Consider the following 50,276-nt stretch of genomic DNA (forward strand, 5'->3'; position numbering starts at 1 on the left):
GACGGCGAAGCCGGGCGCGAGCGTGCACAGGCGGCCCGCCTGCTCCTGGATGGCGGCGACCACCTTGGGGTGCTGGTGGCCGATGTTGGTGTTGACCAGCTGGGAGGAGAAGTCGAGGTAGCGGCGGCCGTCGTAGTCCCAGAAGTACGAGCCCTCGGCCCCGGCGACGGCGAGCGGGTCGATCAGGGCCTGGGCGGACCAGGAGTGGAAGACGTGGGCGCGGTCGGCGGCCTTGACGGTGGCGCCGTCCGCGTCGGCGGGGAGATGAGGGGTCATGCAGCCACGCTAGAAGTGCGCAGGTGGGAGGGGTATCGGCGGAGTGTATGGGGGTCGGGGCCGGGCCTCGGCAGTCTGTCGCCGGGCGGGGTGGGGCCGAGGGGGCGGACCGAAAGAGATTGACAGCATGCTGTCGTGATGACAGTCTCTTGTCATAGGCAGCCGGCCGAAAAGGCCGGCGGGTGGACGTGCGGCGGGGATGCGACGGACCCGCCGCGGCCCGCCGACACGCAACGGGAGGCGATCCACATGACCGCGAACCGCTCCGACAAGCCGGTCCACCTGGCCGTGTACGACACGTACGCGGACTGGGAGACGGGCCACACCACGGCACACCTCACGCAGCGCGGGTTCCGCGTCCGGACGGTCGCGGCCGACGCGCGACGGGATGTGACCACCATGGGCGGCGTCCGCATCCGGCCCGACGGAGCGCTGTCGGACCTGTCGCCGCAGGACTCCTCCCTGCTGATCCTGAACGGCGCGGCGCTCTGGGACACCGGGGACGAGCTGGCCCCCTTCGCGGCGAAGGCCGCGGAGTTCCTGGCCGCCGGGGTTCCCGTGGCGGCGATCTGCGGGGCCACGGCCGGCCTGGCGCGCGCCGGGCTGCTGGACGGGCGCGCCCACACCAGCGGCGCCGCCGCATACCTGGCGGAGCAGCCGGGCTACGCGGGGGCCGAGCGGTACGTCGAGGCCGACGCGGTGACGGACGGCGACCTGATCACCGCCGGGCCGACGGAGCCGGTGGCGTTCGCGCGGGAGGTCTTCGCCCGGCTCGAGGTGTACGGGCCGGAGGTGCTCGACGCGTGGTACCGGCTGTTCCACGACTCGGACGCGAGCGCCTTCCCGGTGCTGATGGCGGCCGCGGAGCGCGGGGATGCCTGAGCGCGCGGCGGCGGGGGAGGACGGCGGCGCGGCCGGGGGCGGAGGCGGCGGAGTCCGGGGCCACGGCGGGGGCGGCGGCGGGGACTACGGCGGGGTCGGCGGCGAGCGGCCGTCCACACGTGAGCGGCAGGAGTTGCTCAGCGCGGCGGCGCTCGGCGTCTTCGGCCTGAACGGCCGGTTCCTCGCCCTCTCGGAGGAGCTGGCCCGGCCGGCCGGGCTGACCGCGGCGCGCTGGCAGGTGCTCGGCGCGGTCCTGCGGGAGCCGCTGCCGGTGGCCGGCATCGCCCGCGCCATGGGCATCACCCGGCAGAGCGTCCAGCGCGTCGCGGACCTGCTGGCCGCGCAGGGACTCGCCGAGTACGTGCCCAACCCGGCGCACCGGCGTGCGAAGCTGCTCCGCCCGACCCGCGAGGGGCGCGCGGCGGTCGCCCGTATCGGACCGGCGCACGCGGCGGCGGCGACGGCGCTGGCGGAGCACCTCGGCGACGAGGCGTTCCGGGAGGTCGTGGCCGCCCTGGACCGGCTGGCCGCGGCCATGGACGCCCTCCCCGGGCCGCCCGCTCCCCCGGCCGGCGACTGAACACCCGTTTGTGTCGAAGTCGATAACTGTGCGGGCAGCGCTTGTTGGGCGCGGGCGCCCCGCGCAGACTGCCGCCCATGAAACCGTTGGAGGTAGTGGCACAACTGTGGGAGCGCTTCGCCGCCCGCGACTGGACCGGCGTGGCCCGCCTGCTCGCGAAGGACGCCGTCATCGACTGGCCCGTCAGCGGTGAGCGCATCGTCGGGCGGGCCAACTTCATCGCCGTGAGCAGCGACCTCGCCTACTCCGAGGAGAGACCCGTCGAGGTCCTCCGCATCGTCGCCGACGGCGACCTCGTCGTCACCGAGGTGGAGGTCCCGCAGGAGCACGTCGTCTACCGGGCGGTGTCCCTGTGGACCGTCCGGGACGGCGAGATCGTCGGCGCGCGCGAGTACTGGACCAGCCCCGGCCAGGACCCGGCACCCCGCTGGCGCGCCCACTTCGTCGAGCCCTTGGCCGCCGACTGACAGTGGCGGCGGGAGGGGTCGGAGGGCGGGCCGGTGCCGCCGTGGGCATCGGCGCAGGTCTGCGGCAGACTGGCCGCGTGCTGACGCAACTCGCCGCCGCCACCGGTGTCCTGGCGCTCCTGACGCTCGTGCCGGGCCCCGACATGGCCGTCGTGACCCGGCGCGCCGTGGCCCGCGGCCGCGCGGACGGGCTGCACACGGTGGCCGGGATCACCGCCGGGCTGCTCCTGTGGGGCGTGCTCACCGTCGCCGGACTGGCCGCACTACTGGCCGCGTCGGTCGGGGTGTACCTGGTGGTGAAGCTCGCGGGGGCGGCGTACCTGTGCTTCCTCGGCGTGCAGTCCCTGCGCCGGCCGGGCGCGGACGGGGCCGACCCCGCGCCGGGGCCGGGCACAGCTCCCGCGGACGGGCCGACCGGCGGGGCGTGGCGGACGGGCCTGGTCGCCAACGCCCTCAATCCGAAGATCGCCGTCTTCTACACCGGGTTGCTGCCCGCCCTCGCCCCGTCCGGTCTGCGCCCCGCGGCGGGCATGGCGCTCCTCGTGCTGGTCCACGTGCTGCTGACGGCGGCCTGGTTGGGCACGTACGTGTACGTCCTGTCGAGGGCCCGGCGGTTCTTCACCCGCCCCCGCGTGCGCCGGACCCTGGACCGGGTGACCGGAGTCGTCCTGATCGGGTTCGGCGTCCGCGTCGCGACGACGGCTTGACCGGCCGGGCGGCCGGGCTGCCGGGTGACCGGGCTGCCGGGTTCAGGCGAGTCGGTCGAGTTCCTCGCCGATGGCCGTGCGCAGGCCCTCGTGCCGGGCGCCGAGTTCGTGCCCGGTCCCCCTCCAGTACTCCTCCCCGTACAGCCAGACGGGGAGTCGGACCAGGTCTTCCGGCTCCCAGTCGTAGCGGGGCCAGACGTGCGCGTGCAGGTACGGGTCGGTGTTGCCCAGGATCTCGATGTTGACGCGGCGGAAGGCCGGGTCGAGGCGTCGGCAGGCGAGTTCGACGGCCTCGGCGAGCCGCTCCATGTCGGCGAGGTACGCCGTCCTGCGCGCCCGGGGCAGGTCCGAGAGCCGGGTCACCGAAGGGTCGTCGGTGAGGAGGACGGAGTAGCCGGGCAGGAACTGCCGGTCGCCGATCACTGCGAATCCCTGGTCGAGGCGGCGCATGACGGTGGGGTTCTCCCCGCGGTGCGCGCTGCCTATGCGGTCGTTGCGCCAGTCGGTGTTGATCATGTGTGAAGCGTAGGGGCCGGTCCCGGCAGGGGCCGGGAAACGGGGAGTTGGGGCTGCGGGGGGAGCCGGCCTCGGGCGGGTGGTGGCCGCCGCGGGGATGCATCCCGGGGGCGGATCCGGTCGGCCTGTCGGGCATGGGCGGGTAGCTCGCAGGTCTTCCCTGTCATACCTGAGAGCCATTCAGAAAGGGCGCTCCTCGGCGGGACGCGGGCGATGGCCTCTGATCCATAGCTTCGTCACGGGAGGCGGCACCCGGCCGCAAGGGTCGGACCGCCCCCTCTGGCAGCGCGACATGCGCAGGACGAAGGAGCAGGGACCGCCATGACCAGCCGACGCGAAGGACGCCCCGGAGGCCGCCGCAAGGGACACCGCCCGCGCGGCCGCCTGCGCCGCACCCTGCTGGCCGGCGCCGTCGCCGCGGCCGTGGTGCTGCCCGTCTCCGCGGCCGCCTCCCCGGCCGTCCCCGCGCCCATACCGGCAGCCGTCGGCGAACAGGAGCCTCTGCCGGCGGTGTACGGCGCGCACCGCACCGGACTCGCCGAGGCCGCCCGCATGGCCGCGGACGCCGGCCGCCCCGGCCGGGCGGCCCGGCTGAACGCCATGGAGGCGGGCGGGGCGGCGCAGTTCCTCGCCTTCGACGGCAGGGGGACGGGCCGCGCGGTGGAGGTGCTCGGCGACCTCGCGACGGCCGACCGCATAGCGGTGCTGGTCCCCGGCTCCGACACCACGCTGGACACCTACCAGCGGTTCCGGGAGGGCGCCTCCGCCCTGCACGCGCGGCTCTCCGCAGAGCGCCCGCGAACCGCGGTGGTCGCCTGGCTCGGGTACGACACGCCCGGCACCGTCAGCACGACCGTTCTGACCGCCGACCGGGCTGACGAGGCCGCCGCCGAGCTCGGCCCGTTCCTCTCCCGCCTGGCGCGCCTCGCCGGCCCCGGGGCCCGGATGTCCCTGCTGTGCCACTCCTACGGATCGGTCGTCTGCGCCCGTACGGCCACCGGATCCCCCGTCACCGATGTGGTCCTTTTCGGCAGTCCCGGCACGGGCGCCGACTCGGCTGCCGCCCTGCCCACCGCCGCCCGGGTCTGGGCGGGACGCGGCGGGTCGGACTGGATAGGGAACGTGCCGCACGTACGCCTCGGGCAGGTCGGCTTCGGCACAGACCCGGTCGACCCGGCCTTCGGGGCCCGCCCGTTCAGCGCCGGCCCGGGCGGCCACAGCGACTACCTGAAGCCCGGCACCGAATCCCTGGACAGCCTGGCCGGCATCGTGCTCGGCACCGCCGACGGCGGTGCGGGCCGGGCCGGCACCACCCCGGAGGTGCCCCGTGCGTAGTCTCCGCGCCCGCTGGTCCGCCGTCGCCGACCGCGTCGAGGCGGGCACCCCCGCCGACCGGGACCGGTCCGTGGACGCCCTGCGGGCCCTCGCCATCCTCGGCGTGGTGCTCGGCCACTGGCTGGTGACGGCGATGACCTCCTCGGAGGGCTCGCTCGCCACCACCAGCCCGCTGACCCGCATGCCGTGGCTGGCGCCCGTGTCGTGGGTGTTCCAGACGCTGGCCGTTTTCTTCTTCGTCGGGGGCCTGGTCGCCGCCCGCGGCCACGCCTCCGCCCGGGAGCGGGGCGTCCCGTACGGGGCCTGGGTGGGGCGGCGGCTGGCCCGGCTGTTCCGGCCCGTCGCCGCGGTGCTCGCCCTGTGGACGGTGGCCGCGGCCGGGATGCTGCTCGGCGGGGCGGCGTGGGACACCATCCAGGCGCTGGTGCGGCTCGTGCTGTCGCCGCTGTGGTTCCTCCTCGTGTTCGCCGTACTGACGGCGGCGACGCCGCCGGCGGTCCGGCTGCACCCGGTGTGGCCCGCGGCCGTGGTGGCCGCCGTGGACGTGTGGCGGTTCGGGCTCGGCGGGCCCGAGTGGGTCGGCTGGGTCAACGTGGCCGCGGGATGGCTCGTCCCGTACACGCTCGGCGCGGCCTGGGCGCGCGGGCGGCTCGACCGGCGCGGCCCGGCCCTGGCCCTGCTGGCCGGCGGGGCCGCGGCCACGGCGGTGCTGGTGGTGTGGGGCGGCTACCCGGCGTCCATGGTCGGTGTGCCCGGTGCGGCCGTGTCGAATCTGAACCCGCCGACGTCGGCCGCCGTCGCGTTCGGGCTGGCGCAGTGCGGGCTGGCTCTGCTGCTGCGGCAGCCGCTGGCGCGGGCCATGGCCCGGCCGCGGGTGTGGGCGGCAGTCGCCCTGCTGAACCTGTCCGCGATGACCGTCTTCCTCTGGCACCAGACGGCAATGATGGTTGTCACCGCGCTCGGCCTGACCTCCCCGGTCGACCTGCCCGGCCTGCACACCGCCCCCGACTCGGCACTGTGGATACCCGCCCGGCTGCTGTGGCTGCCGGTGTTCGCGGCCGTGCTGGCCGTCTGCCTGGCCGCGTTCCACGCGTACGAGCGGGGCGGGCGCGGCGGCCCGGGCCGGAACGACAGCGCCACCGCCTCGGCCCGGTCCGTCGGCGGCATCCGCCCGGTCGGGACGGCCCGGAGGCAGGGGGCATCCCGTGTCTAGGGTGGACGGCGTGAACGAGCAGCACAGCGCCCCGGCCGCGGCAGCCGGATCCGGACGCACAGCGGACACCGGCCGCAGGTTCGGATCCTTGCGAACCCTGGCCGGGGAGCTGTTCACGTTCGAACGGAACCCGCTGCCGGGGATGTCACGGCCGCGGTGGCTGGCCCGGCTGCCACACCTGCTGCTCGGCTATGTCGTCGTGCTCTGTACGTTCCTGACGACAGAGCAGATGTCCTCGCAGTACCGCGTGAGCGGCAACTACCCCCTGGTCGCGGCCGTGGTGAGCGGCGCGGCCGTGGTCCTCGCAATGTTCCGGCCGATCGCCGGCTGGTGGATGGCGCTCGCGGGTGCGTCCATGGTGGCGGTGCAGACGCACGGCCACGCCGGCAAGGGGCAGGGCTGGCCGTGGACGCTTGCCGGCGTGGTGCTGTTCGCCTTCGTGGTGCTGCTGGTCGCGCTGCGGGTGCCGCCCCGGGTGACCACGGCGGTGGTCGGCCTGTCCGTCGCCTTCGGCGCCCTGGCCGAGCTGCGGTTCCGGCCGGCGGGCAGCGAGAGCACGATCCCCGCGACCCTGCTGCTGTTCACCTTTGCCGGCGTGCTCGGATACGCCCTGCGCGCCGGCCGCCTGGCCCGGCGCAAACTCGTCGAGCAGGAAACGCTCACCGAGGAGGAGCGGGCCCGCAGGGCCCTGCTGGAGGAGCGCAGCCGCATAGCGCGCGAACTGCACGACGTGGTCGCCCACCACATGTCGGTCATCTCCATCCAGGCGCAGGTCGCCCCGCACCTGGTCAAGGACCCTCCGCCGGAGCTCAGGGAAAACCTGGCCGGCATCCGGGAGAACGCCCTGGAGGCCCTCACCGAGCTGCGGCGGGTGCTGGGCGTGCTGCGCTCGGAGCAGGCCGCCGACCCGGCGAATCCCCACCATCCGCAGCCCACCCTCGCGGAGTTGGAGGGGCTCGTCGGCAACGTGCGCAGCGCCGGACTGGAGGTGACCACCGCGATCGCGGGCATCCGGCGGCCGCTGGCGCCGGGTGTGGAGCTCACCGCGTACCGGATCGTGCAGGAGGCGCTCAGCAACTGCCTCCGCCACGCCCCCGGATCGCAGGTGGAGGTCGGCATCGCGTACGGGCCGCGGGAGCTGCACCTGTGCGTCGCCAACACGGCGCCGACCCGGAAGGCCCCGCCCTCGCACGGTGCGGGGCACGGGCTGCTGGGCATGCGGGAGCGGGCGGGCATGCTGGGGGGCGAGCTCGCCGCGGGTACGCGGCCGGGCGGCGGGTACGAGGTGAGCGCCGTGCTGCCCGTGGACCCTTTGACGAATTGACCAGAAGGACGCCATGACGACGACGGCCCGACCGATCCGGGTGATGATCGCCGACGACCAGATGATGGTGCGGCAGGGCTTCACCGTCCTGCTCAACGCACAGCCCGACCTGGAGGTCGTCGGGCAGGCCGTGGACGGCGCGGACGCCGTGGCGAAGGCCGCCGAACTCGGGCCCGACGTGGTGCTGATGGACATCCGCATGCCGGGGATGGGCGGCATCGAGGCGACATCCGTGATCACCGCGTCGGGCTCCGGGGCGAAGGTGCTCGTCCTGACGACCTTCGACCTCGACGAGTACGTGTACGAGGCGCTGCGGGCCGGCGCGTCCGGGTTCCTGCTGAAGGACGCCTCCGCGGACCAGCTGGCCGAGGCGGTGCGGGTGGTGGCGGCCGGCGAGGCCCTGCTGTCCCCGAACATCACCAAGCGGCTCATCACCGAGTTCTCACGGCTCGGCGCGCCGCGCGCCCCGTCGAAGGCGCGGATCGCGGAGCTGACCGAGCGCGAGACCGAGGTGCTGGCGCTGATCGCGCAGGGGCTGTCCAATGCGGAGATCGCGGCGCGGCTCGTCGTGGCCGAGCAGACGGTGAAGACGCACGTGGGGCGGATCCTGGTGAAGCTCGGCCTGCGGGACCGCACGCAGGCGGCGGTCTTCGCCTACGAGACGGGTCTGGTCCGTCCGACGGGCTACTGAGGGGCCCGCGTAGTACCTGAGGGGGAGGCCCGCAGATCCCCTTGTGCGGCGACGCGGACGAGAGGACCGCGGACCTACGGTGGTGCCATGACCGAGAAGACTTCCGGGGCGAATCCCGGGACCCCCGAGATCCGGCTGGCTTCGGGAATCCTCCGGAGCCTGCGCGAGGAACTCCTCACGGACGCTTTTGCATACCGGCCGCTGCCGCCGATGCGCACGGACGGCCCGGTGGTGCGGCGGCTGCCCGAGGGGATACAGGCGAAGGCGCCGTTCCTGCCGCACGCGGTGGTCGCCGCCACGGCGCTGCTGGTGGCTCTGATCACCCTCGCCGCGAACGAGTACCTGTGGCCGCCGGCAGTGCTGCTGCTGTGCGCGATCGCGGCGGCGCCGGTGCTGATGACGCTGGTGCGGCCCGTCGGGGCGTTCTGGGCGGCCCTCGCGGCGACCGCGGTGCTCGCCGTGGCGGGCGCGGGGGACGGGGCGACATGGCCCTGGGGGGCGGCGAGCTTCGTCGCCTACCTGGTCACCGTGACCGTCGTCGCGATGCGGACCCGGCCCCGGACCGCGGGCTGGATGTGGCTGGTCACCCTGGTGTTCGGGATATCCGCCGCGGTCCTGGCCGGGCAGGACTCGGAGAACGCCGTACCCATCCTGTTCCTGCTGGCGGTCTCGCTGCTGGCGGTGACCGTCCGGCACACCCGCCGGGAGGCGGAGCAGGAGGTGAGCGCCCAGGCGGAGGTCACCGCGGTCGAGCGGGACCGGCGGACGCTGCTGGAGGAGCGGACGACGATCGCGCGAGAACTGCACGACGTGGTCGCCCACCACATGTCGGTGGTGGCGATCCAGGCGGAGGCCGCACCGTACCGGGTGAAGAACCCGCCGCAGGAGCTGGAGGCGGCGTTCGCGACGATCCGGGAGAACGCGGTGGCGGCGCTGACGGAGCTGCGCCGGGTGCTGGGAGTGGTCCGCTCCGAGGACTACGAGGCGCCGGACGCCCCGCAGCCGACGCTGGCCTCGCTGGACGGGCTCGTGGCCAATGTGCGGGAGGCCGGCCTGCGGGTGGAGAAGACGGTGACGGGCCCGGTGCGGGAGCTGCCGCCGGGGGTCGAGCTGTCGGCGTACCGGATCGCGCAGGAGGCCCTCAGCAACACCCTGCGCCACGCACCGGGAGCGGCCGCCGGCGTGGAGGTGTCGTACGTGCTAGGCGGGCTCGGCATACGCGTCGTCAACGGGGCGCCGACCGGGAACGCGCGGCCTTCGCCGGGTGCGGGGCACGGGATTACGGGGATGCGGGAGCGGGTCGCCATGCTGGAGGGGGAGATGACGGCCGGGCAGACGGCGGAAGGCGGATACGAGGTGGCGGTGTTCATACCCGTGCGCGGGCAGGTAGCGGCCCGGGAGACGGCGCGGGAACGGGCATGACGATCAGGGTTCTCATCGTCGACGACCAGATGATGGTGCGGGAGGGCTTCTCGGTCCTGCTGAACGCGATGGACGGCATCGAGGTGGTCGGCGAGGCCGTCGACGGGCGGGAGGCCATCGCGCAGGTGGCGGCGCTCAGGCCCGACGTGGTGCTGATGGACGTCCGGATGCCGGTGATGAACGGGCTGGAGGCGACACGGGAGATCGCCGCGATGGGCACGGACGCGAAGGTGCTGGTCCTGACGACCTTCGACCTCGACGAGTACGTGTACCAGGCGCTGCGGGCCGGGGCGTCCGGGTTCCTGCTGAAGGACGCCTCCGCGCGGCAACTCGCGGAGGGCGTGCGGGTGGTGGCGTCCGGGGAGGCGCTGCTGGCGCCGACGGTCACGAAGCGGCTGATCCTGGAGTTCTCCCGGCTGTCGGCGGCGCCCCGGCCGGTCGGTGCTGCCGGTGTGGGGGAGTTGACGGAGCGGGAGACGGAGGTGCTCGTCCTGATCGCGCAGGGGCTGTCCAATGCGGAGATCGCGGACCGGCTGGTGGTGGCCGAGTCCACCATCAAGACGCACGTCAGCCGGATCCTGGTGAAGCTGGGCCTGCGCGACCGGACGCAGGCGGCGGTCTTCGCCTACGAGACCCGCCTCGTCACCCCGGCGTAGCCGGCCCGACGCGGTCCGGCTGCCTGCGGGGGTCCGTACGCCTGGGTCGTCTCTTTCGGATCTTGCCGGTCAAGCCCGCGTCGTCCGGTGCCGTGCATCGCAAGGCGGAGGGTCGTCCGCGTACTGGGGTACGCGGGCGGCCCGACAGCGCGGCGAGGCGCGGCAGCGGGCGGCGCGGGCTAGGCGGGATCCGAAAGAGACGACCTAGGCTGCGGGCATGGGCTTTGATCCGTGGGATGCCTCCTTCGTCGCCGACCCGTACCCGGCCTACCGGGAGTTGCGGGAGCAGGGCCGGGCCGTCTGGTGCGAGGCCACCGGCCAGTGGCTGGTGCCGCACTACGCCGATGTGAGCGCGCTGCTGCGCGACCGGCGGCTCGGGCGTACGTACCTGCACCGCTTCTCGCACGAGGAGTTCGGGCGGGCGGCGCCTCCGCCGGAGCACGAGCCGTTCCACGTGCTCAACGACAACGGGCTGCTCGACCTGGAGGACCCGGCGCACGGGCGGGTGCGGCGGCTGGTGTCGAAGGCGTTCACACCGCGGACGGTGGAGCGGCTCGCACCGGCGGTGGAGCGGATGGCCGGGGAGCTGGTCGGCCGGCTCCTCGCCGACGGGGGCGGCGATCTGCTGACGGTGGTCGCCGAGCCGCTGCCCGTGGCGGTGATCGCGGAGCTGCTGGGGGTGCCGGAGGAGGACCGGGGGCTGCTGCGGCCGTGGTCCGCGGACATCTGCGGGATGTTCGAGCTGCGGCCCGACGAGGAGACGGCGCGGCGGGCCGTGCAGGCGAGCACCGAGTTCAGCGCCTACCTGCGGGAGCTGATCGCCCGGCGGCGCCGACAGCCCGGCGAGGACCTGGTCTCCGGTCTGATCGCGGCGCACGACGAGGAGGGGCGGCTCAGCGAACAGGAGATGATCTCCACCTGCGTGCTCCTGCTGAACGCCGGACACGAGGCCACGGTGAACACGACCGTCAACGGCTGGTGGGCGCTCTTCCGCAATCCCGGGCAGCTGGCCGCGCTCGACCGGGAAAAGTTGTCCACAGCTGTGGATGAACTGATGCGCTACGACACCCCGCTCCAGATGTTCGAGCGGTGGGTCCTGGACGACATCGAGATCGGCGGCACGGCCATCCCCCGCGGCGCGGAGGTGGCGCTGCTGTTCGGCTCCGCCAACCGCGACCCGGCCCGCTTCGCGGACCCGGACACCCTCGACCTCTCCCGCACCGACAATCCGCACCTCAGCTTCGGCGCGGGCATCCACTACTGCCTGGGCGCCCCGCTGGCCCGCCGCGAGCTGGCGGCCTCCTTCGGCGCGCTCCTGGCGGACGGCGTGCCCCCGCTGAAACTCGTCCGCGAACCGCAGTGGCAGCCCGGGTACGTGATCCGCGGGCTGCGGGAGCTGATCGTCGAGTTCTGACTCCAGCCGCACCGCGGAGCGCCCCGCCCCCGCCGCGGAGCGCCCCGCCCCGCCCCGCGTGCTATGGTCCACCCAAGGCCTCCGGCTCTCCCTGACGGGAGCGAACGGAGGCTTTTTTCATGCCTTCTGACGCCTCATCAACACCCCGTCCGTCTCGTCCGCCCCGCCCGCCCGTGCCGTCCGGCGCCCGTCCCGGGTACCGGGAGCTCCTGCGGAACCGGGAGTTCGCGGGGCTCTTCGCGAGCTTCGCGCTCACCGCCGCCGCGAGCGCCCTGTCCGGGTTCGCCCTCGGCAGCCTCGTCGACCGCCAGACCGGTTCCCCCTTCCTGACGGCGGTCAGCATGTACGGGGCGACCTTCGCGACGGTGCTCGGGGCGCTGACCCTGATGTCCGTCGCCGACGGCAGCCGCCCCCGCCGCACCCTGCTCGCCCTCCAGGGCGCCTCCCTCGCCGGCATCGCCGCCCAGGCGGTGCCGGGGCTGCCGCTCGCCGCACGCTTCGCGCTGCTCCTCGCCCTCGGCTTCTTCCAGTCCCTCGGCACCGGCACCCGCATGGGCCTGCTCGCCGAGATCGTCCCCGCCTCCGCCTACGCCCCGGCCCGCTCCCTGATGAACATCACCGCCGGCGCCGTCTCCGTCCTCGGCTACGCCTCCGGCGCGCTGCTGGTGCGCGCCATCGGCCCGCACGGGCTGTTCGCGGCCGCCGCCGCGCTCACCGCGCTCTCCCTGGCCGCCGTCGCGGCGACGCTGCGCGAGCGCTCCATCCGGCTCGCCCGCCGCCCCGGCCTGCGCAGCACCCGGGCCGGGAACGCCGAACTGCTGGGCCGCCCCGGCCGGCGGGCCCTGCTGCTGAACCTGTGGGTGCCGAACGGCCTGGTCGTCGGCTGCGAGGCGCTGTTCATCCCGTACGCCGCGCAGTACGCAGGCCACCTCCTGGCCGCCGCGTCCGCGGGCCTGCTCCTCGGCGACCTCGCCGTCGGGCGGCTGCTCACCGCCGGGGGAAGGCGCCGCGCCGCGTTCCCGCTGCGGCTGCTGATGGCCGCGCCCTTCCTGGTGTTCGCGCTCCACCCGCCGCTGCCGGTCGCCGCCGTCGCCGTGTTCCTCGCCGGCGCCGGCTTCGCGGCCACCCTGCCGATGCAGGAGCAGCTCCTCGCACTCACCCCGGAGTCGGTCCGCGGCCAGGTCCAGGGCGTGGAGTCCGCGGGCCGGATGACCTGGCAGGGCATCGGCGCCGCCCTCGCCGGAGCCGCCGCGCAGGCCGTCGGGCCGGCCGCGGCGATCACGGCGCTCGCGGCCGCCTCGCTGGCCGTCACCGTCCTCTCCCGCCGCCACGTGCTGCGCGAGACGGCCCGTACGCCGGTCAGCGCGGCAGAATGAGCCCCCACGCCGCCGGCCGCAGGGTCCACGTCCGCCGCCGGACCGGCCCGGAGACCGCCGCGTCGGCCCGGTAGCGGAAGTCGGCGCCCGCCACCGTGACCGCCGCGGCGCGGGCCCGGACCACGGCGCCCTCCGCCCGGACGACGACCTCCGCCAGGCCGCCCCCGCGGGGCGCGACCGCGACGTCGTCCACGGGCCGGTCCACATCGGCCAGCACCACCCCGTCGGCCTCGACCCGCAGCCGGTGCCCCCCGGCCGGGGCCGCGGGCGGCCCGGCGAGCGTCCGCACCAGCGACCGGTAGGCGCTGCGCACCGACGCCCCGCCCGCCCGGGGCGCGGGCGGCCGGGCGGGCGGGATGCGCAGACCGCCGAGGACGACGCCGTCGCTGTCGTCGACGAGCAGGTCTCGGACGCCGACGACCCCGTCCAGGGCCGCCCGCGCCGCCGACACCGCCGACATCGGAACCCCCAGCAGCCGCGCCAGCCCCAGCGAGCCCGCCTGCCCCACGGGAACCACCGAGAGGGCCTCCCCGTCGAGCTCCCGCTCCCGGTGCAGCAGCCCGACCGCCCGTACGAGGGCCCGGTCGTCGCCTACGATCACCGGCCGCCGATGGCCGCGGCGGGCGAGCGCCCGCGCGAACTCCTCCGGCGACTGGGGGAGGCAGATCTTCGCCGCCGCCCCGGCCGACAGCACGTCCCTCGCGATGCGCACGGACTCTCCGTCGAGACGGCGCGCGACCGGGTCGACGAGCACCAGCAGGCCGCCGACCGGCGCGCCCGCAGGGCTCATGGTGGGCTCCGGAGCCGACACCTCGGTCCTTCCTCGGGTAGCATCTTTGTGCAAGAGGCCCTTGCGCTATTGCGCCAGGGCCTTCGTCTATTCCGGGGTACCGGTCCGACGGCCCAGCCTGCGGTGTACATCGTCGTACGCCCCCTGGCCTTGGACATGCCCCATCCGGAAGAGGTGTACGCCTGTGCCCGCTCTTGTGCTGCTCGGAGCTCAGTGGGGTGACGAGGGCAAGGGGAAGGCCACCGACCTGCTCGGTGGATCCGTTGACTACGTGGTGCGCTACCAGGGCGGCAACAACGCCGGCCACACGGTCGTCGTAGGCGACCAGAAGTACGCGCTGCACCTTCTCCCGTCCGGCATCCTGTCCCCCGGATGCACCCCGGTCATCGGCAACGGCGTCGTCGTCGACCCGTCCGTGCTCCTGTCCGAGCTGCGCGGGCTGAACGAGCGCGGCATCGACACCTCGAAGCTGCTGATCAGCGGAAACGCCCACCTGATCACGCCGTACAACGTCACCCTCGACAAGGTCGGCGAGCGCTTCCTCGGCAAGCGCAAGATCGGCACGACCGGCCGCGGCATCGGCCCGACGTACGCGGACAAGATCAACCGCGTCGGCATCCGCGTCCAGGACCTCTACGACGAGTCGATCCTCACCCAGAAGGTCGAGGCGGCGCTGGAGAACAAGAACCAGCTGCTGGCCAAGCTCTACAACCGCCGCGCGATCGAGGCCGGCGCGATCGTGGAGGAGATGCTCCAGTACGCGGACCAGATCAAGCCGTACGTCGCGGACACCACCCTGATCCTCAACAACGCGCTGGACGAGGACAAGGTCGTGCTGTTCGAGGGCGGCCAGGGCACCCTCCTGGACGTGGACCACGGCACGTACCCGTTCGTGACCTCCTCGAACCCGACCGCGGGCGGCGCCTGCACCGGCACGGGCGTCGGCCCGACCCGGATCAGCCGCGTCATCGGCATCCTGAAGGCGTACACGACCCGCGTCGGCGCGGGCCCGTTCCCGACCGAGCTGTTCGACCAGGACGGCGAGGACCTGCGCCGCATCGGCGGCGAGCGCGGCGTCACCACCGGCCGCGACCGGCGCTGCGGCTGGTTCGACGCCCCGATCGCCCGCTACGCCACGCGCGTGAACGGCCTGACGGACTTCTTCCTGACCAAGCTCGACGTGCTGACCGGCTGGGAGCAGATCCCGGTGTGCGTCGCGTACGAGATCGACGGCAAGCGCGTCGAGGAGCTGCCGTACTCGCAGACGGACTTCCACCACGCGAAGCCGATCTACGAGAACCTGCCGGGCTGGTCCGAGGACATCACCAAGGCCAAGACCTTCTCCGACCTGCCGAAGAACGCGCAGGCGTACGTGAAGGCCCTGGAGGAGATGTCGGGCGCCCCGATCTCCGCGATCGGCGTCGGCCCCGGCCGCACCGAGACGATCGAGATCAACTCGTTCCTCTAGACGGAACGGCCGACGGCCTTCCGCACGGGAGCCCCCGGCTCCCGCCCGCCGCGCGAAGGGGGCGGTGCACCGCACGGTGCGCCGCCCCCTTCGCGCGTTCCGGTCAGTCCGCTTCGTAGACGCCGAGGCGGTCGACGATCACGTCGACCGAACTCGGCGCCCGCCGTGGTGGCGATGAAACCAGGGCGCGCAGGCTGCCGATCAGACGATGGCTTGATCACAGCGGGCGGCCCCGGGGAAGGGGGGCGGGCGGTTCATGCCCGGCCGGCTCCCAGCAGCGCGTCGATGCCCGCCTTGATGCGGTCGGCCGACACCGCCCGCTCCGCCGCCAGGTGCTCGAACAGGCTGGGGACGAACGGGGCGAGCAGCAGGTGGGCCAGGACCGGTGCGTCCGCCTCCGGGCGGGCCTGCCGCAGCAGCAGGGACACGTGCGTGTGCATGGTGAGGTAGGCGCCGCTGCCGTACCGGGCGCCCGGCGACGCGGCCTCGGCGGCGCCCATCACGGCCCGGCAGGCGGAGAGCCGCTCGGCCAGCGTGTGCAGGAACGCGCGCAGCCGCTCCTCCGGGGGTGCTCCGGGCCCCAGCGGCGGCGGGCCGCCGAGGAACGCCTCCTGGAAGCGCTTCTCGTCCTCGTCGAGCAGGGCCAGCAGCAGCCCGCTGACGTCGCCGAAGCGGCGGTAGACGGTGCCGACGCCCATGCCCGCGGCGTGCGCGACGGCGTTCATGGTGACGGCCTCCGGCCCCTGCTCCGCGACCAGCCGCGCGGCCGCGTCCAGGATCCTGCGCCGGTTGCGGGCGGCGTCCGCCCGCTCCGGCGGGGCCTGGCCCGTGACGGGAAGCTCGGTGCGGCTCATACGGGCAGGCTACCGGATCCCCTTGCCAAACGGATTTCTATCCGCTTGACTCGGGTCCAGCAAAAGCGGATAGCGATCCGCTTCATCAGGAGGGAAGTCACCATGGGCGCCAAGGTCGCCGTCGTCTACTACTCGTCCACCGGAAACGTCCACGCCCTCGCGCAGGCCGTCGCCGAAGGCGCCGAGAAGGCCGGCGCCGAGGTGCGCCTGCGCCGCGTGCCCGAACTCGCCCCGGACGCCGCCATCGACGCCAACCCCGCGTGGCGCGAGCACGTCGAGGCCGCCAAGGACGTCGAGACGGCGACGCTGGACGACCTCTCCTGGGCCAACGCCTACGCGATCGGCTCCCCCACCCGCTACGGCAACATCGCGGGCCAGCTGAAGCAGTTCCTCGACACCACCGGCGGCCTCTGGCAGCAGGGCGCCCTCGCCGACAAGCCGGCGACCGGCTTCACCAGCGCGCACAACGCCCACGGCGGCAACGAGTCCACCCTGCTCGCGCTGTACAACACCTTCCACCACTGGGGCTCGGTCATCGTCGCCCCCGGCTTCACCGACCCGGCCGTCTTCGCCGCCGGCGGCAACCCGTACGGCTCCTCGCACCCCGGCGGCAGCGGCCCCGTCACCGAGGAGGCCCTCGCCGCGGCCCGCCACCAGGGCGCACGGCTGGCCCGCTTCGCCGCCCGCCTCGCCGCGACGGCCTGACGACCGCCCGGGCGGCGCCCGCGCCTACCAGGCGAGCTGCGAGATCTCCTCGGCGACGACCGCGCAGGCGTCCGCGCCCGGGTCGATCAGCGGGAAGTGCCCGATCCCGTCCAGCAGGGTCAGCCCCACCGTCTCGCCTGCCCGGGCCGCCGCCTCCACGTACGACTCGGCGACCGCCGCCGGCACCACGATGTCCTCCCGGCCGTGCACCACGGCGGTGGCGATCCCCGTGGGCAGCAGCACCGCCGGGTCCGCGTACGGCGACCGCTCCGCCAGGTGCGCCCCGCCGCCGAGCAGCTGCTCGGCGGCCCCGCCGCACACGCCGAGCTTGCCCGCGACCTCGAAGTCCGCGATCGGCGCCAGCGCCACCACTCCGCGCAGCGGCGGCGGCTCGGGCAGCCGCCAGCCGGCCGGGGCGCCGGCGGGCAGCACGTGCCGGGCGGCCGCCCACAGCGCCAGGTGGCCGCCCGCCGAGTGCCCGGTGACGACCGTGCGCCGCAGGTCCGCCTGCGGCAGCACGGCGGCGGCCAGCCCGGGCAGGGCGTCCATCGCCGCGGCGACATCGTCGAAGGTTTCCGGCCAGCGCCCGGCGACCGGGCCGTCCGCGTCCTGGTGCGGCAGCGAACTCCCGCGCCGGTACTCGACATTGGCCACCGCGAATCCCCGCCGCGCCAGGAAGTCCGCCAGCGGCGTCACGTGCGCGCGGTCGTACGGGGCGCGCCAGGCCCCGCCGTGCAGCAGCACCACCAGCGGCGCGGAGGCGGCGGAGCCGTCGCCCTCGCGCGGGGCGTAGAAGTCGACGACGTGGTCGGGGTGTTCCCCGTACGCGGCGGTCGCGTCCGGCGCGACCGGCGGGTGGGCGAAGGCCGAGGCGGCCTCGGCGGCGTCCCGTTCGACTGCGGGATCCGACATCGGCTCCACCTCTCGTAACGCGTGGGACTGGTGTTCCGGTGTTCCGGCAGAGCGGGACCGTATCAGGCCGGAACAGGCCTGTCCCGGGGAGGCGGTTTCCCGTCACGGGCCCCGGCGAGGAGGCGGGAGGCGACGGGCGGGACCGCGCCCCGCCCGCCCCCTGCCGTGACGTTTCGCCCCGGGATCACCCGAAAACGTGACCCAGCGTCCGGGCCGCGCGCTCCGCGTCGGCGAAGCCGACGTACAGCGGGGTGAAGCCGAACCGCAGCACGTCCGGGGCGCGGAAGTCCCCGATCACGCCGCGCGCGATCAGCTCGTCCATCACCGCGCGGGCGTTCTCCGTCCGCAGCGAGACCTGGCTGCCGCGCTCCGCGTGCGCCTCCGGAGTCACCGACTCCACCCGGCCCTCCGGCACGTACGCGGCGACGCACTCCAGGAAGAAGTCGGTCAGCGCGAGGGACTTCGCGCGCACCGCCTCCACCTCCACCCCGTCCCAGGCGTCGAGCGCCGCCTCCAGGGCGAGCATCGACAGGATGTCCGGAGTGCCGACCCGGCCCCGGACGGCGCCCGCGGCGGGCGCGTACTCCGGAGTCATCGCGAACGGGTCCGCATGCCCGTTCCAGCCGGGCAGCGGCGAGTCGAAGCCCTCCTGGTGGCGTTCGGCGACGTACAGGAACGCGGGCGAACCGGGGCCGCCGTTGAGGTACTTGTACGTGCAGCCGACCGCGAAGTCCACGCCGTGCGCGTCGAGCCCGACGGGCAGGGCCCCCGCCGAATGGCACAGGTCCCACACCGCCGGCGCGCCCGCGGCGTGCGCGGCGCGCGTCAGGCCGGGCAGGTCGTGGAGCCGGCCGCTGCGGTAGTCGACGTGGTTGAGCAGCACGGCGGCGGTGCGCTCCCCCATCGCCCCGGCGGCCCGCGAGGGGTCCACCGGGACGACGGTCAGCCCCGTCATCCGGGCCGCCGAGGCGGCGATGTAGCCGTCCGTCGGGAAGGTCGAGGCGTCCACGAGCAGCTCGGTGCGGCCCGGCCCGGCGAGCCGGGCGGCGCCGACCAGCGCCTTGAACAGGTTGACGCTGGTGGAGTCGCCCACGACGACCTGGCCGGGCGCGGCACCGACCAGCGGGGCGATCCGGTCGCCGATCCGCTCCGGCGCCGTCCACCAGGTGCCGCTGCTCCAGGACCGGATCAGCTCGGTCCCCCACTCGCGGGAGACGACCTCCGCGACGCGCTCCGGCACGCCCGCGGGGAGCGCGCCGAGCGAGTTGCCGTCCAGGTAGACGACGCCGTCCGGGAGGGTGAACCGCTTGCGCAGCCCGGCGAGCGGGTCGGCGGCGTCGAGTCCGGCGGCGCGCTCGGCGAGCTCCGCCGTCCGGCGGGCGGTCGTCTCAGACATGGCTGCGCGCCGTCCACAGCTCGGGGAAGACGTTCTTCTGCGCGCGCTTCTCCAGCCAGCTGACGCCGGCCGAGCCGCCCGTGCCCGTCTTCGCGCCCATCGCGCGCCGCGTCGCGACCAGGTGGTCGTTGCGCCAGCGCCACACCAGCTCGGCGACGTCGGTGAGGGCCTCGCCGAGGCGGTGCAGGTCGGGGTGGGCGTCGGGGTCCTCGTACAGGGCGGTCCACACGGCCTCGACCTCGGGCGAAGCCTCGTAGCGCCGCGACAGGTCGCGGTCGAGGACGGACTGCGGGACGGGCAGACCGCGGCGGGCCAGCAGCCTCAGCACCTCGTCGTACAGGCTCGGCTCGTGCAGCGCCTTCTCGAGCTCCGCGTGGACGCGCGGCGCGCCGCGGTGCGGGACGAGCATGGACGCCGACTTCTCTCCGAGGAGGAACTCCATCCGGCGGTACATCGCGGACTGGAAGCCCGAGCCCTCGCCGAGGGCGCCGCGGTAGGAGTTGAACTGGGCGGGGGTGAGCTGGGCGAGCGGGCGCCAGGAGGCGTTGAGGGCCTCCAGCTCGCGGAGGGACCGTTTCAGCGCGTCCATCGCGACGGGGACGCGGTCCTCCCGCAGGGCCTTCGCGGCCGTCTCCCACTCGTGGACGATGACCGTGAACCACAGCTCCATGACCTGGGTGGTGACCAGGAAGACCATCTCGCCCGGGTCGTCCGAGCGGAGGTGCTGGAGGTGGGTGAGGACGTCCGCCTGGACGTAGTCCTCGTACGGGGTCGTGCCCGCGAAGTCGAGGTTCGGGGTGTCCGAACCGGCTCCGGAGGCATCAAGGGTGTTCGACATCGCTGTCTCCTCGACACGTGCTTCCGGGTAGCGGTCCGCTCCTTCCGAAAGGGTGTGTGGAGCCCCGGTCCCCTGCCCGCATCATAAAACCGCTCCCCCGGGGTGCTCCAATGGTGCGTGACGGTCGTCACACACACTTTTCACCCGCGGCCGGGTCCCGCGGGCGCCGGGCCGGGCGCCCGCGGGACCCGGTCAGGCGCCGAGGACGTCCGCCGCCGTCTCCGAGGAGTCGCGCAGGAAGGTCGTGCAGCGCTCGTACTCGTCCTTCTCGCCGATGGCCCCGGCGGCGCGGGCGAGGGCGTGCAGGGCGCGCAGGAAGCCGCGGTTCGGCTCGTGCTCCCACGGCACCGGGCCGTGGCCCTTCCAGCCGGCGCGGCGCAGCGCGTCGAGCCCGCGGTGGTAGCCGGTGCGCGCGTACGCGTACGCCTCGACGCTGCGGCCCGCGGCGAACGCCTCGTCGGACAGGACGGCCCAGGCGAGCGAGGACGTCGGGTGCGCGGCGGCCACCTCGACGGCGGGCGTGCCCGCGGCGATGGCCTCGCGGCCCGGCTCGTCGGGGAGGTGGGTGGGGGCGGGGCCCCCGAGCAGGTTCTGGTGAATGGACATGCCCCAAGTCTGGGGCATCCGCGCCCCGTACGGCGGCCCCTCCCCCGGGCGCGCGCCGCGCCGCCGCGGCACCCCCGCACCGGGGCAGCCTGCCGCCCGGCGGTGGCCGGCCCACCGCCATGGGGGCGGCCGGCGGGGGGTGGTGGGCGCCCCACCACCCGGCGGCCGAGCCGTGTGCCCGGCGCACCTCCCCGCGGCGGGGGGCCGCGGCGGACGGTAGGGGGGCCATCGACGAAGGGGGAAGTCGTGAACGCCGCCACCCGCACCCGCACCGCCGACCGCACCGCCGCCGCCCGCAACGCCTCCGGCAGCCGGCCCGCCGGCACCCGCGCGGCCGCCGCAGCAGCCGCGGCCGGCGCCGAGGGGGCCGTCGAGGAGCTGTGCTCCGCGGTGTTCGCCTCCCTGCGCCGCAAGGACCAGCGGGAGCGCGGCCGCCAGTACGTGCAGGGGCTGCTCACCGCCGAGGGCCGCAAGTCGATCCGCAACATCGCCCTCCAGCTCGACCGGGCGGGCGCGGCCGGCGGCGCCGGCGCCGCGGCCGCGGAGCAGAGCCTGCACCACTTCATCGCCGCCTCGACCTGGGACTGGCAGCCGATCCGGACCGCGCTGGCCGAGTACCTGGGACGGACGGCCCCGCTGAACGCCTGGGTGGCCCAGCCGATGGCCATCCCGAAGGGCGGCGAGCACTCGGTGGGCGCCGGACACCGCTTCGACCCGCACCGGGGTCAGATGTTCCGCGGGCAGCAGGCGTTCGGGCTCTGGTACACCTCCGCCCCGGTGGTGACGCCGGTGGGGTGGCGGCTCTTCCTCGACGAGGAGTCGGCGCCGGCGCCCTCACAGGACTCGGTGCAGGTCGGCACCGGCGAGGAGGAGTCGTACGCGGGCTGCGCGGTCAGCGGGGTGCTGAACGCGGTGCGCGAGGCGCGGCTGCCGGTGCGGCCGGTCGTCCTGGACGTCCGGGACATCGCGACGCGGTCGACGCTGCACCGCTTCGCCGAGGCGCGGGTGCCGCTGGTCGCCCGGATCGGCGCGGAGGCGCGGCTGCTGGTGACCGACCCGCGGGTGCCGGGGTTCGGCGCGGGCACGATGGCCGCGCGGGACGTCCTGCAGAACGTGCGCGGGCTGCGGATGCCCGTGGAGTGGCCCGACCCGGAGGTGCCGGGGGCCCGGCGGACGTCGCTGGTGGCGGCGGTGCGGGTGATGGTCCCGGACCCGGCGCCGGGGCGGCGGCGCGAGGTGCTCCTCTTCGGCGAGTGGGAGGCGGCGCGCCGGCTGCCGACGCAGCTGTGGGTGACGGACATGGTCCGCACCGACCCGGGTGCGCTGGTGCGGATGACGAAGACGGCGCTGCGGGTGTCGGCCGCGTCCGCGGCGAGCGTGCAGCGGGTGGGCATGCGCGACTTCTCCGGCCGGTCGCTGCCCGGCTGGCACCGGCACGTGACGCTGGCGTCCGTGGCGCACGCGGCGCTCTGCCTGGCCGCGCCGGGAGCCGCCGAACTCCCGGCCGCGCCCCCCGCCCCCGTCTCCCATCCGGCGGGCCGCACGCCCGATGCCGTTCCGGTTCCGGTCGCGGCCCGCGCGGTGGCACTCGCCGCCGCCCGGGGGCAGCGCACCGCCGCCGTCCGCCGGCCCGCGCTCGCGGCCCTCTGAACGCGGAGGGGCCCGGTGCCCGCCGAGGCGGCGGGAGCACCGGGCCCTTTCCGTTCTGCACCTCCGGGCCGGGCCGGCCCGGCCGGCGGCTACTTCAGCCGGGTGCCCGTGGAGCGCAGGTCGGCGCAGGCCTGCAGGACGCGCTTGGCCATGCTCGCCTCGGCCAGCTTGCCCCAGGTCCGCGGGTCGTAGGTGGACTTCTTGCCGACCTCGCCGTCGACCTTCAGGACGCCGTCGTAGTTCTTGAACATGTGGTCGGCGACCGGGCGGGTGAAGGCGTACTGGGTGTCGGTGTCGAGGTTCATCTTCACGACGCCGTTCTCCAGCGCGGTGGCGATCTCCTCCTCCGTGGAGCCGGAGCCGCCGTGGAAGACGAAGTCGAACGGGCTGGTCTTGCCGTACTTCTCGCCGACGCCCTGCTGGAGGTCCTTCAGCAGCTCCGGGCGCAGGACGACGTTGCCCGGCTTGTACACGCCGTGCACGTTGCCGAAGGAGGCGGCCAGCAGGTAGCGGCCCTTCTCGCCCAGGCCGAGGGCCTCGGCGGTGCGGATCGCGTCCTCGACGGTGGTGTACAGCTCGTCGTTGATCTCGTGGGTGACGCCGTCCTCCTCGCCGCCGGTCGGGGTGATCTCGACCTCAAGAATGATCTTGGCAGCGGCGGCGCGGGGCAGCAGCTCCTGCGCGATGGCCAGGTTGTCGGCCAGGGTCTCGGCGGAGCCGTCCCACATGTGGGACTGGAAGAGCGGGTTGCGGCCGGCCTTGACGCGCTCCTCGGAGACGGCGATCAGCGGGCGGACGTACCCGTCCAGCTTGTCCTTCGGGCAGTGGTCGGTGTGCAGCGCGATGTTGACGTCGTACTTCGCCGCGACGATGTGCGCGAACTCGGCCAGGGCGACCGCGCCCGTGACCATGTCCTTGCTGTGCTGGCCACCCAGGAACTCCGCACCGCCGGTGGAGATCTGGATGATGCCGTCGCTCTCGGCCTCCGCGAAGCCGCGCAGGGCAGCGTGCAGGGTCTGGCTCGAGGTCACGTTGATGGCCGGGTAGGCGAACTTGCCTGCCTTCGCCCGGTCGAGCATCTCGTTGTAGACCTCGGGGGTTGCGATGGGCATCTGTCCGCTCCTCTGTTGTGCGGGGAGTGTGCGATTGCTGACCCTGACCTGGGGGCGACGTAACCGTCGCGCCTATCTTTCCACGCTCCGCGTGTCACTCGACCCGCGCCGGCCGCGGTGATTTCCGGCAATCAGGCCACCGGCCGGGAAAACCGCAGCTCAGAGGGGGTCCTGCGGGGCGCGGGCGGGCTCCGGGGAAGCCGGTGGGCGGTCCGGAATGCAAGACCGGCCGCGGACGCGCCGCGGCCGGTCCCCGTCGCGGGAGCCCCCGGGGGGCCGTGCCGCTCAGGCCAGGCCGAGGTCCCCGAGGCGGTAGCCGGTCAGGTACGGCAGGCCCGCGGCGGCGATCGCGTCGGCGGCGCCGCGGTCCACGATGGTGGCGACGGCGACGACCTCGCCGCCGGCCTCGCGGACGGCCTCGACGGCGGTCAGCGGGGAGCCGCCGGTGGTGGAAGTGTCCTCGACGACGAGGCAGCGCTTGCCCTTGACGTCGGTGCCCTCGATGCGGCGCTGCATGCCGTGCGCCTTCTGCGCCTTGCGGACGACGAACGCGTCGAGGCGGCCGCCGCGGGCGGCGGAGGCGTGCAGCATCGACGTCGCGACCGGGTCCGCGCCCAGGGTCAGGCCGCCGACGCAGTCGTAGTCGAGCTCGGCGGTCAGGTCGAGCATGACCTGGCCGACCATGGGGGCCGCCTCGCCGTCGAGGGTGATCCGGCGGAGGTCGATGTAGTAGTCGGCCTCCTTGCCGGAGGAGAGGGTCACCTTGCCGTGCACGACGGCCTTGTCCTTGATCTGCTGCAGAAGCGCATCGCGTACGTCACTCATGGCCCCGAGCTTAGTTGCGTGCGCGCGGGCGCTACGACAGACGGCGCCACGCCCAGGTCATGGAGACCTCCAGCGGGTCCACGGGCGTCACCAGGCGCGGCAGCGTGTTCAGCCCGTTCGGCGGCCCGGACTGCGGCTCCACGCAGACGGCCTCCGGCTGCTCGTCGTAGACGACGACCCACTCGGCGCGGCTGGTCACCTTCAGCTCCAGCTCGCCGGGCCAGGTCAGGACCGCCTCGACGCCGTACGGCATGCCGAAGCAGTCGTCCCACGGGCCGGGCTGCGGGTCGGTGCGGCGGCCGGTGGGGAGGTGGTCGGGGCCGCGCTCCTCCTGCCAGACGGGGTCGAAGTCCAGGCGGACGTCCTCGCCGCCGGCGCCGAGGTTGCGCAGGAACCAGGGGTGCCAGCCGGCCTGGGCGGGGAAGGAGTCGCCGTACGTCTCCACGCCCATGGCGAGCGTCAGGCTGCTGCCGCCCGGGTCGAGGCTGACGGTCTGGGTGACGCGGCCCGGGTAGGGCCACGGCTCGGCGAGGTCGTACGTGAACGCGGCCTCGGTCGCGGTGACCGCGGCGGGCGCCGGGCGCCAGGCGGCGTCGCGGCCGAAGCCGTGGATGGCGTGCGGCGGCTGGTTGACCGGCAGCTTGTGCACGGCGGCGCCGTCGCGGAACTCGCCGTACGCGGTGCGTCCGCACCACGGCACCATCGGGAAGCAGCCGTAGTGCGCGCCCTGGCGCAGCAGCTCCGTCCCGTCGATGCGCAGGCTGCTGATCCGGCAGCCGTTCTCCTGGTCGACGGTCACTTCCACGCCGCCGGCCGACAGTTGCGTACTCATGCGGCCGAGCCTAGGCGGTCCCGCCGGCGGGACCTCAGCGGCGCCTGCGCAGGGCGCGGCCGATGACGACCGCCGAGGCGAGGGCGAACGCGGCAGCCGGGGCGATCCAGCGCAGTCCGGCCCCCGCGCCGGCGGACGCCGGTGCGGGAACGGGAGCGTAGCGGCCGCGCGGCGGCGCGTGGTCGACCTCCTCGGCGCTGCGGCCGATCATCGTGCGGCGGGCGTGGGCGGCCTCGGCCGGGGGCTGGGCGGCGTCGTACGCGTCGGCGCCGTGCAGGCGGTCGAGTTCGCCGAAGTCGGAGATGCCGCCGAGGTCTTCGAAGTCGCCGTCGAGGAAGGGGTCGAGGGAGGAGGGGGGCACCTCGGTGTCGTACACCGACGGGGTGGATCCGGCATCGCCACCGTCCCCGGCGGCCCCGTCGTCGGCGGTGTCCTCCGCTTCGGCGGTGTCCTCCGCGTCGGCGGTGCCGGTGCCCCCGGCCGGGGCGTCCGGTGCGTGCGGTGCTCCGGCCAGGACGGCGAGCTGGGCGGCGGCCTTGTCCAGCAGCTTGCGGACGGCGGCTTCGACGGCGTCCGGCGCGAAGCCGGCGGCCCGCCCGCCGGCCTCGCCCGCGGCGGTGAACTCCAGGGAGCTCCCTTCGCCGGCCGGGGACAGCCGCAGGTCGACGGTCAGCTTGACGGTGCCGCTGCCCCGGATCTCGACGCCCTCCCCCTCGACGGTGACGCGGTCGCCGCCCCGGGCGGCAACGGCGAGGGTGCCGCGGTAGGTGACGGTGTTCCCGCCGACCCGCAGTCTCAGCCTGCCTGCGACCCGGCCCGGGGCCGCCCCGGCGGCCGCCGCGTCGGCGTCCTGCTGGAGGCCGGGCACGCAGCGGGCCACCCGGGCGGGGTCGCGCAGCACGGCGCGGAGGCGGTCGGCCGGAACCGGGAGGAAGACCTGATGCTCCATGCGGTCGAGCCTACCGACGCGGGCCGCCCGCGGGCCCCCCGCGGCGCTCCGCGATCCGCGGGAGCGGTCAGGAGTAGCGCGGGTGCGGGAGCGTCGACGGCGGCAGGCCCGCCACCCGGGTCCGCTCCGCATCGCGGGCGGCGTCGCGCAGCGACCGGGTGGTGAGCGAGCGCGGCGCGGGCGCGCCCGGGTCGACGCGCAGCTCGGGGGCGTCCGGCCCGCGGCCCGCGAGGACGAAGCCCCACTCCTGCGGCGGCGCGTCGCCGGCCCGGGGGCTGCGGTCGGGCCCTGCCGCGAAGCCTGCGAGGCGGCCGCCGGCGCTGTAGGGGGCGGTGGCGAGGCCGGCCGCGCGGAGGGTGGCGTCGACCGTCCAGAACGTGCGGGGGCGGGCGGCGGGGGAGCCGGCGTGCACGGCGAGGCGGCCGCCGGGGGCCAGGGCGCGGGCTGCGAGCCCGTAGAACTCCTGCGAGTACAGCTTGGTGCTGGGGGTGACGCCCGGGTCGGGCAGGTCGGAGACGATGACGTCGAAGCGGAGGGCGGCCGCCGGGCCGCGCAGCCAGCGGAACGCGTCCTGTGTGACGACGGTGGTGCGCGGGTCCTCGTAGACGCGCCCGTTGAGCGCGGACAGCATCGGGTCGGTGCGGGCGAGGCGGACCACGCCGGGGTCGAGGTCGACGACGGTCACGGAGGCCACGCCGGGGTGGCGCAGCACCTCGCGGGCGGCGAGGCCGTCGCCGCCGCCGAGGACGAGGACCCGCTCGTGCGGGCCGGTCATGGCGGGGTGGACGAGCGCCTCGTGGTAGCGGTACTCGTCGTAGCCGCTGACCCGCAGGCGCCCGTCGAGGAACAGGTCGAGGGAGTGCGGCGAGCCGGCGGCGGGGCCGGTGAGGACGAGCTCCTGCATGCCGGTCTGCCGGGCGACGCGGACCTCCCCGCCGTAGACGGCCCGGCGGGCGACCTCCTCGAAGTCGTCGGCGAGGACGGTCGCGGCGCCGAGGACGGCGAGGACGGCGGCGTTCGCGGCGAGGAGCAGCCGGCGCCAGCGGGGGCTGAGGTCGCCGCGGAACAGCCACAGGACCAGTCCGGCGCCGGCGACGGCGTTGACGGTTCCGGTCAGGAGGGCGCCCGTGAGCTGGCCGAGCACCGGCAGCACCAGGAAGGGGAAGGCGAGGCCGCCGACGAGGGCGCCCACGTAGTCGGCGGCGAACAGGTCGGCGACCGCGCCGCCGGCGTCCTGCCTGCGGATCCGCTGGATGAGGGCCATCAGCAGCGGGATCTCCGCGCCGATCAGCACTCCGATCAGGAGGGAGAACGCGACGAGCGCCGGCCGGGACTCGCCCAGCCAGGCGAAGGTCGCGTACAGCGCCATCGCCGACAGTCCGCCGAGCAGGGCGAGGCCCGCCTCGATGAGGGCGAACCCGACGGCGGGCCGGGTCCGCAGCCGCTTGGCCAGCAGGGAGCCGACGCCCATCGCGAAGACCATGACGGACAGCACGACGGACGTCTGGGTGACGGAGTCCCCGATGAGGTAGGAGCCGAGGGCCAGCAGTTCCAGCTCGTAGACGAGGCCGCAGGCGGCGCAGACGAAGACGGTGGCCAGGACGAGGAGTCGGCCGGTCCGGGGCCGTACGGGGAGGGCGGCCGCCGGCGCCGCCGCGCCCGGCGGCTCCGGAGCCGGGCGCACCCGGCGGGGGACGGAACGGTCGATCATGCAGCGAACCGTACGTCACCGCCCACGGGCATCAAGTCACCCACATGGGTGCAAGTGCCCGCTTGTTCCAGCCGGTTGGCGCAACGCGCAGTGCCGGTCCGCGCGGGCCGCGAGACCCCGCACCCCCGGCCCCGGCGGTGATTTGCGCAGCCAAGGGCGGCTGCGGCGCCCGGGCGGGGGCGCACCGGAGGCCGCTAGGGCGCGACGGGCTGCAACGCGCCGGCCGGTGCACCCGCGCGCACCCCGACCCTCGTACGGGTGGCCACCAACTGGCCTTCCTGCGGGTAGGCGTGCCAGGTACGCCAGCGCACCTGCCCCTCGTGGCGCTGCGCGAGCATCGCGGTGAAGGCGTGCGGGCTGCCGGGAAAGGTTCCGGCCAATCCGTTCGGGTGGTCCGCGACCAGGGCGAGCAGCTCCTGCGCCCGGCCCGCGAAGGAGCCCTGCGACAGGGTCTCGACGCGGGCGGCGAACTCGTACTCCCAGCCGCTCATCCGCTTCGCCACGCCGAGCGGGAGGGGCGTGCTGCTGCCGGGCATGCAGGCGACCGTCTCCGAGCAGACGACCTCGCCCTCCTCCAGGAGCACCTGGTGCGAGGCCCCCAGAAGGCGCAACTCCAGCTTGGCGCCGTTCAGTTCGAGGTTCAGCACGGCCAGGGCGGGCAGCCGGTCGCGGCCCAGGGCCCAGGCCAGGTCGGCAGCACGCGTGTCGGTGTAAGTGGTCTGGAGGGTCGTGAGCATGAGTCGGCTCCGCAAACGCGCGAGGGAGAGGGGCCGGACCCCGCCAGCGGTGGTCAACGGGTGGGGGGAAACCGGCTCGGGCCACAGGAGGTCCCGCGAGGCCCGGGGACTGGTCTACTCAACCGAGGGAATCATGAAAGGCACGGCACTCACAGCGTTTTTACCCAACTTGGTTGGGTTTACATCCCCGCGGGGGCCCGCCAGTTCACGTGTTCACCGGCAGCATTTCCGAACCCCGGCACTTGACCCTTCCGGGTGGTGGGCACGGGGGCGCCCGGCGGCTTCCATGCGCCGCCGGGCGCTCCGTGCGCGCGGTGCAGCTGCCCCGTGTCAGCTGCCGCCGCCGCAGCCCCCGCCCCCGCAGGACGAGGACGAGGAGGACCCGCAGGACGAGGAGGATCCGCAGGAGGAGGAAGACCCGCAGGAGGACGACGAGGGCGAGTCGCCGACCCACCAGCCGGAGTCGGACGAGGACGAGGACGACGGCGTGGACGACGCCGACGCCCAGGAAGAAGAGGAAGAGGAAGAGCCGTGCCGCGTGCCGGCGGACTTGGACAGGGACGTGGTGGCCGCGGCGGCGCCCTTGAGGGCCACGACCACGGTGATCACGAGGCCGGCGACGAGCGCGGCCACCACGATGAGAAGAGCCAGGACCATCGTCCGACCCCCTTTGCCTAGGCCTCGGTCCCCCGAGGAGCGGGATCCCCGCGTCCCGCGTGGGGCAAAGATGCCCCGGCGCCGTCCCGGCCAAAGCGCACTTGAGCAACTCCAGAGGTTCGCCCCAGGATGGCGCCCATGACCGAACCCGCGGCCGGCCGCCGCCCCCTCCTCAACCGCCGTCTGGCGCCCTTCGGCACGACGATCTTCGCGGAGATGTCCGCGCTGGCCGCGCGCACCGGCTCCATCAACCTCGGCCAGGGATTCCCCGACACCGACGGGCCCGCGCAGATCGCCGAGGCCGCCTCCCGCGCCGTTCTGACCGGGCTCGGCAACCAGTACCCGCCCGGCCCCGGCGTCCCCGAGCTGCGGGCCGCCGTCGCCCGCCACCAGGAGCGCTTCTACGGGCTGTCCTGGGACCCGGACGCCGAGGTGCTGGTCACCGCGGGTGCGACCGAGGCGATCGCCGCGTCACTGCTGGCGCTACTCGAACCGGGCGACGAGGTCGTCGCCCTGGAGCCGTACTACGACTCATACGCCGCCTGCATCGCCATGGCCGGCGCCGCCCGCGTCCCGGTCACGCTCCGCCCGCACGGCGGCGCGTTCGCCCTCGACGTCGACGAGCTGCGCGCCGCGGTCACGCCGCGGACCCGCCTGCTGCTGCTGAACAGCCCGCACAACCCGACGGGCACGGTGCTGGGCCCCGCGGAGCTCGCCGCGATCGCGGAGCTGGCGGTCGAGCGGGACCTGCTGGTCGTGACGGACGAGGTGTACGAGCACCTGGTCTTCGAGGGCGTCCACACGCCGCTGGCGTCCCTCCCGGGCATGCGCGACCGGACGGTCACGATCTCCTCGGCGGGCAAGACGTTCTCGTTCACCGGCTGGAAGGTCGGCTGGGTCACGGCCGCGCCGGAGCTCGTCGCGGCGGTCCGCTCCGCGAAGCAGTTCCTGACGTTCGTCTCGTCGGGGCCGTTCCAGTACGCGGTCGCGGAGGCCCTCGACCTGCCGGACTCCTACTACGCGGACTTCCGCGCCGACCTGGCGGCCAAGCGGGACCTCCTCGCCGACGGCCTGGCCGCGGCGGGCTTCGAGGTGTTCCGCCCGCAGGGCACGTACTTCATCACCACCGACATCACCCCGCTGGGCGAGAAGGACGGCCTGGCGTTCTGCCGCTCCCTGCCGGAGCGGTGCGGTGTCGTCGCGATCCCGAACCAGGTCTTCTACGACGACCGTACGGCCGGCGCCACCCACGTCCGCTGGGCCTTCTGCAAGCGCACGGAGGTTTTGGAAGAGGCGGTGAACCGCCTCGGCCGGCTGGCTCGCTGAGAGCAGGCCGGAAAGGACGTGCGGGCAAGGGCCCGGCTTCAGCCGTGCCCTTGCCCGCACGGCAAGCATGGGTTACTCGGTGTCCTTCGGGTGCCTCGTGGACGCGTAGACCAGAATTACGGTCGATGTCTCGGGGCTGACCAGATAGCGCACGCGGCCGCCGCTCGTGACTTCGAACTCCCACTGCTCCAGTGCGGATCCCTTCCACTCCCTGGTGGCGAGCCTCCCGCGTAGCTGGTGCTGACGGTTCCAGTTCTCGCGGGACAGCGGCTCGGTGCGCAACGCCTCCAGCATCGGTGCGCACTGGGCAGCGCCGCGCGGCACAGTTCCTCCCAGCCCGTCACCGCCTCCGCGGTGCCGAAGATCACGTTCCATCCGCTCAGGGGTGGGACGCTGACACGATCGCCCTTCTTCGGGCTCACCCGCCCACCTCGACCGGCCCCAGGTCGTCCCCGTCGAGCGAACGCAGAGCCTCCTTGAGCTGCTCAGGATCAGCGTTGATACGAGCCGTCGCCCTCCAGGAGACGAGCGCGCGGTGCACGGCCTCCCGGGCACCCAGCTCCGCCGCATCGGAAAGCGCTTCCAGAAGCTCCACGGTGAACGCGCGCATCTCTTCCTCGTCGAGATGCCGCACCCAGGGGAAGACCTCCGGGAGTGCCAGCAAGAGCGACCGGGCTCCGTCGTCATGCTTCATCAGCGCCAGGAAGAGCCTGGACGCTGTCGTGAGGTTCTCCTCGGTGCGCTCCGCGTGCAGGGCGGTCGTCAGCACCATGTCGGGTGCGTCCCGATGCGTGACGCGCAGAGCGCCGAGGGCGGCAGCCCGAGCAGCCACGGCCTTCGGGTTTCTCGACAGGTCGGTGAACGAGACCGACTCGGGCTCGGTTCCCAGGTGCGCAAGGCTCATACTCCGACTGTACTCAGATCACGTTCTGAGTACCAGTCCTTGGTAACTCTCTGCGTTCACGCCCTTGCCCTTCTGCAAACACACGGAGGTCCTCCGGGAGGCCGTCAGCCGCCTCGGACGGCTCGCTCCGTGACGGCAGAGCCCGGTCGGGCGCCGTGGTCGGTGGGACCGCGGGCCCGGCCGGGCTCTCGTTTCGCGGGCGGGAGGGGTCAGGACTCCTCGTCGTCCTTGCCGTTCTCGTCGGCCTCCAGGTCCTTCTCCAGGCCCAGCTGCTCCACGAGCCACTTGTCGAACTCGATGGAGGCGCGGACCCAGCTGACCGTGGAGGACACGAAGTGCTCGAGGCTGACGCCGGTGCCGATCAGCATCTGCGCCTCGCCGATCAGGCGGACGGAGCCGTCGTCGTGCGTGTGGCTGTAGACCTTCGGCCACAGGGTGCGGCGGTTCCAGTCGTCGATCGTCTCCAGGAGCCTCGGCTTCTCCTCGATCGCGTGCGGGCGGTCGTAGAAGGTGCGGACGGAGAAGACCTGCTGCTCGGCCTCACCCCGGAACATGAAGTAGGTGCGGAATTCCTCCCACGGCGCCGCGAGGTCGCCCTCGTCGTCGACGACGTACTTGAGCTCCATCTGCTCCAGCAGCTGCTTGACCAGATCCTGGTCGGGGACCACGGGGCCCGCCGGTCCTGTGGCCTGCGGTTCGGGCTGCTGCCCTCCGAAATTCGGAATCGAGGCCGGGTCGATGCTCACCGTGTTCTTCCCTTCGTGCGGATGGTGTCATCCTCCCCCATGGCGCCTACCCCGTGTCCAGCCCCGCACGTGCGATCCGCTCCGAGCGGACACGATTGGTCCGCCCGGAGCCGCCGCAGCCCCCCGCGCGCCTACTCGGCCCGGCCGACGAGGAGGCCGTCGCCGGCGACGTCGACCCGGACGGTGTCGCCGTCGCGGACCTCCCCGGCGAGGATCTCCTTGGCGAGGCGGTCGCCGACGGCCGTCTGGATCAGGCGGCGCAGCGGCCGCGCGCCGTACGCGGGGTCGTTGCCCTTGTCGGCCAGCCAGGCCAGCGCCGCGGGCGTGACGTCCAGGGCGAGGCGGCGGTCGGCGAGCCGCTTGGCCAGCCGCGCCACCTGCAGCTCGGCGATCCGGGCCAGCTCCTCCCCGGTGAGGGCGGAGAAGACGACCAGGTCGTCGAGGCGGTTGAGGAACTCCGGCTTGAAGGAGGCCCGCACCGTCTCCAGGACCCGCTCGCGCTTCTCCTCGGGCGTGGCCGTCGGGTCCATCAGGAAGTGGCTGCCGAGGTTCGAGGTCAGGATCAGGATGGTGTTGCGGAAGTCGACGGTGCGGCCCTGGCCGTCGGTGAGCCGCCCGTCGTCGAGGACCTGCAGCAGGATGTCGAAGACCTCGGGGTGGGCCTTCTCCACCTCGTCCAGCAGGACGACGCTGTACGGGCGGCGGCGCACCGCCTCGGTGAGCTGGCCGCCCTCCTCGTAGCCGACGTAGCCGGGCGGGGCGCCGACGAGCCGGGCGACGCTGTGCTTCTCGCCGTACTCGGACATGTCGATGCGGACCATGGCGCGCTCGTCGTCGAAGAGGAAGTCGGCGAGCGCCTTGGCCAGCTCGGTCTTGCCGACGCCGGTGGGGCCGAGGAAGAGGAACGAGCCGGTCGGCCGGTCCGGGTCGGCGATCCCGGCCCGGGTGCGGCGTACGGCGTCGGACACGGCGCGGACGGCCTCGCCCTGGCCGATCAGGCGGCGGCCGAGCTCGGCCTCCATGCGCAGCAGCTTCTGGGTCTCGCCCTCCAGGAGGCGGCCGGCGGGGATGCCGGTCCAGGCGCCGACGACGTCGGCGATGTCGTCGGGGCCGACCTCCTCCTTGACCATGGTGTCCTTCGCGGCCTCCGCCTCGGCCTCGGAGGCCTCGTCGAGCTCGCGCTCCAGGGCCGGGATCTCCCCGTAGAGCAGCTTGGAGGCGGTGTCGAAGTCGCCGTCGCGCTGGGCTCGCTCGGCCTGCCCGCGCAGGTCGTCCAGGCGCTCCTTGAGCTCGCCGACCCGGTTGAGGGACTGCTTCTCCTTCTCCCATCGTGCGGTCAGGCCGCGCAGCTCCTCCTCCTTGTCGGCGAGGTCCTTGCGGAGCTTGTCCAGGCGCTCCAGGGAGGCCGGGTCGGACTCGTTCTTCAGCGCCAGCTCCTCCATGCGGAGGCGGTCGACGGCGCGCTGGAGCTCGTCGATCTCCACCGGGGAGGAGTCGATCTCCATGCGGAGCCGGGAGGCGGCCTCGTCGACGAGGTCGATGGCCTTGTCGGGCAGGAAGCGGGAGGTGATGTACCGGTCGGAGAGGGTCGCCGCGGCCACCAGGGCGCTGTCGTTGATCTGCACCTTGTGGTGGGCCTCGTAGCGGCCCTTGAGGCCGCGGAGGATCGCGATGGTGTCCTCGACGGTCGGCTCGGCGACGAGGACCTGCTGGAAGCGGCGCTCCAGCGCCGGGTCCTTCTCGATCCGCTCGCGGTACTCGTCGAGGGTGGTCGCGCCGACCATGCGCAGCTCGCCGCGGGCCAGCATCGGCTTGAGCATGTTGCCGGCGTCCATGGCGGAGTCGCCGCCGGCTCCGGCGCCGACGACGGTGTGCAGCTCGTCGATGAAGGTGATGATCTGGCCGTCGCTGGACTTGATCTCGGCGAGGACGGTCTTCAGGCGCTCCTCGAACTCGCCCCGGTACTTGGCGCCGGCGACCATCGCGCCGAGGTCGAGCGCGACGAGGCGCTTGTTGCGCAGGGACTCGGGGACGTCGCCCTTGACGATGCGCTGGGCCAGGCCCTCGACGACGGCGGTCTTGCCGACGCCGGGCTCGCCGATCAGGACGGGGTTGTTCTTGGTGCGGCGGGAGAGGACCTGGACGACGCGGCGGATCTCCTGGTCGCGGCCGATGACGGGGTCGAGCCGGCCCTCGCGGGCGGCGGCGGTGAAGTCCGTGCCGAACTTCTCCAGGGCCTTGTACTGGCCCTCGGGGTCGGGGGTGGTCACCCGCCGTCCTCCTCGTGCGGTCTGGAAGGCGTCCAGCAGCTTGGCCGCGGTGGCGCCCTGGGCGGTGAGCACCTCGCCCGCCGCGCCGCCCTCGGCGGCGATGGCGATCATGAGGTGTTCGGTGGAGAGGTAGTCGTCGCCGAGCCTGCCCGCCTCCCGGTCGGCCCCGGCGAGGACGGCGAGGAGCTCGCGGGTGGCCTGCGGGGGCGCGACGGTGGAGCCGGTGGCGCTCGGCAGGGCGGCGAGCAGCCGCTCGGCGCCGGCGCGGACGGCGGCCTGGTCGGCGCCGGCGGCGGCGAGGAGGTCGGTGACGTTCTCGTTGTCCTCGCCGGAGAGGAGGGCGAGGAGCAGGTGGGCCGGGGTCAGGTCCGCGTGGCCGTCCTTGACGGCGCGGCTGGTGGCGTTGTTGAGCGCGTCCCGGCTCTTGTTGGTCAGCTCGGCGTCCACGGGCGGCTTCTCCTCTCCGTACGGGTACGGGTGCGGCTGCGTTCACGACTCGTGCGCAGGGTCTGACAGGGACAACGTGCGCAAAGTTGAGTCTATTCCACTCAAGGCCGGGATCGTAGTCTCGGGGGCATGTCCCATGACGTCCACCACCCGACGCCCGAGTACCTGGCCTTCTGGCGGGAGCGGCACGTGTGCACGCTGACCACGCCCCGCCCCGACGGCACCCCGCACGTGGTGCCGGTCGGCGTGACCTACGACCCCGGGGCCGGGCTCGCCCGCGTGATCAGCAACCGGCACAGCAAGAAGGTCCGCAACGTGCTGGCCGCACAGGAGTCCCCGGCCGGCGGGGCCCGTGTCGCGGTGTGCCAGATGGAGGGGCGCCGCTGGGCGACGCTGGAGGGCCGCGCGGTCGTCCGTACGGAGGCGGAAGCGGTCGCCGACGCGGTGGCGCGCTACGCGGAGCGGTACGGGCGCACGCCCTCGCCGAATCCGGACCGGGTCGTCATCGAGATCGCGCTGGACCGGGCGATGGGCCGCGCCTGAGCGGCCCGGGCCCGGGCCGGGTCCTGTCCGGTTCTGCTTGTCCGGTTCGGCTACTGGACGCGGACATCACAACGGCGCCATCGTGGTCAGGTCCACGATGGCGCCGTTGTGTGGGGGAAGCACCTGGGGCGATCTGCAACGACGGGGGAATCGCCTCAGGCACTGCGGGGGGTGGCGGTGGTGATGTCGGGTTCGAAGAGCTGGTGGTCGCGCTGATCGAGGTTCACGAAGACCATGCCGTAGCGCACCTCGCAGCGGACCGGCTGCGGCGCGCCGCGGGGGCGGCGCAGGCAGCGGTACGCCCGGACGTCCTCGTCCTCCTCGCGCGTGATCACGATCGGCTGGCCGAAGAGGGTGACCATCAGCGAGTCGCCGACCTGGGGGATGGCCGTCGCGAGGTCGATGAACTGCCAGCCGGAGCGGTATGCGGAAGCCATCTCGCGGCGGAAGCCGCGGTCGTCGGGGGTCATGCCGCGCTCTCCGCGACCGGTCCGGCGGACGCGGTGTCGGCGGGGGCGGAGCGCCATCCGCTGTCCAGCGGGGCGGCACGCCATCCGCTGTCCATCGACGGCTCACGCCATCCGCTGTCCTCCAGCAGCGCCGCCCGGATGTCCGCGGCACCCCCTCCGGCGCCCCCCAGCGTGGCTCCGGCGAGTCCCAGACCGGCCACAGCCGAGAAGATGACGGTGGCAAGCGCCGAGCGAAGCATTCTCTTGTTCATGGTCGGCTTCGTCCTCACTTGATGAAATCCTCTCCCCCGCCTGTCAGACGATGGCTCATTCAGGCACGTCGCTGCCACAGGGACGATGCATCATGTTCTTGCATGTTCAGGACCCTGGGGGGTGGAGATTTGGCACTAAACACAACAAAAGCGACACATCCCCACGCGGTCACCGACCTGTGCAGTGAGGGCGCGCGCCTCTACACGAGCGCGCTGCGGACCGGTCGCATTGCACGTGCGGACGTGAAAACGGCTCCTTGCCTGCTCGATCTGGCGTTGTTGCAGCCGGATCCCGATGACGTCAATTCGCTCCGCCCGGTTCCCCCGGCCGTCGCACTGGCCCAGCGGCTGCACCCGATCGAGCGCGAGATCCGAGACCGCCGGCGCGACTCCCTCGAACTGTCCGAGGCATTCGAGCCGTTCCTCGCCATCAGCGCGCAGGCACCCGCCAGCACCCACGCCATCACCGTGCTGGAGGGCTTCGACGCCATCAACGCCGCCCTCAACCTGGCCACCGCCGAGTGCCACACCGAGATGCTCACCGTCCAGCCCGGAGGCGCACGCCCCAGTCTGGAGCTTACGGAAGCCCTGGAGCGGGACCAGCCGCTCACCGACCGCGGTGTCCGAATCCGTACCCTCTACCAGCACACCGTCCGCCACAGCCGCGGCACCCTCGCGTACATCGACATCCTGAAGGCCGGGAAGGTCGAGGTCCGCACGCTGGAGGAGCTCTTCGAGCGGCTCATCATCTTCGACCGCACCGTCGCCTTCATCCCCGCCAGCGACGACCGCCAAGTCGCCCTGGAGCTGCGCCACCCCGGCCTCGTCGACTACCTCATCAAGGTCTTCGAGCAGCTGTGGCACCGCGCCGTGCCGCTCCAGGAGGAGGTCACCTACCGGCACACCCGCGACGGCATATCGGGCGTCCAGCGCACCATCGCCCAGCTCCTGGTCGAGGGGCACGTGGACGAGGCGATCGCCCGCCGGCTGGGCATGAACGTACGGACCTGCCGCGCGCACATCGCCAAGCTCGCCGGCATCCTCGGCAGCGGCAGCCGCGCCCAACTCGGCTTCCTCATCGCCCGGTCGGGGATCCTGGAGGAGGACGACCCCGAGTGAGGGGCGGCGGGCCCGGCAGGCCCGCGCAGAGCCCCGGGCCGGCCCCTGCGGGCCGGACGCGCAAGGCCCCGCCCGGAGGAACCGGGCGGGGCCTTGCGCGCGTCGTACGGGCCCCGCAGCGGCCCCTGGCGGGGCCGCTGCGGCGGGGCTGCGGTCAGTCCGCGGACCGCTTCGGCGCGGGCCGCCAGACGACCAGGGCGTTGCCCGCGACGGGCGGCTGGTACTTGACCAGATCCCGCCGGTACGAGGCGTGCACCTGGGCCTCGCGCTGCTGCATCACCGCTGCCGCTCCGTCGACCGCGGCCGACAGCTCGGCCACGCGCGCCTGCAGGGCGGCCACCTGGTTCTGGAGTTCGATGATGCGCTTGATGCCCGCGAGGTTGACGCCCTCGTCCTGGGACAGCGTCTGCACCGTGCGGAGCAGCTCGATGTCCCTGGCCGAATACCGACGGCCGCGGCCCGCGGTCCGGTCGGGGGAGACCAGCCCGAGACGGTCGTACTGGCGCAGCGTCTGCGGGTGCAGGCCGGAGAGCTGTGCGGCCACCGAGATCACGTAGACCGGGGTCTCGTCGGTCAGCTCGTACGCCCCGCCACCGAACCGCGGCTGTCGTCGGCGGCCGTCCATGTCATGCTCCCTTCGCGGACTCGAACAGCGCGGCGCGCGGGTCCTCGGACACCGTCGCGTCGCGGTACATCTCCAGGGCCTCGCGGGCCTTGTCCGACAGCGTGGCCGGAACCGCGACCTCCACCGTGACGAGCAGGTCGCCGCGGGTTCCGTCCTTGCGGACGGCGCCCTTGCCGCGGGCGCGCATCGTGCGGCCGGACGGGGTGCCCGGCGGAAGCTTCAGCGTCACCGCGGGGCCGTTCAGGGTCGGGACCCTGATGTCGGCGCCCAGGGCCGCCTCGGCGAAAGTGACCGGGACGGTCACGGTCAGGTTGTCGCCCTTGCGGGAGAACACCGGGTGGCTGCCCACGTGGACGACCACGTACAGGTCGCCGGCGGGGCCGCCGCGCTCGCCCGGCGCGCCCTTGCCGCGCAGCCGGATCCGCTGGCCGTCGGACACGCCCGCCGGGATCCGGACCTGCATCGTCCGGGAGGACTTGGCGCGGCCGCTGCCGTGGCAGACCTCGCAGGGGCTCTCCGCGATCAGGCCGCGGCCCTTGCAGTCCGCGCACGGGTCGGTCAGCGAGAAGCCGCCGCCGCTGCCCCGCGACACCTGCCCGGTACCGACGCAGGTTGGGCACACCCGGGGGGTGCCGTTCTTGTCGCCGGTGCCCGAACAGGCCTTGCAGGGCGCCTGGGAGGACATCCGCAGCGGGACCGTGGCCCCGTCCACCGCCTCCGTGAAGGAGAGGGTGACCTCCGACTCGACGTCCTGGCCCCGGCGCGGCTGGGTGCGGGCGCCCGGACCGGCGCCGCCGCGGTTGAACAGCCCGCCGAACACGTCGCCGAGACCGCCGCTGCCGAAGCCGCCCGCGCCGGCCTGGGAGCCCCCGAAGAGGTCCCCCAGGTCGAAGTTGAACGAGCCGCCCGCGCCCGGGCCCGGGCGGAAGCCGCCGTTCCCGAAAAGGGCGCGGGCCTCGTCGTACTCCTTGCGCTTCTTGGCGTCGCCGAGGACGTCGTTCGCCTCGGAGATCTCCTTGAAGCGCTCCTCGGCCGCGGCGTCACCCTTGTTGGCGTCCGGGTGGTACTCGCGGGCGAGCTTCCGGTACGCCTTCTTGATCTCGGCCTCGGTGGCGTCCTTCGGGACACCGAGGACCTTGTAGTAGTCCTTCTCGACGAAGTCCTTCGTGCTCATCCCCGGTGTCCCTCCTCCCGTGCCTTCATCTGACCGCGCCTGCGGACGTCAGCCCTTTTCGGGAGCATCCGCGTCCTTGTCCGACGGCGCGTCGCCCTCCCCGGACTCGGACTTGGGCGCCGCTCCCGGCTGCGGCTCGGCGACGGCGACCCGCGCGGGGCGGATCGTTCGCTCGCCGATCCGGTACCCCGGCTGCAGGATCGCCACGCAGGTCGTCTCGGTGACGTCCGGCGCGTACGAGTGCATCAGGGCTTCGTGGATCGTCGGGTCGAAGGGCTCGCCCTCCTTGCCGAACTGCTGCAGGCCCAGCTTGGCGACTGCGGTCTCCAGCGATTCGGCCACCGACTTGAAGCCGCCGACCAGCTCGCCGTGGTCCCGCGCCCGGCCGATGTCGTCCAGGGTGGGCAGCAGCTCCGTCAGCAGGTTCGCGACCGCGATCTCCTTGACGGCGACCCGGTCCCGCTCCACGCGGCGGCGGTAGTTCTGGTACTCGGCCTGGAGCCGCTGGAGGTCCCCGGTGCGCTCGGCGAGGGCCGTGCGCGCCTGGTCCAGCTGCGCCAGGAGGGCCGCGTCCGCATCCTGCGGGGCGGACGTGGCGGACCGTGCTCCGGAGTCCCCGGCCGGGGCCGCCGGCTCCTCCGGGGAGGAGTCGGCGGTCTTCGGCTCGGCGGCGTCCTCAGGGGTGGCGCCGTCGGGGACTTCGGGCTTCTCCTCGAAACCCGCGGTCTCCTCCGGCATCAGTGCGCGCCCTTCGGCTTGTCCTCGTCGACGATCTCGGCGTCGACGACGTCGTCCTCGGCCTTGGCCTGGCCGGCGTCACCGGCGCCGCCGGCGGCCTGGGCGGCCTGCGCGTCGGCGTAGATGGCCTGGCCGAGCTTCTGGCTGACCGCGGCGACCTTCTCGGTGGCGGTGCGGATCTCGGCGGTGTCCTCGCCCTTGAGCTTCTCCTTCAGCTCGGCGACGGCGGCCTCGACCTCGGTCTTGACCTCGCCCGGGACCTTGTCCTCGTTGTCCTTGACGAACTTCTCCGTCTGGTAGACGAGCTGCTCGGCCTGGTTGCGGGTCTCGGCGGCCTCGCGGCGGCGCTGGTCCTCCTCCGCGTACTGCTCGGCCTCCTGGCGCATCCGGTCGACCTCGTCCTTGCCGAGCGAGGAGCCGCCGGTGACGGTCATCTTCTGCTCCTTGCCCGTGCCGAGGTCCTTCGCGGTCACGTGCATGATGCCGTTGGCGTCGATGTCGAAGGAGACCTCGATCTGCGGGACGCCGCGCGGGGCCGGCGGCAGGCCCGTCAGCTCGAACATGCCGAGCTTCTTGTTGTACGCCGCGATCTCGCGCTCGCCCTGGTAGACCTGGATCTGCACGGACGGCTGGTTGTCCTCGGCCGTCGTGAAGATCTCCGACCGCTTGGTCGGGATCGTGGTGTTGCGCTCGATGAGCTTGGTCATGATGCCGCCCTTGGTCTCGATGCCGAGGGACAGCGGGGTGACGTCGAGGAGCAGGACGTCCTTGACCTCGCCCTTGAGGACGCCGGCCTGGAGGGTTGCGCCGATGGCGACGACCTCGTCCGGGTTCACGCCCTTGTTGGCCTCCTTGCCGCCGGTCAGCTCCTTGACGAGCTCGGCGACGGCGGGCATGCGGGTCGAGCCGCCGACGAGGACGACGTGGTCGATCTCGCCCAGGGCGATGCCGGCGTCCTTGATGACGTTGTGGAACGGGGTCTTGCAGCGCTCCAGCAGGTCGGCGGTCAGCTGCTGGAACTGGGCGCGGGTGAGCTTCTCGTCCAGGTGCAGCGGGCCCTCGGCGGACGCCGTGATGTAGGGCAGGTTGATCGTGGTCTCCGTGGAGGAGGACAGCTCGATCTTCGCCTTCTCGGCGGCCTCGCGCAGGCGCTGGAGCGCCATCTTGTCCTTGGAGAGGTCGACGCCGTGGCCGTTGGCGAACTGCTTGACCAGGTAGTCGACGACGCGCTGGTCCCAGTCGTCGCCGCCGAGGTGGTTGTCGCCGTTGGTGGCCTTGACCTCGACGACGCCGTCGCCGATCTCCAGCAGCGACACGTCGAAGGTGCCGCCGCCGAGGTCGAAGACGAGGATGGTCTGGTCGTCCTTGTCCAGGCCGTAGGCGAGGGCGGCGGCGGTCGGCTCGTTGACGATGCGCAGGACGTTCAGGCCCGCGATCTCGCCGGCCTCCTTGGTGGCCTGGCGCTCGGAGTCGTTGAAGTACGCCGGGACGGTGATGACCGCGTCGGTGACCTTCTCGCCCAGGTAGGCCTCGGCGTCCCGCTTCAGCTTCTGCAGGATGAAGGCGCTCATCTGCTGCGGGTTGAAGTCCTTGCCGTCCAGGTTGATCTTCCAGTCGGTGCCCATGTGGCGCTTCACCGAGCGGATGGTGCGGTCCACGTTCGTGACCGCCTGGCGCTTGGCGACCTCGCCGACGAGGACCTCGCCGTTCTTGGCGAAGGCGACGACGGACGGCGTGGTCCTGGCGCCCTCGGCGTTGGTGATGACGGTGGGCTCGCCGCCTTCGAGAACGCTGACGACGGAGTTAGTGGTGCCCAGGTCGATGCCGACCGCACGTGCCATTTCGATTCCTCCAGCTGACTTGAGTGGAACAGACTCAAGGGTGCCCCAACGGCTCCCCGCCGTCAACAGAGGTGAGTCGAGGCGGCTCAACTTTTGTCGCGGCCTTATGCTCAGCCGCGACCGGACGTCAAGCGGGGCGGGGCCGAGTGGGGGACGCGGACGCCCGCGCGCTGCGCGGCGCCCGGCAGCGGAGGCGGGGGCGCGGCACGGTGCCTGCATGCCGCTGCCACCGCTCCCCCTCCCCCGGCTCCGGCGCCCCGCCCGGCGCACAGGCCCCCGCCCGCAGCCCGCAGCGCCGCGGCCGCCGCAGTTCGCGCTGCGGCTGCCGCGGCTGCCCGCGTATCCGGCCAAGCGCGCCTTCGACCTCGCCGGCAGCCTCCTCCTGCTGGCCGCGGCCCTGCCGGCACTGCTCGCCGCGGCCGCCGTGCTCTTCCTGGCCCGGCCGCGCGCGGGCCGCGGGATCCTGCTGCGGGAGCCGGCGGCGGGGCTGGGCGGCCGGCCGTTCCGCACCTGGCGGCTGCGCACCGCGGGGGCCGGGCGCGCCGGAGCGGCGGTCCGGCGGTGCGGGCTGGATGCCCTGCCGCAGCTGCTGAACGTGCTCCGGGGCGAGATGTCACTCGTAGGGCCGCGGCCGCAGGCCCGTACGGACCGGCCCGACAGGCTGCTCGTACGCCCAGGAATGACCGGATTGTGGCAGGTCAGCGCGCGGTCGGACCTCCCCTGGGAGGAGATGGCCCTCCTGGACCGGCACTATGTGGAGAGCCACTGGCTGGGGATGGATCTCGCGATCCTCGCCCGGACCCCCCGCGCGGCCCGTGAACACAGGCATGCCTGAGCGACACAGATCACCGCACGCTCACCTACAGCGCAGCGCGGAGAATGGGTAACCTCAAGCCTTGACTCAATAAGTTACTGCTTAGTAAGTCCCGCCCGAGGAGCCCTCCCATGCAACTCGCCGCGATCATCGTGTCGCTGGTCCTGACCGTGGTCGGCGTCGCGCTGCTCGCCCGAGCCGTGGCGCAGATCTACCGGTTCGTGAAACTCGGCCAACCCGTGCCGACGGGCAGCCGCACGGACGACCCGAAGGCCCGAACGCTCACCCTGGTCCGCGAGTTCCTGGGCCACAGCCGGATGAACCGCTGGGGCATCGTCGGCTTCGCGCACTGGTTCGTGGCGATCGGCTTCCTGACCCTGCCGCCGACCCTGGCCCAGGCGTACGGCCAGCTCTTCCAGGCCGACTGGACGCTGCCGGTCCTCGGCGGGTTCCTTCCGTTCGAGATGTACATCGAGTTCATCGGCCTGATGACGGTCGTCGGCATCGCCGTGCTGATGGTGATCCGCCTGCTGTCGCTGCCGTCGCGGGCCGGCCGCAAGTCGCGCTTCGCGGGCTCGAAGGCCTGGCAGGCGTACTTCGTCGAGTACGTCATCCTCACCATCGGCCTGGCGATCCTCGCCCTGCGCGGCCTCGAAGGCGCCATCCACCACGTCGACTCGTACGAGCCGGCGTACTTCGTGTCGTACCCGCTGGTGCTCGCGTTCGACGGCCTGTCGCTGCCGGCCCTGCAGAACGCCATCTACTTCACCGCCATGATCAAGATCGGCACCTCGCTGATCTGGATGATCACGGTCTCGCTGAACACCAACATGGGTGTCGCCTGGCACCGCTTCCTCGGCTTCCCGAACATCTGGTTCAAGCGGAACGCGGACGGCGCGTCCGCGCTCGGCGCGCTCCAGCCGATGACCTCGGGCGGCAAGGAGATCGACTTCGAGGACCCGGGCGAGGACGACGTCTTCGGCGTCTCCCAGGTCGAGCAGTTCTCCTGGAAGGGCATCCTCGACTTCTCCACCTGCACCGAGTGCGGCCGCTGCCAGTCGCAGTGCCCCGCCTGGAACACGGGCAAGCCGCTCTCCCCCAAGCTCCTGATCATGTCGCTGCGCGACCACGCGCACGCCAAGGCCCCGTACCTGCTGGCCGGCGGCGGCAAGACCATGGAAGGCGAGGAGAAGGCGACCGAGGAGCAGCTCGCCGGCGTCCCCGCGACCGCCCTGGCCGAGGCGGAGCGCCCGCTGATCGGCACGGTCGAGGAGAACGGCGTCATCGACCCGGACGTGCTGTGGTCCTGCACCACCTGCGGTGCGTGCGTCGAGCAGTGCCCGGTCGACATCGAGCACATCGACCACATCGTCGACATGCGCCGCTACCAGGTCATGATCGAGAGTGCGTTCCCGTCCGAGGCGGGCACGATGCTCAAGAACCTGGAGAAGAAGGGCAACCCCTGGGGCCTGGCGAAGAAGCAGCGCGTCGAGTGGACCAAGGAGGTCGACTTCGAGGTCCCGATCGTCGGCAAGGACGTCGAGGACCTCACCGAGGTCGACTACCTGTACTGGGTCGGCTGCGCCGGCGCCCTGGAGGACCGGGCGAAGAAGACCACGAAGGCCTTCGCGGAGCTGCTGCACATGGCGGGCGTCAAGTTCGCGATCATGGGCGGCGAGGAGAAGTGCACGGGCGACTCGCCGCGCCGCCTGGGCAACGAGCCGCTGTTCCAGCAGCTGGGCCAGGAAAACGTCGCCATGCTGAACATGGCCTTCGGCGAGGACGACGAGGACGAGTCGACGAAGAAGCCGAAGTCGGCGAAGAAGATCGTCTCGACCTGCCCGCACTGCTTCAACACCATCGCGAACGAGTACCCGCAGCTCGGCGGCGACTACGAGGTCATCCACCACACGCAGCTGCTCCAGCACCTGATCGACGAGGGCAAGCTGCTGCCGGTGACCCCGGTCGACGGCCTGATCACGTACCACGACCCCTGCTACCTGGGCCGCCACAACAAGGTCTACACGCCGCCGCGCGAGATCATGTCGGCCGTCCCGGGCCTGCGCCAGCAGGAGATGCACCGCCACAAGGAACGCGGCTTCTGCTGCGGCGCCGGCGGTGCGCGGATGTGGATGGAGGAGCGGATCGGCAAGCGCATCAACAACGAGCGCGTCGACGAGGCCCTCTCCCTCAACCCGGACATCGTGTCGACGGCGTGCCCGTTCTGCCTGGTGATGCTGACCGACTCGGTGAACGGCAAGAAGAACGACGGCCAGGCCAAGGAGTCCGTCCAGGTCGTGGACGTGGCCCAGCTGCTGCTGGAGTCGGTGAAGGCCCCGGCCCCGACGGAGGCCGAACTGGCCGCGGCGGCCGCGGCGGAGGCGGAGGCCGAAGCGGCGGCGAAGGCGGAGGCCGAGGCGAAGGCCGCGGCGGAGGCCGAAGCCAAGGCGAAGGCAGAAGCCGAAGCCAAGGCCAAGGCGGAGGCCGAAGCCAAGGCGAAGGCCGCGGCGGAGGCCAAGGCCGAAGCCGAAGCCAAGGCGAAGGCCGCGGCGGAGGCCAAGGCCGAAGCCGAAGCCAAGGCGAAGGCAGAAGCCGAAGCAGCCGAGGCGGAGCCCGCGGCAGCACAGGCGCCGGAGGCCGAGAAGGCACCGGAGGCCGAGAAGGCACCGGAGGCCGAGGAGAAGGCGTCCGCGGCCGACGAGGCGCCGGAGGCGGAGACCGACGGCGACACGGCCGAGGCCAACACGGCCAAGTAGGCCAGAGCCACAGCGCAGTTCGGCACGGCGCAACCACGCCGGAACGGCCGGCCCCCGCCCGGGGGCCGGCCGTTCCGCTTCCCCGCGCCGACAGGAACGGCAGGGGGGGCCGGCCCCCCGGGGTTCCCCTAAGGGATGTCACAGCTCAGCCGCAAAGGGTGCTTAATCCGGCACCGACTGCACCCGATTGCCCGGGACCAGGTACGTTCGATCACGTGGCTGGATTCAGGATCGGACGCGGCAGGGACGACGACCGCGCGCAACAACCCCCGCGGCAGCAGCCGTACGGTCAGCAGCACCCGCAGCAGCAGCCGCAGGGCGCACCGTACGGCCGACAGCCCTACCCTCCCCAGCAGCAGTGGCCGCAGCAGGCCGCGAGCGGGGGGCACGGCGAGCCCGAGTACTTCGACCCGTACGGACACCAGCAGGGGCAGCCCCCGCAGGCGTACCCGCAGCAGCCCCCGTACGGCCCGCCCGGCGGCAGCCACGGCGGCCACGGCGGCGGCTCGTACGCGAACGACAACCCCGGCCACACCCAGGTCTTCTCCTACGGCGAGGACCCGTACGGCCCGCCCGGCACCTACCAGGCGGACGGCGGCGCGGCGGCCGCGGCCCCGACCGGCCCGCGGCTGCCGTGGAAGGAGCTGCTCAAGGGCATCGTGATGCGCCCGGGGCCGACGTTCCTCCAGATGCGCGACTACCCGGTGTGGGGCCCCGCGCTGATCGTGACGTTCCTCTACGGCCTGCTCGCGGTCTTCGGCTTCGACGAGGCCCGCAAGGACGTCATCAGCGCGACCCTCGCGAACGCCGTCCCGATCGTCCTGAGCGCCGGCGTGGCGTTCGTCATCTGCGGCCTTATCCTCGGCGCCGTCACCCACACGCTCGCCCGCCAGCTGGGCGGCGAGGGGTCCTGGCAGCCGACGATCGGCCTGTCGATGCTGGTCATGTCGATCTCCGACGCACCGCGCCTGATCTTCGCGGTGTTCCTCGGCGGCGACAACATGTTCGTGCAGGTACTCGGCTGGGCGACGTGGGTCGCGGCGGGCGCGCTGTTCACGTCGCTGATCAGCAAGTCGCACGACCTGCCGTGGCCGAAGGCGCTGGGCGCGTCCGCGATCCAGCTGGTCGCGCTGCTGTCGATCATCAAGCTGGGCACCCTGTAGGGAGCCGCGGCGAAAGACGAAGGGCCCGCCGCCCGCACACACAGTGCGGGCGGCGGGCCCTTCCGCCGTCCGGGAAGGCGACGGTCAGGCGTCGAGGATCTGGCCCTCGCGCCGGACGACGGGCGGCTCGACCGACCAGGGGAACTCGATCCAGTCGTCGGTCCGCTTCCAGACGTACTCGCACTTCACCAGCGACTGCGACTTCTCGTAGATGACCGCGGAGCGGACGTCGGCGACGGTGCCGACGCAGAAGTCGTGGACGAGCTTGAGCGTCTTGCCGGTGTCGGCGACGTCGTCGGCGATCAGGACCTTCTTGTCGGAGAAGTCGATCGCGTCCGGGACGGGGGCGAGCATGACCGGCATTTCGAGGGTGGTGCCGACGCCGGTGTAGAACTCCACGTTCACGAGGTGGATGTTCTTGCAGTCCAGGGCGTACGCCAGGCCGCCGGCGACGAAGACTCCGCCGCGGGCGATGGACAGGATGATGTCCGGCTCGTAGCCGTCGTCGGCGATGGTCTTCGCCAGCTCGCGCACGGCGCGGCCGAAGCCCTCGTAGTTCAGGGACTCGCGTACAACACTCATGCCTCGTGCCTCACCTGGGTGCGGTGGAAGTTCTGGAAGGAGCGCGAGGCCGTGGGCCCGCGCTGACCCTGGTACCGCGATCCGTACCGCTCGCTCCCGTACGGGAACTCGGCGGGCGAGCTGAGCCGGAACATGCACAGCTGCCCGATCTTCATGCCGGGCCACAGCTTGATCGGGAGGGTGGCGAGGTTCGACAGCTCGAGCGTGACGTGACCGGAGAAACCGGGGTCGATGAACCCGGCGGTCGAGTGCGTCACCAGTCCCAGGCGGCCCAGGCTGGACTTCCCCTCCAGCCGGGAGGCGATGTCGTCGGGCAGCGAGATGACCTCGTACGTCGAAGCGAGCACGAACTCGCCCGGATGCAGGATGAACGCCTCGTCCCCCTCGGGCTCCACCAGACGGGTCAGGTCCGGCTGCTCGATGGCGGGGTCGATGTGGGCGTAGCGGTGGTTCTCGAACACCCGGAAGTAGCGGTCGAGACGCACGTCGATGCTGGAGGGCTGCACCATCGACTCGTCGAACGGGTCGATGCGCACCCGTCCGCTGTCGATCTCGGCCCGGATGTCTTTGTCGGAGAGAAGCACGTCCCGAGGATACGCAGTGGGCGCGAGCCACCCCCAATCGAGTACGGCGCCCGGGGGCCGCGGCGCCCGCCGGGACGGCGGGACGGCCGCGGCCCTGACCGGGCAGTCCTCCGCCCTACCGCTTGACGGCGGCGCCGACGGGCACGGCGTGCCTCAGCCGGGCGCACCGCGGACACCGCAGCAGCCGGCCCGGCCCGATCCGGCCGGCACCGAGGTGCTGCAGCGGGAACGAAGCGGTGCTGAACACGTGCCCCTCGGCACAACGGACGACGGTGTTCTCCATCGAGTCCCTTTCCCCAACCTGCCGTACTGCGACGAATCGCCACATTAGGGGATGATCGAGACCGCGCTCCAGCCGCCACTCCCGCGGCCCGCCACACCGGTACGTTACGCCCCAACTCCCGCCCCCACGAGGGCCGGTGCACCCCACAAACGAATGACGACCCCGCGGTCGATTCACCGGGGGTCGATCATGAGGTAGAGTGTGCAACGGTACCGCTCCGGACCTCTGGAGCGACCTGCGGATGTAGTTTAATGGTAGAACATGAGCTTCCCAAGCTTATAGCGCGGGTTCGATTCCCGTCATCCGCTCCATGACAAAGCCCCAGGTCAGCGACCTGGGGCTTTTGTGTTGCCTAGACCTCTCTACTGCTCCCGTGCCAGATCCGTGCCAGATGCCTTGCCGCGCAGCGCCTGGACCCGGGCATCGATCCCCGCAGCGACCTCCCGTTGCCTGTCGAGGTTCGAGTGCTGATAGATCATCGCCGCCTTCTCCGAGGACTGGCCGGCGCGGACCATCGTGTCCTTCAGCGTCGCGCCCGACTGCGTCGAGAGCGTGTGCCCGGTGTGACGAAGGTCGTAGAAGGTGAAGGTGTCCGGCAGCCCGGCTGCCTTACGCGCCTTCTTCCACTTCCGCCCGAACGTCGTACGACGGAACGGCGCCCCGCGCTCCCCCACGAAGAGGAGCCCGTCCGGCTTCTGCTCGGCATACAAGTACATGTGCAGCTTGAGATCACCGGCCATGAACCGGGGCAGCACGATGAACCGCTTGCCTGCCTCGCTCTTGGTCTCCCCAGGCGCCCGCCGTCCGGTGTTCAGCTCCGGCTCGGCACGCCGCACCCAGACACCGCAGTTCGCAAGATCCACGTCCGGGCGCCGCAGTCCCGCTTGTTCCTCCGGCCGGGCCGGGCCATACGCGGCGATGTAGACCATCAGCCGCCACCGCGGACCCATCGCCTTGGCGACGGCGTCCACCTGATCGACAGTGGCAGTCTGCCGCTCAGCCGGCGACTCCTTACCAGCACCCTTGATCCGGCACGGGTTCCGCCTGATCAACTCATCATCCTCGGCCGTACCCATGATCGCCTTGAGCAGCCGGTATGCCTTGGCCACCGTGGTCGCGCCCGTGGCCTTGAGGCGAGCGGTCCGCCATGTGCGGACTCTGGGAGGCGTGATCTCGTCGAGGTCCATCTCTTCGAAGGTCGGCAGTATGTGCAGCCGGAGCAACCGCCGATAGAGCTCTTCAGTCGTCTCCTCCAAGCCACGCTCTTCCACCCACTGGATCGCGTACTCCGCGAAGTTGACCGCCCCGGCATCCGGGTCGCGCCAGTCCCCCTTGTTGATCTCGGTCTGCTTCTCGGCGAGCCAGTCGTCTGCGTCCCCCGAGGTCGCGAAGGTTTCGGGCGCCGGCCGCATCACCCCATCGGGCCCCGGGTACCGGGCCTGAAACCGTCCGGACGGCAGCTTGCGGATCGCCCCGAACCGGCGCCGCCGACCCTTGCTGTTGGCCATCAGGCAGCCCTCCGGTAGCGGGAGCGCTGGGGCCGCCGCGGCTCGACGGTGTTCGCGGCGATGTACTCCATGACAACGCTCTCTGCGATCCGCACGTGCGTACCGACCTTCACGTACCGGATCCGGCGCTCCGCGACCAAGCGCCGGGGGAACCGCTCGGTCGTGCCAAGCAGTTCGGCGACCTGGGCGACAGTCAGATATCGATCACTCATCTCGTTCCCCCATGAGTTCTTCGCGGGCGATCTCGCGGTTGTGCCGGATGTCGCGGCGGATATTGGCGGCGAGCCAGGATTCGCCGGGGGTGTGGCCGTGGCCGGCGTAGGCCCAGTGGGCGACGACGAGGAGCGTGGACTCCGGGTGCTCGTCGGGGTCGGGCAGGCCGAGCGAGGCGCGTTGCTGGGCGGCGCGGTAGTCGGCGCGGACCTGTCGTAAGGCGCCGAGGGTGGTCGAGTAGCGGCGAGACTTGGTGGAGAAGTGGCCGCGGAAGCCGAGCATGTGAGCCCAGGCCCGCAGGCGCCGGTCCGGGTAGGCCTGATCGAGGTCCATGCAGGCTTCCATGAGCCGCCGGGGATGGTCGGGCACGCCGAGGAGGAGCAGTGCCTCCTTGTTGCCCACGGGGTGGTCTACTGTGCCGGTCGTCTCGGCGGCCTTGGTGGCGTACTTGGCGACGTAGGACGCGACCGCCTGCTCCGTCAGGTCTTCTCCGCTGCCGAAGGCGCCGATGGGCTGCACGTCGATCTGCTCGCCCCACTGGAGCACCCAGTCGTTGACGAAGCCGTGCTCCGGATTGGCAGGCAGGACGACGCGGACGCGGGCGGCGGCAGCGCGGATGGCGTCGGTGAGCAGGTCGAGGGTGGCCCACGCCGGCGGCGGGCTGTCGGGCCCGGCCGGTCCGTCGAAGCGGATCACGGCGTGGAAGTGGACAGCCCCGCGCTTCTGGTACTCGGCGACCTTGCCGAAGGAGACGCGGGACTGTTCGCGGGCGGCTTTCTGGGTGAGGCCGGCGCGGTGGGCGATCTCTCGGCGGAGGTAGATCGTGAAGTAGCGCCACAACTCGGAGGCGTGGTTGTTCCACAGCACGGCGCTCGCATAGTCGTACGTGTACGGGTCGAGCGGGGTGCCCAGTTCCTCGGCGTCGTCCGGGTGCTGGACCCCGCAGCGGCAGGGTCGGGTGCCGGGGCGGTTGTGGACCGGTCCGAAGGACGGGGCGGTGAGCGTAGCGAAGACGCGG

The 50,276-nt window shown here is 73.0% G+C and carries 49 protein-coding genes, 1 tRNA gene and 1 pseudogene; 22 read left to right on the plus strand and 29 right to left on the minus strand.

All coding sequences use genetic code 11. The annotated features are described in order from the left end of the window. A partial coding sequence (locus IE170_RS27650; protein WP_189812193.1) for an aminotransferase class III-fold pyridoxal phosphate-dependent enzyme occupies positions 1-276 on the minus strand: 276 nt, incomplete at its 3' end. Positions 277-525: 249 nt separating this feature from the next. Between IE170_RS27650 and IE170_RS27655 the strand changes: the two genes are divergently transcribed. The 4 genes from IE170_RS27655 (at position 526) to IE170_RS27670 (ending at position 2,912) form a co-directional block, all read left to right on the plus strand. Next, the gene (locus IE170_RS27655; RefSeq protein ID WP_189812194.1) at positions 526-1,158 is read left to right on the plus strand and encodes a DJ-1/PfpI family protein; all 633 of its coding nucleotides are present in this window, start codon (positions 526-528) and stop codon (positions 1,156-1,158) included. Beyond that, positions 1,151-1,738, plus strand: coding sequence for a MarR family winged helix-turn-helix transcriptional regulator (locus tag IE170_RS27660; protein ID WP_189812195.1), 588 nt, complete (start codon positions 1,151-1,153; stop codon positions 1,736-1,738). The genes IE170_RS27655 and IE170_RS27660 overlap by 8 nt, the downstream gene beginning before the upstream one ends. Positions 1,739-1,815: 77 nt before the next feature. After that, entirely contained in the window at positions 1,816-2,205 is a 390-nt protein-coding gene (locus IE170_RS27665) for a nuclear transport factor 2 family protein (protein ID WP_189812196.1), read from the plus strand. 77 nt (positions 2,206-2,282) lie between these two features. After that, a complete protein-coding gene (locus tag IE170_RS27670; protein ID WP_189812197.1) occupies positions 2,283-2,912 on the plus strand; it encodes a LysE family translocator in 630 nt (209 codons plus the stop codon). Positions 2,913-2,954: 42 nt separating this feature from the next. On the opposite strand, the gene IE170_RS27675 is transcribed toward IE170_RS27670, so the two are convergent. Further along, positions 2,955-3,425 carry an HIT family protein gene (locus tag IE170_RS27675; RefSeq protein ID WP_189812295.1) on the minus strand — a complete coding sequence of 157 codons (471 nt, stop codon included), beginning with the start codon at positions 3,423-3,425 and terminating at the stop codon, positions 2,955-2,957. 324 nt (positions 3,426-3,749) lie between these two features. Between IE170_RS27675 and IE170_RS27680 the strand changes: the two genes are divergently transcribed. The 8 genes from IE170_RS27680 (at position 3,750) to IE170_RS27715 (ending at position 12,859) form a co-directional block, all read left to right on the plus strand. Continuing rightward, positions 3,750-4,763, plus strand: coding sequence for an alpha/beta hydrolase (locus IE170_RS27680; RefSeq protein ID WP_189812198.1), 1,014 nt, complete (start codon positions 3,750-3,752; stop codon positions 4,761-4,763). Beyond that, positions 4,756-5,976, plus strand: a complete 1,221-nt coding sequence (locus IE170_RS27685) for an acyltransferase family protein (RefSeq protein WP_189812199.1) — start codon at positions 4,756-4,758, stop codon at positions 5,974-5,976. The genes IE170_RS27680 and IE170_RS27685 overlap by 8 nt, the downstream gene beginning before the upstream one ends. A 10-nt stretch (positions 5,977-5,986) precedes the next feature. Continuing rightward, the gene (locus IE170_RS27690; RefSeq protein ID WP_229885226.1) at positions 5,987-7,300 is read left to right on the plus strand and encodes a sensor histidine kinase; all 1,314 of its coding nucleotides are present in this window, start codon (positions 5,987-5,989) and stop codon (positions 7,298-7,300) included. 13 nt (positions 7,301-7,313) lie between these two features. Beyond that, entirely contained in the window at positions 7,314-7,991 is a 678-nt protein-coding gene (locus IE170_RS27695) for a response regulator (protein WP_189812200.1), read from the plus strand. A gap of 87 nt (positions 7,992-8,078) precedes the next feature. Beyond that, the gene (locus IE170_RS27700; RefSeq protein WP_189812201.1) at positions 8,079-9,413 is read left to right on the plus strand and encodes a sensor histidine kinase; all 1,335 of its coding nucleotides are present in this window, start codon (positions 8,079-8,081) and stop codon (positions 9,411-9,413) included. Then, the gene (locus tag IE170_RS27705; RefSeq protein ID WP_189812202.1) at positions 9,410-10,069 is read left to right on the plus strand and encodes a response regulator; all 660 of its coding nucleotides are present in this window, start codon (positions 9,410-9,412) and stop codon (positions 10,067-10,069) included. The genes IE170_RS27700 and IE170_RS27705 overlap by 4 nt, the downstream gene beginning before the upstream one ends. A gap of 217 nt (positions 10,070-10,286) precedes the next feature. Further along, the gene (locus IE170_RS27710; RefSeq protein WP_189812203.1) at positions 10,287-11,483 is read left to right on the plus strand and encodes a cytochrome P450; all 1,197 of its coding nucleotides are present in this window, start codon (positions 10,287-10,289) and stop codon (positions 11,481-11,483) included. A gap of 119 nt (positions 11,484-11,602) precedes the next feature. Continuing rightward, positions 11,603-12,859 carry an MFS transporter gene (locus tag IE170_RS27715; RefSeq protein WP_373299065.1) on the plus strand — a complete coding sequence of 419 codons (1,257 nt, stop codon included), beginning with the start codon at positions 11,603-11,605 and terminating at the stop codon, positions 12,857-12,859. On the opposite strand, the gene IE170_RS27720 is transcribed toward IE170_RS27715, so the two are convergent. Next, on the minus strand, positions 12,843-13,649 hold the full coding sequence (locus IE170_RS27720; RefSeq protein WP_189812205.1) for a diacylglycerol kinase: 807 nt from the start codon (positions 13,647-13,649) through the stop codon (positions 12,843-12,845). The genes IE170_RS27715 and IE170_RS27720 overlap by 17 nt on opposite strands. A gap of 184 nt (positions 13,650-13,833) precedes the next feature. On the opposite strand from IE170_RS27720, the gene IE170_RS27725 reads away from it, so the two are divergent. Then, positions 13,834-15,117 carry an adenylosuccinate synthase gene (locus IE170_RS27725; protein WP_189812206.1) on the plus strand — a complete coding sequence of 428 codons (1,284 nt, stop codon included), beginning with the start codon at positions 13,834-13,836 and terminating at the stop codon, positions 15,115-15,117. Positions 15,118-15,371: 254 nt separating this feature from the next. Here the strand turns inward: IE170_RS27725 and IE170_RS27730 are convergent, their stop codons facing one another. Continuing rightward, positions 15,372-15,971, minus strand: coding sequence for a TetR/AcrR family transcriptional regulator (locus IE170_RS27730; RefSeq protein ID WP_189812207.1), 600 nt, complete (start codon positions 15,969-15,971; stop codon positions 15,372-15,374). 102 nt (positions 15,972-16,073) lie between these two features. Between IE170_RS27730 and wrbA the strand changes: the two genes are divergently transcribed. After that, positions 16,074-16,676: an NAD(P)H:quinone oxidoreductase gene (gene wrbA, locus IE170_RS27735; RefSeq protein ID WP_189812208.1), complete on the plus strand. Its 603-nt coding sequence runs from the start codon at positions 16,074-16,076 to the stop codon at positions 16,674-16,676. 24 nt (positions 16,677-16,700) lie between these two features. On the opposite strand, the gene IE170_RS27740 is transcribed toward wrbA, so the two are convergent. The 4 genes from IE170_RS27740 to IE170_RS27755 form a co-directional block, all read right to left on the minus strand. Then, positions 16,701-17,588, minus strand: a complete 888-nt coding sequence (locus IE170_RS27740; RefSeq protein ID WP_189812209.1) for an alpha/beta hydrolase family protein — start codon at positions 17,586-17,588, stop codon at positions 16,701-16,703. A gap of 184 nt (positions 17,589-17,772) precedes the next feature. After that, the gene (gene kynU, locus IE170_RS27745; protein WP_189812210.1) at positions 17,773-18,984 is read right to left on the minus strand and encodes a kynureninase; all 1,212 of its coding nucleotides are present in this window, start codon (positions 18,982-18,984) and stop codon (positions 17,773-17,775) included. Then, positions 18,977-19,822: a tryptophan 2,3-dioxygenase gene (locus IE170_RS27750; RefSeq protein WP_189812211.1), complete on the minus strand. Its 846-nt coding sequence runs from the start codon at positions 19,820-19,822 to the stop codon at positions 18,977-18,979. Before IE170_RS27750 ends, kynU begins: the two co-directional genes overlap by 8 nt. Positions 19,823-20,014: 192 nt before the next feature. Next, the gene (locus IE170_RS27755; RefSeq protein WP_125544732.1) at positions 20,015-20,428 is read right to left on the minus strand and encodes a DUF3151 domain-containing protein; all 414 of its coding nucleotides are present in this window, start codon (positions 20,426-20,428) and stop codon (positions 20,015-20,017) included. A 246-nt stretch (positions 20,429-20,674) separates the two neighbouring features. Between IE170_RS27755 and IE170_RS27760 the strand changes: the two genes are divergently transcribed. Beyond that, positions 20,675-22,078, plus strand: a complete 1,404-nt coding sequence (locus IE170_RS27760) for an IS701 family transposase (RefSeq protein ID WP_189812212.1) — start codon at positions 20,675-20,677, stop codon at positions 22,076-22,078. An 89-nt stretch (positions 22,079-22,167) separates the two neighbouring features. Here the strand turns inward: IE170_RS27760 and fbaA are convergent, their stop codons facing one another. From fbaA to IE170_RS27795, 7 genes are all read right to left on the minus strand, one after another. Beyond that, positions 22,168-23,190, minus strand: a complete 1,023-nt coding sequence (fbaA, locus tag IE170_RS27765; protein WP_189812213.1) for a class II fructose-bisphosphate aldolase — start codon at positions 23,188-23,190, stop codon at positions 22,168-22,170. A gap of 285 nt (positions 23,191-23,475) precedes the next feature. Then, on the minus strand, positions 23,476-24,015 hold the full coding sequence (gene pyrE, locus IE170_RS27770) for an orotate phosphoribosyltransferase (protein WP_114053461.1): 540 nt from the start codon (positions 24,013-24,015) through the stop codon (positions 23,476-23,478). A gap of 31 nt (positions 24,016-24,046) precedes the next feature. After that, a complete protein-coding gene (locus IE170_RS27775) occupies positions 24,047-24,847 on the minus strand; it encodes an aldose epimerase family protein (protein ID WP_189812214.1) in 801 nt (266 codons plus the stop codon). Between the two features lie 34 nt (positions 24,848-24,881). Beyond that, positions 24,882-25,796 carry an SRPBCC family protein gene (locus IE170_RS27780; protein ID WP_189812215.1) on the minus strand — a complete coding sequence of 305 codons (915 nt, stop codon included), beginning with the start codon at positions 25,794-25,796 and terminating at the stop codon, positions 24,882-24,884. Positions 25,797-25,863: 67 nt separating this feature from the next. Then, on the minus strand, positions 25,864-27,507 hold the full coding sequence (locus IE170_RS27785; protein WP_189812216.1) for a polyamine aminopropyltransferase: 1,644 nt from the start codon (positions 27,505-27,507) through the stop codon (positions 25,864-25,866). A 194-nt stretch (positions 27,508-27,701) separates the two neighbouring features. After that, complete coding sequence (locus IE170_RS27790; protein ID WP_189812217.1) at positions 27,702-28,244, minus strand: DUF2617 family protein; 543 nt, start codon at positions 28,242-28,244, stop codon at positions 27,702-27,704. A 330-nt stretch (positions 28,245-28,574) separates the two neighbouring features. Continuing rightward, complete coding sequence (locus IE170_RS27795) at positions 28,575-28,901, minus strand: hypothetical protein (RefSeq protein WP_189812218.1); 327 nt, start codon at positions 28,899-28,901, stop codon at positions 28,575-28,577. A 129-nt stretch (positions 28,902-29,030) separates the two neighbouring features. Between IE170_RS27795 and IE170_RS27800 the strand changes: the two genes are divergently transcribed. Further along, positions 29,031-30,227 carry a pyridoxal phosphate-dependent aminotransferase gene (locus IE170_RS27800; RefSeq protein ID WP_189812219.1) on the plus strand — a complete coding sequence of 399 codons (1,197 nt, stop codon included), beginning with the start codon at positions 29,031-29,033 and terminating at the stop codon, positions 30,225-30,227. Between the two features lie 418 nt (positions 30,228-30,645). Here IE170_RS27800 and IE170_RS27805 read toward each other — a convergent pair whose 3' ends face one another. The 3 genes from IE170_RS27805 to clpB form a co-directional block, all read right to left on the minus strand. Then, positions 30,646-31,131 (minus strand): prevent-host-death family protein, encoded by a 486-nt coding sequence (locus IE170_RS27805; RefSeq protein WP_189812220.1) that lies wholly within the window; start codon positions 31,129-31,131, stop codon positions 30,646-30,648. Positions 31,132-31,340: 209 nt separating this feature from the next. Then, on the minus strand, positions 31,341-31,877 hold the full coding sequence (locus IE170_RS27810) for a YbjN domain-containing protein (protein WP_189812221.1): 537 nt from the start codon (positions 31,875-31,877) through the stop codon (positions 31,341-31,343). 131 nt (positions 31,878-32,008) lie between these two features. After that, on the minus strand, positions 32,009-34,594 hold the full coding sequence (clpB, locus tag IE170_RS27815; RefSeq protein WP_189812222.1) for an ATP-dependent chaperone ClpB: 2,586 nt from the start codon (positions 34,592-34,594) through the stop codon (positions 32,009-32,011). A gap of 129 nt (positions 34,595-34,723) precedes the next feature. Here clpB and IE170_RS27820 point away from each other — a divergent pair, with 129 nt between their 5' ends. Beyond that, positions 34,724-35,137 (plus strand): pyridoxamine 5'-phosphate oxidase family protein, encoded by a 414-nt coding sequence (locus IE170_RS27820; protein ID WP_189812223.1) that lies wholly within the window; start codon positions 34,724-34,726, stop codon positions 35,135-35,137. Between the two features lie 155 nt (positions 35,138-35,292). On the opposite strand, the gene IE170_RS27825 is transcribed toward IE170_RS27820, so the two are convergent. Next, positions 35,293-35,607, minus strand: a complete 315-nt coding sequence (locus IE170_RS27825; RefSeq protein WP_114053450.1) for a Rieske (2Fe-2S) protein — start codon at positions 35,605-35,607, stop codon at positions 35,293-35,295. Further along, a complete protein-coding gene (locus IE170_RS27830) occupies positions 35,604-35,858 on the minus strand; it encodes a hypothetical protein (RefSeq protein WP_223855519.1) in 255 nt (84 codons plus the stop codon). Before IE170_RS27830 ends, IE170_RS27825 begins: the two co-directional genes overlap by 4 nt. A gap of 102 nt (positions 35,859-35,960) precedes the next feature. On the opposite strand from IE170_RS27830, the gene IE170_RS27835 reads away from it, so the two are divergent. Beyond that, entirely contained in the window at positions 35,961-36,977 is a 1,017-nt protein-coding gene (locus IE170_RS27835) for a helix-turn-helix transcriptional regulator (RefSeq protein ID WP_125543357.1), read from the plus strand. 154 nt (positions 36,978-37,131) lie between these two features. Here IE170_RS27835 and IE170_RS27840 read toward each other — a convergent pair whose 3' ends face one another. Genes IE170_RS27840 through dnaK form a run of 4 tightly spaced genes read right to left on the minus strand, consistent with a single transcriptional unit; the run spans position 37,132 to position 41,355 of the window. Then, a complete protein-coding gene (locus IE170_RS27840; RefSeq protein WP_189812225.1) occupies positions 37,132-37,602 on the minus strand; it encodes a heat shock protein transcriptional repressor HspR in 471 nt (156 codons plus the stop codon). A gap of 1 nt (position 37,603) precedes the next feature. Then, positions 37,604-38,776: a molecular chaperone DnaJ gene (gene dnaJ, locus IE170_RS27845; protein WP_189812226.1), complete on the minus strand. Its 1,173-nt coding sequence runs from the start codon at positions 38,774-38,776 to the stop codon at positions 37,604-37,606. A 48-nt stretch (positions 38,777-38,824) separates the two neighbouring features. Continuing rightward, positions 38,825-39,514, minus strand: coding sequence for a nucleotide exchange factor GrpE (grpE, locus tag IE170_RS27850; protein ID WP_189812227.1), 690 nt, complete (start codon positions 39,512-39,514; stop codon positions 38,825-38,827). Next, a complete protein-coding gene (dnaK, locus tag IE170_RS27855) occupies positions 39,514-41,355 on the minus strand; it encodes a molecular chaperone DnaK (RefSeq protein WP_189812228.1) in 1,842 nt (613 codons plus the stop codon). The genes grpE and dnaK overlap by 1 nt, the downstream gene beginning before the upstream one ends. Positions 41,356-41,572: 217 nt before the next feature. On the opposite strand from dnaK, the gene IE170_RS27860 reads away from it, so the two are divergent. From IE170_RS27860 to IE170_RS27870, 3 genes are all read left to right on the plus strand, one after another. Beyond that, on the plus strand, positions 41,573-42,190 hold the full coding sequence (locus IE170_RS27860) for a sugar transferase (RefSeq protein WP_189812229.1): 618 nt from the start codon (positions 41,573-41,575) through the stop codon (positions 42,188-42,190). Positions 42,191-42,300: 110 nt separating this feature from the next. Then, positions 42,301-44,925 carry a (Fe-S)-binding protein gene (locus IE170_RS27865; protein ID WP_189812230.1) on the plus strand — a complete coding sequence of 875 codons (2,625 nt, stop codon included), beginning with the start codon at positions 42,301-42,303 and terminating at the stop codon, positions 44,923-44,925. Positions 44,926-45,140: 215 nt separating this feature from the next. Continuing rightward, positions 45,141-46,088: a Yip1 family protein gene (locus IE170_RS27870; RefSeq protein WP_189812231.1), complete on the plus strand. Its 948-nt coding sequence runs from the start codon at positions 45,141-45,143 to the stop codon at positions 46,086-46,088. Between the two features lie 84 nt (positions 46,089-46,172). Here IE170_RS27870 and IE170_RS27875 read toward each other — a convergent pair whose 3' ends face one another. Further along, on the minus strand, positions 46,173-46,670 hold the full coding sequence (locus IE170_RS27875; protein ID WP_189812232.1) for a phosphoribosyltransferase: 498 nt from the start codon (positions 46,668-46,670) through the stop codon (positions 46,173-46,175). After that, on the minus strand, positions 46,667-47,254 hold the full coding sequence (gene dcd, locus IE170_RS27880; RefSeq protein WP_189812233.1) for a dCTP deaminase: 588 nt from the start codon (positions 47,252-47,254) through the stop codon (positions 46,667-46,669). Before dcd ends, IE170_RS27875 begins: the two co-directional genes overlap by 4 nt. A gap of 520 nt (positions 47,255-47,774) precedes the next feature. Between dcd and IE170_RS27885 the strand changes: the two genes are divergently transcribed. Beyond that, positions 47,775-47,848 (plus strand) — tRNA-Gly (locus IE170_RS27885). Between the two features lie 51 nt (positions 47,849-47,899). Here the strand turns inward: IE170_RS27885 and IE170_RS27890 are convergent. The 3 genes and pseudogenes from IE170_RS27890 to IE170_RS27900 form a co-directional block, all read right to left on the minus strand. Next, positions 47,900-49,045: a tyrosine-type recombinase/integrase gene (locus IE170_RS27890; protein WP_189812234.1), complete on the minus strand. Its 1,146-nt coding sequence runs from the start codon at positions 49,043-49,045 to the stop codon at positions 47,900-47,902. Continuing rightward, a complete protein-coding gene (locus tag IE170_RS27895; protein ID WP_189812235.1) occupies positions 49,045-49,257 on the minus strand; it encodes an excisionase family DNA-binding protein in 213 nt (70 codons plus the stop codon). Before IE170_RS27895 ends, IE170_RS27890 begins: the two co-directional genes overlap by 1 nt. Before the next feature lie 115 nt (positions 49,258-49,372). Then, positions 49,373-50,276, minus strand: a pseudogene (locus IE170_RS27900) (replication initiator); the annotation flags it as partial.

It is taken from the genome of Streptomyces toxytricini (assembly GCF_014649915.1).
Taxonomy (GTDB): Bacteria; Actinomycetota; Actinomycetes; order Streptomycetales; family Streptomycetaceae; genus Streptomyces; species Streptomyces toxytricini.

Coding starts and splice junctions, on each gene's coding strand:
- pyrE (WP_114053461.1), bottom strand. CDS start 24,015: ATGAGTGACGTACGCGATGCGCTTCTGCAGCAGATCAAGGACAAGGCC.
- IE170_RS27715 (WP_373299065.1), top strand. CDS start 11,603: ATGCCTTCTGACGCCTCATCAACACCCCGTCCGTCTCGTCCGCCCCGC.
- IE170_RS27665 (WP_189812196.1), top strand. CDS start 1,816: ATGAAACCGTTGGAGGTAGTGGCACAACTGTGGGAGCGCTTCGCCGCC.
- IE170_RS27825 (WP_114053450.1), bottom strand. CDS start 35,607: ATGACCCCCGACGACCGCGGCTTCCGCCGCGAGATGGCTTCCGCATAC.
- IE170_RS27890 (WP_189812234.1), bottom strand. CDS start 49,045: ATGGCCAACAGCAAGGGTCGGCGGCGCCGGTTCGGGGCGATCCGCAAG.
- IE170_RS27705 (WP_189812202.1), top strand. CDS start 9,410: ATGACGATCAGGGTTCTCATCGTCGACGACCAGATGATGGTGCGGGAG.
- IE170_RS27660 (WP_189812195.1), top strand. CDS start 1,151: ATGCCTGAGCGCGCGGCGGCGGGGGAGGACGGCGGCGCGGCCGGGGGC.
- IE170_RS27750 (WP_189812211.1), bottom strand. CDS start 19,822: ATGTCGAACACCCTTGATGCCTCCGGAGCCGGTTCGGACACCCCGAAC.
- IE170_RS27875 (WP_189812232.1), bottom strand. CDS start 46,670: ATGAGTGTTGTACGCGAGTCCCTGAACTACGAGGGCTTCGGCCGCGCC.
- fbaA (WP_189812213.1), bottom strand. CDS start 23,190: ATGCCCATCGCAACCCCCGAGGTCTACAACGAGATGCTCGACCGGGCG.
- IE170_RS27755 (WP_125544732.1), bottom strand. CDS start 20,428: ATGTCCATTCACCAGAACCTGCTCGGGGGCCCCGCCCCCACCCACCTC.
- IE170_RS27865 (WP_189812230.1), top strand. CDS start 42,301: ATGCAACTCGCCGCGATCATCGTGTCGCTGGTCCTGACCGTGGTCGGC.
- IE170_RS27860 (WP_189812229.1), top strand. CDS start 41,573: ATGCCGCTGCCACCGCTCCCCCTCCCCCGGCTCCGGCGCCCCGCCCGG.
- IE170_RS27720 (WP_189812205.1), bottom strand. CDS start 13,649: ATGAGCCCTGCGGGCGCGCCGGTCGGCGGCCTGCTGGTGCTCGTCGAC.
- grpE (WP_189812227.1), bottom strand. CDS start 39,514: ATGCCGGAGGAGACCGCGGGTTTCGAGGAGAAGCCCGAAGTCCCCGAC.
- IE170_RS27710 (WP_189812203.1), top strand. CDS start 10,287: ATGGGCTTTGATCCGTGGGATGCCTCCTTCGTCGCCGACCCGTACCCG.
- IE170_RS27805 (WP_189812220.1), bottom strand. CDS start 31,131: ATGAGCCTTGCGCACCTGGGAACCGAGCCCGAGTCGGTCTCGTTCACC.
- IE170_RS27835 (WP_125543357.1), top strand. CDS start 35,961: ATGTTCAGGACCCTGGGGGGTGGAGATTTGGCACTAAACACAACAAAA.
- IE170_RS27785 (WP_189812216.1), bottom strand. CDS start 27,507: ATGATCGACCGTTCCGTCCCCCGCCGGGTGCGCCCGGCTCCGGAGCCG.
- IE170_RS27795 (WP_189812218.1), bottom strand. CDS start 28,901: ATGGTCCTGGCTCTTCTCATCGTGGTGGCCGCGCTCGTCGCCGGCCTC.
- IE170_RS27700 (WP_189812201.1), top strand. CDS start 8,079: ATGACCGAGAAGACTTCCGGGGCGAATCCCGGGACCCCCGAGATCCGG.
- IE170_RS27655 (WP_189812194.1), top strand. CDS start 526: ATGACCGCGAACCGCTCCGACAAGCCGGTCCACCTGGCCGTGTACGAC.
- IE170_RS27800 (WP_189812219.1), top strand. CDS start 29,031: ATGGCGCCCATGACCGAACCCGCGGCCGGCCGCCGCCCCCTCCTCAAC.
- IE170_RS27775 (WP_189812214.1), bottom strand. CDS start 24,847: ATGAGTACGCAACTGTCGGCCGGCGGCGTGGAAGTGACCGTCGACCAG.
- IE170_RS27740 (WP_189812209.1), bottom strand. CDS start 17,588: ATGTCGGATCCCGCAGTCGAACGGGACGCCGCCGAGGCCGCCTCGGCC.
- IE170_RS27695 (WP_189812200.1), top strand. CDS start 7,314: ATGACGACGACGGCCCGACCGATCCGGGTGATGATCGCCGACGACCAG.
- IE170_RS27830 (WP_223855519.1), bottom strand. CDS start 35,858: ATGAACAAGAGAATGCTTCGCTCGGCGCTTGCCACCGTCATCTTCTCG.
- IE170_RS27780 (WP_189812215.1), bottom strand. CDS start 25,796: ATGGAGCATCAGGTCTTCCTCCCGGTTCCGGCCGACCGCCTCCGCGCC.
- dnaJ (WP_189812226.1), bottom strand. CDS start 38,776: ATGAGCACGAAGGACTTCGTCGAGAAGGACTACTACAAGGTCCTCGGT.
- IE170_RS27790 (WP_189812217.1), bottom strand. CDS start 28,244: ATGCTCACGACCCTCCAGACCACTTACACCGACACGCGTGCTGCCGAC.
- IE170_RS27680 (WP_189812198.1), top strand. CDS start 3,750: ATGACCAGCCGACGCGAAGGACGCCCCGGAGGCCGCCGCAAGGGACAC.
- dnaK (WP_189812228.1), bottom strand. CDS start 41,355: ATGGCACGTGCGGTCGGCATCGACCTGGGCACCACTAACTCCGTCGTC.
- wrbA (WP_189812208.1), top strand. CDS start 16,074: ATGGGCGCCAAGGTCGCCGTCGTCTACTACTCGTCCACCGGAAACGTC.
- kynU (WP_189812210.1), bottom strand. CDS start 18,984: ATGTCTGAGACGACCGCCCGCCGGACGGCGGAGCTCGCCGAGCGCGCC.
- IE170_RS27840 (WP_189812225.1), bottom strand. CDS start 37,602: ATGGACGGCCGCCGACGACAGCCGCGGTTCGGTGGCGGGGCGTACGAG.
- IE170_RS27820 (WP_189812223.1), top strand. CDS start 34,724: ATGTCCCATGACGTCCACCACCCGACGCCCGAGTACCTGGCCTTCTGG.
- IE170_RS27895 (WP_189812235.1), bottom strand. CDS start 49,257: ATGAGTGATCGATATCTGACTGTCGCCCAGGTCGCCGAACTGCTTGGC.
- IE170_RS27730 (WP_189812207.1), bottom strand. CDS start 15,971: ATGAGCCGCACCGAGCTTCCCGTCACGGGCCAGGCCCCGCCGGAGCGG.